Annotated in this window: 53 protein-coding genes and 7 pseudogenes (1 of these 60 cut by a window edge); 28 read left to right on the top strand and 32 right to left on the bottom strand. The window is 60.9% G+C overall.

Going from position 1 to position 54676, the window contains the following annotated elements; genetic code table 11:
- Positions 1-81 precede the first annotated feature (81 nt).
- From ACFQT0_RS03780 to ACFQT0_RS03750, 7 genes are all read left to right on the top strand, one after another.
- Positions 82-813, top strand: coding sequence for a pseudouridine synthase (locus ACFQT0_RS03780; protein WP_380200513.1), 732 nt, complete (start codon positions 82-84; stop codon positions 811-813).
- Between the two features lie 286 nt (positions 814-1099).
- Positions 1100-1696 (top strand): type III pantothenate kinase, encoded by a 597-nt coding sequence (locus ACFQT0_RS03775; protein ID WP_380200511.1) that lies wholly within the window; start codon positions 1100-1102, stop codon positions 1694-1696.
- Positions 1697-1713: 17 nt separating this feature from the next.
- Entirely contained in the window at positions 1714-3003 is a 1290-nt protein-coding gene (locus tag ACFQT0_RS03770; RefSeq protein WP_380200509.1) for an OmpP1/FadL family transporter, read from the top strand.
- 152 nt (positions 3004-3155) lie between these two features.
- Complete coding sequence (gene lptC / locus ACFQT0_RS03765; RefSeq protein ID WP_380200507.1) at positions 3156-3737, top strand: LPS export ABC transporter periplasmic protein LptC; 582 nt, start codon at positions 3156-3158, stop codon at positions 3735-3737.
- 62 nt (positions 3738-3799) lie between these two features.
- Positions 3800-4063 (top strand): hypothetical protein, encoded by a 264-nt coding sequence (locus tag ACFQT0_RS03760; protein ID WP_380200505.1) that lies wholly within the window; start codon positions 3800-3802, stop codon positions 4061-4063.
- A gap of 299 nt (positions 4064-4362) precedes the next feature.
- Positions 4363-4863 carry a SurA N-terminal domain-containing protein gene (locus ACFQT0_RS03755; RefSeq protein WP_380200503.1) on the top strand — a complete coding sequence of 167 codons (501 nt, stop codon included), beginning with the start codon at positions 4363-4365 and terminating at the stop codon, positions 4861-4863.
- Positions 4864-4871: 8 nt separating this feature from the next.
- Positions 4872-6437 carry a peptidylprolyl isomerase gene (locus ACFQT0_RS03750; protein WP_380200501.1) on the top strand — a complete coding sequence of 522 codons (1566 nt, stop codon included), beginning with the start codon at positions 4872-4874 and terminating at the stop codon, positions 6435-6437.
- A gap of 313 nt (positions 6438-6750) precedes the next feature.
- Here ACFQT0_RS03750 and ACFQT0_RS03745 read toward each other — a convergent pair whose 3' ends face one another.
- Positions 6751-7089 carry a hypothetical protein gene (locus ACFQT0_RS03745; RefSeq protein WP_380200499.1) on the bottom strand — a complete coding sequence of 113 codons (339 nt, stop codon included), beginning with the start codon at positions 7087-7089 and terminating at the stop codon, positions 6751-6753.
- A 125-nt stretch (positions 7090-7214) separates the two neighbouring features.
- Between ACFQT0_RS03745 and ACFQT0_RS03740 the strand changes: the two genes are divergently transcribed.
- The 5 genes from ACFQT0_RS03740 (at position 7215) to ACFQT0_RS03720 (ending at position 10553) form a co-directional block, all read left to right on the top strand.
- Positions 7215-7817 carry a tetratricopeptide repeat protein gene (locus ACFQT0_RS03740; protein ID WP_380200497.1) on the top strand — a complete coding sequence of 201 codons (603 nt, stop codon included), beginning with the start codon at positions 7215-7217 and terminating at the stop codon, positions 7815-7817.
- Positions 7818-8114: 297 nt separating this feature from the next.
- Positions 8115-8465, top strand: a complete 351-nt coding sequence (locus ACFQT0_RS03735; RefSeq protein ID WP_380200495.1) for a tetratricopeptide repeat protein — start codon at positions 8115-8117, stop codon at positions 8463-8465.
- A gap of 350 nt (positions 8466-8815) precedes the next feature.
- The gene (gene recJ / locus ACFQT0_RS03730) at positions 8816-10120 is read left to right on the top strand and encodes a single-stranded-DNA-specific exonuclease RecJ (protein ID WP_380200493.1); all 1305 of its coding nucleotides are present in this window, start codon (positions 8816-8818) and stop codon (positions 10118-10120) included.
- 11 nt (positions 10121-10131) lie between these two features.
- The gene (locus tag ACFQT0_RS03725; RefSeq protein ID WP_380200491.1) at positions 10132-10326 is read left to right on the top strand and encodes a hypothetical protein; all 195 of its coding nucleotides are present in this window, start codon (positions 10132-10134) and stop codon (positions 10324-10326) included.
- Between the two features lie 2 nt (positions 10327-10328).
- Complete coding sequence (locus ACFQT0_RS03720; RefSeq protein WP_380200489.1) at positions 10329-10553, top strand: hypothetical protein; 225 nt, start codon at positions 10329-10331, stop codon at positions 10551-10553.
- A gap of 46 nt (positions 10554-10599) precedes the next feature.
- On the opposite strand, the gene ACFQT0_RS03715 is transcribed toward ACFQT0_RS03720, so the two are convergent.
- Both ACFQT0_RS03715 and ACFQT0_RS03710 read right to left on the bottom strand, forming a co-directional pair.
- Entirely contained in the window at positions 10600-11223 is a 624-nt protein-coding gene (locus ACFQT0_RS03715) for a hypothetical protein (RefSeq protein WP_380200487.1), read from the bottom strand.
- Between the two features lie 45 nt (positions 11224-11268).
- Entirely contained in the window at positions 11269-11631 is a 363-nt protein-coding gene (locus tag ACFQT0_RS03710) for a DoxX family protein (protein ID WP_380200485.1), read from the bottom strand.
- A gap of 208 nt (positions 11632-11839) precedes the next feature.
- Between ACFQT0_RS03710 and ACFQT0_RS03705 the strand changes: the two are divergent.
- Positions 11840-13002, top strand: a pseudogene (locus tag ACFQT0_RS03705) (acyl-CoA dehydrogenase).
- Positions 13003-13161: 159 nt separating this feature from the next.
- Positions 13162-14088: a helix-turn-helix domain-containing protein gene (locus ACFQT0_RS03700; RefSeq protein WP_380200483.1), complete on the top strand. Its 927-nt coding sequence runs from the start codon at positions 13162-13164 to the stop codon at positions 14086-14088.
- Between the two features lie 161 nt (positions 14089-14249).
- On the opposite strand, the gene ACFQT0_RS03695 is transcribed toward ACFQT0_RS03700, so the two are convergent.
- Together ACFQT0_RS03695 and ACFQT0_RS03690 are read right to left on the bottom strand one after the other, a co-directional pair.
- Entirely contained in the window at positions 14250-15104 is an 855-nt protein-coding gene (locus ACFQT0_RS03695; RefSeq protein ID WP_380200481.1) for a hypothetical protein, read from the bottom strand.
- A 449-nt stretch (positions 15105-15553) separates the two neighbouring features.
- The gene (locus ACFQT0_RS03690) at positions 15554-15769 is read right to left on the bottom strand and encodes a hypothetical protein (RefSeq protein ID WP_380200479.1); all 216 of its coding nucleotides are present in this window, start codon (positions 15767-15769) and stop codon (positions 15554-15556) included.
- A gap of 476 nt (positions 15770-16245) precedes the next feature.
- Here ACFQT0_RS03690 and ACFQT0_RS03685 point away from each other — a divergent pair, with 476 nt between their 5' ends.
- Positions 16246-16944: a C40 family peptidase gene (locus tag ACFQT0_RS03685; RefSeq protein WP_380200477.1), complete on the top strand. Its 699-nt coding sequence runs from the start codon at positions 16246-16248 to the stop codon at positions 16942-16944.
- 260 nt (positions 16945-17204) lie between these two features.
- Here the strand turns inward: ACFQT0_RS03685 and ACFQT0_RS03680 are convergent, their stop codons facing one another.
- The 3 genes from ACFQT0_RS03680 to ACFQT0_RS03670 form a co-directional block, all read right to left on the bottom strand.
- A complete protein-coding gene (locus ACFQT0_RS03680) occupies positions 17205-19208 on the bottom strand; it encodes a penicillin acylase family protein (RefSeq protein ID WP_380200475.1) in 2004 nt (667 codons plus the stop codon).
- Between the two features lie 66 nt (positions 19209-19274).
- On the bottom strand, positions 19275-20051 hold the full coding sequence (locus ACFQT0_RS03675; protein WP_380200473.1) for a penicillin acylase family protein: 777 nt from the start codon (positions 20049-20051) through the stop codon (positions 19275-19277).
- A gap of 155 nt (positions 20052-20206) precedes the next feature.
- A complete protein-coding gene (locus ACFQT0_RS03670; RefSeq protein WP_380200471.1) occupies positions 20207-21028 on the bottom strand; it encodes a septal ring lytic transglycosylase RlpA family protein in 822 nt (273 codons plus the stop codon).
- A gap of 398 nt (positions 21029-21426) precedes the next feature.
- Here ACFQT0_RS03670 and ACFQT0_RS03665 point away from each other — a divergent pair, with 398 nt between their 5' ends.
- Positions 21427-22392 carry a DUF72 domain-containing protein gene (locus ACFQT0_RS03665; protein ID WP_380200469.1) on the top strand — a complete coding sequence of 322 codons (966 nt, stop codon included), beginning with the start codon at positions 21427-21429 and terminating at the stop codon, positions 22390-22392.
- On the opposite strand, the gene ACFQT0_RS03660 is transcribed toward ACFQT0_RS03665, so the two are convergent.
- The 4 genes from ACFQT0_RS03660 to ACFQT0_RS03645 all read right to left on the bottom strand — a co-directional run bounded on the left by ACFQT0_RS03660 (position 22305) and on the right by ACFQT0_RS03645 (position 24322).
- Entirely contained in the window at positions 22305-22913 is a 609-nt protein-coding gene (locus ACFQT0_RS03660; protein ID WP_380200468.1) for an arylesterase, read from the bottom strand. The two genes, ACFQT0_RS03665 and ACFQT0_RS03660, sit on opposite strands and share 88 nt — an antisense overlap.
- A gap of 61 nt (positions 22914-22974) precedes the next feature.
- Positions 22975-23277 (bottom strand): DUF4286 family protein, encoded by a 303-nt coding sequence (locus ACFQT0_RS03655; protein WP_380200467.1) that lies wholly within the window; start codon positions 23275-23277, stop codon positions 22975-22977.
- 96 nt (positions 23278-23373) lie between these two features.
- Positions 23374-23820 (bottom strand): DUF6526 family protein, encoded by a 447-nt coding sequence (locus ACFQT0_RS03650; protein ID WP_380200466.1) that lies wholly within the window; start codon positions 23818-23820, stop codon positions 23374-23376.
- Between the two features lie 208 nt (positions 23821-24028).
- Positions 24029-24322 (bottom strand): hypothetical protein, encoded by a 294-nt coding sequence (locus ACFQT0_RS03645; protein WP_380200464.1) that lies wholly within the window; start codon positions 24320-24322, stop codon positions 24029-24031.
- A gap of 188 nt (positions 24323-24510) precedes the next feature.
- Between ACFQT0_RS03645 and ACFQT0_RS03640 the strand changes: the two genes are divergently transcribed.
- On the top strand, positions 24511-24972 hold the full coding sequence (locus tag ACFQT0_RS03640; protein WP_380200462.1) for a GNAT family N-acetyltransferase: 462 nt from the start codon (positions 24511-24513) through the stop codon (positions 24970-24972).
- A 229-nt stretch (positions 24973-25201) separates the two neighbouring features.
- Here the strand turns inward: ACFQT0_RS03640 and ACFQT0_RS03635 are convergent, their stop codons facing one another.
- From ACFQT0_RS03635 to ACFQT0_RS03605, 7 genes and pseudogenes are all read right to left on the bottom strand, one after another.
- Positions 25202-26437, bottom strand: a complete 1236-nt coding sequence (locus tag ACFQT0_RS03635) for an MFS transporter (RefSeq protein WP_380200460.1) — start codon at positions 26435-26437, stop codon at positions 25202-25204.
- 46 nt (positions 26438-26483) lie between these two features.
- The gene (locus ACFQT0_RS03630) at positions 26484-27266 is read right to left on the bottom strand and encodes a cation diffusion facilitator family transporter (protein ID WP_380200458.1); all 783 of its coding nucleotides are present in this window, start codon (positions 27264-27266) and stop codon (positions 26484-26486) included.
- A 5-nt stretch (positions 27267-27271) separates the two neighbouring features.
- Complete coding sequence (locus ACFQT0_RS03625; protein ID WP_380200456.1) at positions 27272-27463, bottom strand: hypothetical protein; 192 nt, start codon at positions 27461-27463, stop codon at positions 27272-27274.
- An 81-nt stretch (positions 27464-27544) separates the two neighbouring features.
- Positions 27545-27748 (bottom strand): hypothetical protein, encoded by a 204-nt coding sequence (locus ACFQT0_RS03620; RefSeq protein WP_380200454.1) that lies wholly within the window; start codon positions 27746-27748, stop codon positions 27545-27547.
- A gap of 199 nt (positions 27749-27947) precedes the next feature.
- Positions 27948-28385: pseudogene (locus ACFQT0_RS03615) on the bottom strand (TonB-dependent receptor domain-containing protein); the annotation flags it as partial.
- Positions 28384-30036: pseudogene (locus ACFQT0_RS03610) on the bottom strand (TonB-dependent receptor); the annotation flags it as partial. The pseudogenes ACFQT0_RS03615 and ACFQT0_RS03610, both read right to left, overlap by 2 nt.
- A gap of 96 nt (positions 30037-30132) precedes the next feature.
- Positions 30133-30483, bottom strand: a complete 351-nt coding sequence (locus tag ACFQT0_RS03605) for a hypothetical protein (protein ID WP_380200452.1) — start codon at positions 30481-30483, stop codon at positions 30133-30135.
- Between the two features lie 139 nt (positions 30484-30622).
- Between ACFQT0_RS03605 and ACFQT0_RS03600 the strand changes: the two genes are divergently transcribed.
- The 4 genes from ACFQT0_RS03600 to ACFQT0_RS03585 all read left to right on the top strand — a co-directional run bounded on the left by ACFQT0_RS03600 (position 30623) and on the right by ACFQT0_RS03585 (position 33898).
- Positions 30623-31132 (top strand): hypothetical protein, encoded by a 510-nt coding sequence (locus ACFQT0_RS03600; RefSeq protein ID WP_380200450.1) that lies wholly within the window; start codon positions 30623-30625, stop codon positions 31130-31132.
- A 136-nt stretch (positions 31133-31268) separates the two neighbouring features.
- Positions 31269-33092 carry a molecular chaperone HtpG gene (htpG, locus tag ACFQT0_RS03595; RefSeq protein WP_380200448.1) on the top strand — a complete coding sequence of 608 codons (1824 nt, stop codon included), beginning with the start codon at positions 31269-31271 and terminating at the stop codon, positions 33090-33092.
- 231 nt (positions 33093-33323) lie between these two features.
- A complete protein-coding gene (locus tag ACFQT0_RS03590; protein WP_380200446.1) occupies positions 33324-33683 on the top strand; it encodes a dihydrofolate reductase family protein in 360 nt (119 codons plus the stop codon).
- The gene (locus tag ACFQT0_RS03585; protein WP_380205899.1) at positions 33572-33898 is read left to right on the top strand and encodes a dihydrofolate reductase family protein; all 327 of its coding nucleotides are present in this window, start codon (positions 33572-33574) and stop codon (positions 33896-33898) included. The genes ACFQT0_RS03590 and ACFQT0_RS03585 overlap by 112 nt, the downstream gene beginning before the upstream one ends.
- Positions 33899-33943: 45 nt before the next feature.
- Here the strand turns inward: ACFQT0_RS03585 and ACFQT0_RS03580 are convergent, their stop codons facing one another.
- Positions 33944-34858: a class I SAM-dependent methyltransferase gene (locus tag ACFQT0_RS03580; protein WP_380200444.1), complete on the bottom strand. Its 915-nt coding sequence runs from the start codon at positions 34856-34858 to the stop codon at positions 33944-33946.
- A 127-nt stretch (positions 34859-34985) separates the two neighbouring features.
- Here ACFQT0_RS03580 and ACFQT0_RS03575 point away from each other — a divergent pair, with 127 nt between their 5' ends.
- Positions 34986-36065 (top strand): YpdA family putative bacillithiol disulfide reductase, encoded by a 1080-nt coding sequence (locus ACFQT0_RS03575; RefSeq protein ID WP_380200442.1) that lies wholly within the window; start codon positions 34986-34988, stop codon positions 36063-36065.
- A gap of 55 nt (positions 36066-36120) precedes the next feature.
- Here ACFQT0_RS03575 and ACFQT0_RS03570 read toward each other — a convergent pair whose 3' ends face one another.
- A complete protein-coding gene (locus tag ACFQT0_RS03570) occupies positions 36121-37368 on the bottom strand; it encodes a hypothetical protein (protein WP_380200440.1) in 1248 nt (415 codons plus the stop codon).
- A gap of 157 nt (positions 37369-37525) precedes the next feature.
- Positions 37526-38794, bottom strand: a complete 1269-nt coding sequence (locus ACFQT0_RS03565) for an OmpP1/FadL family transporter (protein WP_380200438.1) — start codon at positions 38792-38794, stop codon at positions 37526-37528.
- Between the two features lie 148 nt (positions 38795-38942).
- Here ACFQT0_RS03565 and lptB point away from each other — a divergent pair, with 148 nt between their 5' ends.
- From lptB to ACFQT0_RS03545, 4 genes are all read left to right on the top strand, one after another.
- A complete protein-coding gene (lptB, locus tag ACFQT0_RS03560; RefSeq protein WP_380200436.1) occupies positions 38943-39674 on the top strand; it encodes an LPS export ABC transporter ATP-binding protein in 732 nt (243 codons plus the stop codon).
- A gap of 101 nt (positions 39675-39775) precedes the next feature.
- Complete coding sequence (locus ACFQT0_RS31515; protein WP_449272037.1) at positions 39776-40573, top strand: GH3 family domain-containing protein; 798 nt, start codon at positions 39776-39778, stop codon at positions 40571-40573.
- Between the two features lie 14 nt (positions 40574-40587).
- On the top strand, positions 40588-41412 hold the full coding sequence (locus tag ACFQT0_RS03550) for a hypothetical protein (RefSeq protein ID WP_449272087.1): 825 nt from the start codon (positions 40588-40590) through the stop codon (positions 41410-41412).
- 47 nt (positions 41413-41459) lie between these two features.
- A complete protein-coding gene (locus tag ACFQT0_RS03545) occupies positions 41460-41663 on the top strand; it encodes a hypothetical protein (protein WP_380200432.1) in 204 nt (67 codons plus the stop codon).
- Positions 41664-41702: 39 nt separating this feature from the next.
- On the opposite strand, the pseudogene ACFQT0_RS03540 reads toward ACFQT0_RS03545, so the two are convergent.
- Positions 41703-42484, bottom strand: a pseudogene (locus ACFQT0_RS03540) (TIGR00266 family protein).
- Positions 42485-42643: 159 nt separating this feature from the next.
- Here ACFQT0_RS03540 and ACFQT0_RS03535 point away from each other — a divergent pair.
- Positions 42644-43234, top strand: a complete 591-nt coding sequence (locus ACFQT0_RS03535; RefSeq protein WP_380200430.1) for a toxin-antitoxin system YwqK family antitoxin — start codon at positions 42644-42646, stop codon at positions 43232-43234.
- A gap of 24 nt (positions 43235-43258) precedes the next feature.
- On the opposite strand, the gene ACFQT0_RS03530 is transcribed toward ACFQT0_RS03535, so the two are convergent.
- The 6 genes and pseudogenes from ACFQT0_RS03530 to ACFQT0_RS03505 form a co-directional block, all read right to left on the bottom strand.
- Complete coding sequence (locus ACFQT0_RS03530; RefSeq protein WP_380200428.1) at positions 43259-43654, bottom strand: hypothetical protein; 396 nt, start codon at positions 43652-43654, stop codon at positions 43259-43261.
- 177 nt (positions 43655-43831) lie between these two features.
- Positions 43832-45496 carry a T9SS type A sorting domain-containing protein gene (locus tag ACFQT0_RS03525; protein ID WP_380200426.1) on the bottom strand — a complete coding sequence of 555 codons (1665 nt, stop codon included), beginning with the start codon at positions 45494-45496 and terminating at the stop codon, positions 43832-43834.
- 718 nt (positions 45497-46214) lie between these two features.
- Positions 46215-47754, bottom strand: a pseudogene (gene gltX / locus ACFQT0_RS03520) (glutamate--tRNA ligase).
- Between the two features lie 120 nt (positions 47755-47874).
- Complete coding sequence (locus tag ACFQT0_RS03515) at positions 47875-49170, bottom strand: erythromycin esterase family protein (protein ID WP_380200424.1); 1296 nt, start codon at positions 49168-49170, stop codon at positions 47875-47877.
- Between the two features lie 149 nt (positions 49171-49319).
- A complete protein-coding gene (locus tag ACFQT0_RS03510) occupies positions 49320-49511 on the bottom strand; it encodes a hypothetical protein (RefSeq protein ID WP_380200422.1) in 192 nt (63 codons plus the stop codon).
- Between the two features lie 55 nt (positions 49512-49566).
- Positions 49567-49950: a Rid family detoxifying hydrolase gene (locus ACFQT0_RS03505; RefSeq protein WP_380200420.1), complete on the bottom strand. Its 384-nt coding sequence runs from the start codon at positions 49948-49950 to the stop codon at positions 49567-49569.
- Between the two features lie 50 nt (positions 49951-50000).
- On the opposite strand from ACFQT0_RS03505, the gene ACFQT0_RS03500 reads away from it, so the two are divergent.
- On the top strand, positions 50001-50717 hold the full coding sequence (locus ACFQT0_RS03500) for a 3-hydroxyacyl-CoA dehydrogenase family protein (protein WP_380200418.1): 717 nt from the start codon (positions 50001-50003) through the stop codon (positions 50715-50717).
- Between the two features lie 65 nt (positions 50718-50782).
- Here ACFQT0_RS03500 and ACFQT0_RS03495 read toward each other — a convergent pair.
- The 3 genes and pseudogenes from ACFQT0_RS03495 to ACFQT0_RS03485 form a co-directional block, all read right to left on the bottom strand.
- Positions 50783-52081: pseudogene (locus ACFQT0_RS03495) on the bottom strand (DUF6056 family protein); the annotation flags it as partial.
- 246 nt (positions 52082-52327) lie between these two features.
- Positions 52328-54164: pseudogene (glmS, locus tag ACFQT0_RS03490) on the bottom strand (glutamine--fructose-6-phosphate transaminase (isomerizing)).
- An 83-nt stretch (positions 54165-54247) separates the two neighbouring features.
- A protein-coding gene (locus tag ACFQT0_RS03485; RefSeq protein WP_380200416.1) for a DUF4270 family protein crosses the window boundary here: on the bottom strand, positions 54248-54676 show its 3' portion. 744 nt of this gene lie beyond the right edge of the window; the window shows 429 of its 1173 coding nt (coding positions 745-1173); its start codon lies off the right edge, out of view — the gene reads right to left on this strand; it ends in the stop codon at positions 54248-54250.

Genomic DNA, 54676 nt, shown 5'->3' with positions numbered 1-54676 from the left:
AGCGGCCCGGCGAGGCGCCCGACTACAAGAACCTCAAGCACTACGAAAACGACAAAACCCGCGGCAACAAGCGCCGCCGGGATGAAGACGAAGACTTCGGCACCGACGAGCCTGCGCCTGAACCGCTACATCGCCAACGCCGGCATCTGCTCGCGCCGCGAGGCCGACGCGCTGATTGCCGCCGGCGAAATCAAGGTGAACGGCGAGGTGGTGACCGAGATGGGCTACAAAGTGCAGCCCACCGACACCGTGCAGTACGGCAAGACCAACCTCAACCGCGAGAAGTCGGTGTACGTGCTGCTCAACAAGCCCAAGGACTTCATCACGACCACGGAAGACCCCGAAGGCCGCCGCACGGTGATGGAACTAGTGGCCAGCGCTTCGAAAGAGCGGATTTTCCCAGTGGGCCGGCTCGACCGGAACACCACGGGCCTGCTGCTCTTCACCAACGACGGCGAAGTAGCCCAGAAACTGTCGCACCCCTCGCACAAAAACAAGAAAATCTACCAAGTTGAGTTGAGCCAGCCCCTGGCCGAAGAGGACCTGCGCAAGATTGCCGAAGGCGTGGAGCTGGAAGACGGCAAAGCCGTGGTGGATGACGTGGCCGTAGTAGCCGGCAACGCGCACTTTGTGGGCATCGAAATCCACATCGGCCGCAACCGCATTGTGCGCCGCATCTTCGAGCACCTCGGCTACGAAGTGGTGGCCCTGGACCGCGTGCAGTACGCCGGCCTCACCAAGAAGGACCTGCCCCGCGGCAAGTGGCGCTTCCTGAGCGAGCAGGAAGTAATTCGTCTGAAGTACTTCCTGTAATCAGCTCAACAGGAATTCTGAGTCCGATTAAGATTAGAACGTCATGCTGAGCTTGCCGAAGCATCTCTACCGGGGAAGTAATTATTTACTCTCGCGGTAGAGATGCTTCGGCAAGCTCAGCATGACGTTCTGTTTTCAAGAAGTTCTGTTTTGTAGTAGCTCAATTTATAAATGCACACTCTCGCGCTCGACATTGGTAATACCGCGGTGAAAGCTGGCTGCTTCGATGGCTCAACTTTGCGGGAAATGGCTATCGGGCTCACGGCCCCGGAAGTACGCGAGCCTGGTGCAGCGGTGGCAGCCGGAGCACGTTATCGTGGCCTCGGTGGCCGAGGATGCGGCTTTGCGGGCCGAGGATTTGCGGGAGCTGGTACCGGGCGAAATCCTGACATTCTCGCCGGCTACCACGGCTATTCCCTTGCGTAATGCTTATGCCACGCCCCATACGCTGGGCGCCGACCGGCTGGCGGCGGCAGTGGGGGCGGCCGTACTCCGGCCGGGGCAGAACACGCTCATCGTAGACGCGGGCACGGCCCTGAAGTGCGACCTGGTAACGGCCGATGGCACCTACCACGGCGGCAGCATCGGGCCGGGCCTGGGCATGCGGTTCCGGGCGCTGCACGCCTTCACGGGGCGGCTGCCGCTACTCGAGCCTGCCCGCGGCCGATGCAACGATTCCGCTCACCGGCGACTCTACTGCGGGAAGCCTGCTGAGCGGCGTGGTGAACGGCTCGGTGGCCGAAATCAACGGCTTCATTGCCCAGTATCAGGAGCGATACCCTGGCTTAGGTGTGCTGCTCACGGGGGCAATGCCGCTTTTCTGGCGGCCCGGCTCCCGGCTCGTATCTTTGTTGTGCCTGAGCCTGGTGCTGCTCGGCCTTAATCGGATTTTAGCTTATCATGTTGTCAAATAAAGAGATGGTGCGTTTGGGCTTGGTGCTGGCGGGCGTGGCGGCGGTAGGAGCGGGGAGCGCACAGGCGCAGGGCCTGGGCAACTCGCCGTACTCGCGCATTGGCTTGGGAGAATTCAACGCCAACACCGGCGGCGTACGCCAGATGGGCATGGGCGGCGTTGGACTGGCGGCGCCTAATGCCGTCAACGTGAACGAGATAAATCCGGCTTTGCTGTACTACACGGGCCGCACCACGTTTGAAGCCGGCTACAACGGGCAGTACAAAACCGTGAAAAATGCCAACTCTACCAGCCGCAGCGGCAGCGGCACCTTGGGCTACTTAGCCATGTCGGTGCCCCTGAGCAGCAAGTGGGGCGCGGCCGTGGGCCTTAAGCCGCTGAGCGCCGTGGACTACGAGTCCAACAGCATCCAGGAGGTGGCCGGCACGCCGGTCCTGACCCAGGTGCTGAAGCAGTACAAGGGCACGGGCGGCGTTTCGGAGGCTTATTTCGGCCAGGGTTTCCGCCTTACGAAAGCCTTCACGGTGGGCCTTACGGCTTCCTACCTGTTCGGGGTGATTGACGAGACCACCGGCACGGCCGTGCAGATTTCTACCAGCAGCGACCCGCTGGTGAAGTCGGTGGACCGCAAGCACACCCGCTACTCGGACTTTGCCTTCCGGGCCGGTGCCCACTATCGCCAGAAAGTAGGCAAGACGCTCAACATGAACCTGGCCGGTGTCTACAGCTTCGGCCACGACCTGAACGGCCAGCAGACCGTTACCAAAGAGCAGGAAGACGTGAACGGCTCCCTCGTGGGTGCGCCCACGTCCGTGAGCGATGGCCGGGGCAAGACCACCGTACCGGCTTTGGCGCAGGTCGGTATCAGCTTCGACAACGACAAGAACTGGAGCATCAACCTGGACGCCTCGCAGCAGCAGTGGTCGAAGTACAAAGGCTTTGGGGAAACCACTGGCTCGCTGAGCAATACGCTGCGCGTGGGCGTGGGCGGCGAGATTTCGCCCGACCCGGGTTCGGTAGACCATTACTTCAAGCGCGTGACCTACCGGGCCGGCCTGAACTTTGCGCAGATGCCCTACCAGCCCGGCGGCAAAACGCTGTACGACCGCGCCATCGCCTGGGGCTTTGCCTTTCCGCTGCCCACCGCCACGCCGCTGGAATCCACTACGTTCAGCCTGGGCTTTACCTACGGCGTGCGCGGCAACACCGACGTGCTGAACGCCACCACCGGCACCAGCAACGTGCAGGAAAGCTACATCCGCGGCCACTGGGCGTGACGCTCAACAACCGCTGGTTTATCAAGCGCCGTCTGCAATAAGCGGCTACTTGCGCGGAGCCGGCCGTTGGAATGCAGCTCAACTTGTGCTGACCGTCGCTGGCTCGCCTTACTCGCTACAACGGAATACCCCTCATCATTCAGCCCAACGACGTGTACGGATTCAGGCACCTAGCAGGAAGCGGGACCTTGTTGGTGCTGCTGGCTTTGGCGGGCTGCGATAAAAAAGCGGCCACCGGCCCGCGGCTGGTCTACGACGGCCCGCTGATGGAAACCACCAACGTGCGGACCCTAGTGAGCGACTCGGCCAAGCTCAAGTTTGAGTTGACGGCCCCGCTCGAGCAGCAGTTCGAAAACGGCGACATTCTCTACCCCAAGGGCATGACGGTCACGTTTTATTCGGCCGATGGCCTGAAAAAGGTGATGAACACGCTCACGGCCAGGTACGGCAAGGTAGACAAGGCCCAGAACCTCTACATCATGCGCGGCAAGGTGCAGGTCGTGAACGTGCCGCAGGAACAGCGCATGGACACCGAAGAGCTGTTTTTCAACAAAAACAAACAGCTGATTTACACCGATTCGGCCATGTTTGTGAAAGTCACCACGCCCACCGAATACCTGACGGGCTACGGGCTGACGGCCAACCAGAACTTCTCGCGGTACAGCATCATCCGGCCGGAGGGTGTTTTTGCGGCCCCTACCTCGGACCCCACTGCTCAAGTCCCCGCCAAGTAGGCTCGCTGCACCGGCACTTTCTGCGGGCCGGCCGGAGTTACTGCTACCAAACCATCATTCCCATGACTTTCGATAAATCCCTCCTGCGCACCGTCCTCTTCTCCGTGGGCGTGGTGTCGTTCGTAATCGGCGTGTACCAGACCATTCTGTTCAACGACCTGGCCGCGAACTACTGGATTTTCATGATTTCCATGGTCTGCTGGATGCCGCTGCTCTACTGGCGGCAGCAGGAGCGGCTGGCCGCGAAAGTAGCCGAGGAAGAAGCCCGGCAGGCCAAGCAGGCCCGGGCCAAAACCCCGGCCAAATCAACCAAAAGACGCCGTTAGGCCCAGTCCTTGGCTCCACCGGCCGCGGCTCCAGGGTTGAGCCTTCGCACCGCTGGTGGATTTAACCGGCGCCATGGGGGACTTTAAATCAGGTAAAACTTTGATTACCGGTCAAATTCTGGTTATTTTGCGCCTCTTTTGAGCATGCAAAGCAGTTGTTTGTTGCCGGTTACGGTTGTCAGGCGCTTCTGGCCTGCTGCTTCCGAAAATGACAACGGACCACTAAAAACGGACAACCAACACAGTAAATGGCTTTAATTAACACGATTCGAGAAAAATCAGGCGTCGCAGTAGGTCTGGTGGCGGTGGGCATGCTGCTCTTCATTGTGGGCGGCGACCTGGTGGGCGGCAACAACCGCCTCTTCAACCGCAACGACACGGTGGTAGGGGAGGTAGCCGGCGAGAAAGTTGAGCTGAACGACTACAACAACGCCCTCGAGCAAGCCAAGCAGGCCTTCGTGGCCCAGCAGCAGCGCCAGCCCGACGAGCAAGCCCTGGGCTTCCTGCGCGACCAGGCCTGGAACCAGACCATCTACCGCCTGGCGTTCAAGCCGGAGTGGGAGAAGTTGGGCCTGACCGTATCGGACGAAGAACTCGTGGACATGGTGCAGGGCGACAACATCAACCCCGGCATCAAGCAGGCCTTTACCGACCAGAAGACCGGCCAGTTCGACAAGGCGCGCCTGATTGACTACCTCAAGAACCTCGACAAGCTGCCCCCGAAAACCAGGCCGCCTGGTACAACTTCGAAGCCAACCTGCCCGCCGAGCGCCTCGCCAACAAGTACAACGCCCTGCTGAAAAACTCGGTGTACGTGACCACGGCCGAAGCCAAGCGCTACAACGCGCTCCAGAACACCAAGGCCACGGTAAAGTACCTGTTCGTGCCCTACGCCACCATCTCCGATTCGGCCGTGAAGGTGACCGATGCGCAGCTGCAGGCTTACCTCGACAAAAACAAGGGCAAGTACAAAGTGGAAGACACCCGCTCGGTGGAGTACATCACCGTACCGGTAGTGGCGTCGAAAGAAGACAGCGCCGCCGTGAAAGCCTCGATTGCGGACCTGGCCAAGCAGTTTGCCACGGCTCCGGTCGACTCGCTGTTTGTGATGGCGAACTCGGAGCAGCCTTACACCAAAGCTCTCCGCAGCCCCGCCGACCTGCCCGAGGAACTGCGCAAGCAGCTGCCCCTGGCTCAAGGCAAGATTTACGGCCCTTACGCCGAGAACGGCACTTATTCCCTGTATAAGGTGACGGGGGTGAGCACCGGCAAGCAGGCAGCCGCCCGCGCCAGCCACATCCTCATCAAGCCCGAAGGCACGACGCCCGAAGCCAAAGCCGCCGCAAAAGCCAAAGCCCAGGACATTCTCAACAAGATTAAAGCCGGGGCCGATTTCGCCGCGCTGGCTCGCCAGTTCGGTACCGACGGCACCAAGGACCAGGGCGGTGACCTGGGCTGGTTTGGCCAGGGCCGCATGGTGCCCGAGTTCGAGAAAGCCATTTTCGGCGCTACGGCGCCCGGCCTGCTGCCCAACGTGGTGGAAACTTCGTTCGGTTACCACGTGATTAAGGTAACGGCCGCTCCCACCAAGCAAACCTATCAGGTGGCCGAAGTGAAGAAGAGCATTACCCCCAGCGACGCCACCCGCGAAGCCGCTTACGCCAAGGCCCAGCAGCTGAAAGGCGAAGCCACCGACCTGGAAAGCTTCCGCAAGCTGGTGACCAAGGACAAGACCCTGGCCAAGCAGGAAGCCAAGAACCTGGACCGCAGCGCCCGCAGCGTCAACAACCTGCAGAACGCCCGGGAGCTGGTGCGTTGGGCCTTCGGCTTCAACCAGACCGGCGACGAAACCAAAGTAGGTGACATCTCGGAAGTGTACGAAATCGGCGACCAGTACGTAATTGCCGCCCTCACCGAGGAGCGCGCCAAAGGCACAGCCACCGTGGCCAACCTGAAGCCCGAGCTTTCGGCGCTGGTGCGCAACGAAGAGAAAGCCAAGCAAATCATGGCCAAGCTGCCCAAAGCCGGCACCCTGGAGGAAATGGCCGCCAAATTCGGCCCCACGGCCCAGGTTGGCACGGCTCCCGATGTTATCATGGGCCAGGGCAACTTCCCCAACGTGGGCTTCGAGCCCGTAGCAGTGGGCAAGGCCTTTGCCTTGAAGCCCGGTCAGAAGTCGGCTCCCATCCAGGGCGAACAAGGCGTGCTCATCGTTGAGCCCGTGAGCGTGGCCGCACCGCAGGAGTCGCCCGCTGCCCTGAACGCGGCCAAGCAGCAGCCGGCGCAGCAGCGTGCCCAGCAGCAGGACGGCAAGATTTACGAGGCCATCAAGGCCCACGCCAACGTGAAAGACAACCGCACGAAGTTTTTCTAGGACGTCAATCCGCAAGTTTGAAAAGGGCCGTACCTTCGGGAGCGGCCCTTTTTCGTTTTTAAGCGTCTTTGCCCGGGCGTGGGAAACAAGTGGGCCATCCTGCCGGGTTGTGGGGTGAACGAACGCCGCAAATTCCAGCGTTAAGCCAGGAAGCGGTGGGCGGCCGCTTTGCCATCTCCGCCTAAAACGACTCCTGAACTTATGCGTCCGCATTCCCTTGTAGTAGCTGCTGCGTTGCTGCTGGCCCTGCCGGCGCAGGCGCAGCAACCCCAAAACCGTGGGCTCCGGTGAGCGGGGCGGCCCTGGCAAACGACTACGCCCAGCGGGGCGAGCACGACAAGGTGGTCTTTCTGTTCGAAAAGCTTTCGCCGGCCGAGCAAACCAGCGCTTCGGTATTTCCGGTGTACCTGGCCTCGCTGCAGGCCTTGAAGCGCCACAAGGAAGCCGAGAAGCTGGCCAAGAAAGCCGTGAAGCTGCACCCCGAAGACGCCACCATGGGCGTGGCCCTGGGCGGCGTGTACAAGGCAGCCGGCGACGCGCCCGCCGCTGAAAAGCAATGGCAGAAATTGCTCAACCAGCTCACCCCGGCCCAGGTGGAGCCAGTAGCGGCCGAGTTCAGCCGCCGCGAGCTGCCCGAGTGGGCTGAGCGCACCTACCTACGCGGCCGCGCCCTGGCCAAGAATGACACCGAATACGCCCCGCAGCTCATCCAACTCTACACCCAGACGCAGAACCAGCCCAAGGTACTGGCCGAAACCCTGCGCCTGGTAGCCCAGAATGAAAAGCAGCCTGCCCTTTGTGCGCAACATGCTGCAAAACGCGCTGCGGGAAGAAAAAGACTTCGATGCGCTGGAGAAACTCCTGCTCACCGCCACCCAGGAGCACCCGGACCAGGGCGCGTACAGCGAGCTGCTGCTCTGGCTGCAGGTGCAGCGGCGCGACTTCACGGGGGCGCTGGTGCAGGCGCGGGCACTGGACCGGCGCGGCCGCACCGAAGGCGCCCGGGTAATGGAGCTGGCCGCCATCGCGCAGCAAAACAAGGATTACGAAAGCGCCATCGACGGCTATGCCTACGTGGCCAAAGAATACCGCGGCGGTGCCTACGGCAACGTGGCGCGCCAGCGGCTGCTGCAGGCCCGCGAGGCCCAGGTGCGCGAAACATACCCAGTAGACGAGGCCAAAGTGCGCGCCCTGGTCACCGATTACGAGCAGCCTGCTCACCGAGCCTGGGCCGCACGCCCGACACGGCGCCCGTGCTCCGCAACCTGGCCAACCTGTACGCTTTCCAGCTCAACGACCGGGCCAAGGCCATGCGCTTGCTGCAGGAAGTCATCGACATGCCCCGCGCCAGCAACGAAGTGGTGGACGAAGCCAAGGTGACGCTGGGCGACTTGTATTTGCTGAAAGGCGAACCCTGGGAAGCTACCCTGCTTTATTCGCAGGTAGAAAAGTCCCACAAGGATTCGCCGTTGGGCTACGAGGCCAAGCTGCGCAACGCCCGCTTGAGCTACTACGCCGGCGACTTTAAGCTCGCGCAAAGCCACCTGGACATCCTGAAAGAGGCCACTACCCGCGAAATCGCCAACGACGCCATGCAGCTCTCGCTGCTCATTCAGGACAACACCGTGGAGGATACGCTGGGCCTGGGGCTAAAGGCCTACGCCGCGGTGGAGCGTCGTGTTTCAGAACAAGCTGAAAGAGGCCATCGCCGGCCTGGATATGCTGCTGGAGAAATTCCCTGGCCACTCCCTCTCCGACGACACCTATTACCTCAAGGCCCAGCTGCAGCGGCGCACCGGCGACTTTCCCGGCGCCATTGCCACGCTGGAGCGCATCACCGGCAACCCCAAGTACGACGTGCTAAGCGACGACGCGCTATTTCTACTGGCCCGGATTCAGGAGGAAGATGTGAAGGACAAGGCGAAGGCCCAGGAACTCTACAACCAGGTAATCACCAAATACCCCGGAAGCATTTACGTGGCCGAAGCCCGCAAGCGGTTCCGCAAGCTGCGGGGCGACGGGGTGTAAGAGAGAAACAACTCTCCTGTCATCTTCATCTGTCATCCTGAGCGTAGCGAAGGACCTTATCACGCATAACGACTTGCCGTAATTCAGTCGGCGCAGGCGTGATAAGGTCCTTCGCAAGCTCAGGATGACAGAAAACGGGCTACCCGAAAAACACGAACATGAATGCCAGGGCTAGTATAAATACCGCGTACATCAGCCCATCGGAAAGGATGTACTGGCGGTATTTGCGGTAGAATTCTTGTAGCTTAAGCATTGGAGGGAACAGGAGGGAAGACCGTCCTCAAAGATAAGCCGGCCGGCGCGGGGAGGGGTTTGGTCGTACTTTTGAGACCATTTCTACTAAGTATCCAATGCCCGTATCCGCTAGTAAGCGCTGGAATTATATCCCTCAATCGGACCCTCGCCAGGCCCATAGCCTGACCGAGGCCCTCTTCATTGCCCCCGAAATTGCCGCCCTGCTGGCTCAACGCGGCATAGCTACGCCCGAAGCTGCTGCGGCCTTCTTTCATCCCGACCTGCGCCAGCTGCCCAACCCGCTGCTGATGCGCGACATGGACCGCGCGGTGGCCCGCCTCGCCCTCGCCCTCCACGAAGGCCAGAAGGTGCTGGTGCTGGGCGACTACGACGTGGATGGCATCACTTCGGTGGCCACAGTGATGAGCTACCTCATGCCTCTTTTCGGGGCCGAGCGGCTGCGCGACTACATCCCCGACCGCTACACCGAAGGCTACGGCATCTCCGAAAAAGCCATTGACTTTGCGGCGGCCAATGGCTTCGCCCTCATCGTGGCGCTCGACTGCGGCATCAAGGCCGTGGAGCAGGTGGCTTACGCCAAGCGCCAGGGCGTTGATTTCATCATCTGCGACCACCACCTGCCCGGCGACGAGCTGCCGGCGGCCGTAGCCGTACTCGACCCCAAGCGCGCCGACTGCGAATACCCCTACAAGGAGTTGTCGGGTTGCGGAGTGGGTTTTAAACTAATGCAGGCCTTGGGTGAACACCTAGGCTTGCCCAACGCGCCCCTGCACGACTTGCTGGATTTGGTAACGGTGAGCATCGCGGCCGACATCGTGCCCATCACCGGCGAAAACCGCATCTTGGCCGCCCACGGCCTGCGCCGTTTCAACGAAGACGCCCACTTGCTGCGCCCCGGCCTGGCGGCCCTGCGCGAGCTGGCCACACTGCGCGAAGGCCCGTTGGGCATCAGTAGCCTGATATTCGGGTTTGCGCCGCGCATCAACGCGGCCGGACGCATGGGCGATGCCCGCCGGGCCGTGGCCATGCTGCTCGCCCCCGACCAGCAGGAAGCCCGCTACACCGCCGAAGTGGTGGACCAAATGAACCAGGAGCGCCGCGGCTCCGACCAGCACACCACCCAGGAGGCGCTGGATATGATAGCCGGCAGCCCCACGCTGCAAAATGCCCGCGCCACCGTGCTCTACAAAGCTGACTGGCACCAGGGCGTGCTGGGCATTGTGGCCTCGCGCTGCCTCGACCAGTACTACCGCCCCACCGTCATCCTCACCCAGCGCGATGGCAAGGCCACGGGCTCGGCCCGCTCGGTGGCGGGGTTCGACGTGCACGAGGCCCTGGAGGCCTGCGCGCCGCTGCTCGACCAGTTCGGGGGCACCGCGCCGCCGCCGGCCTCACCCTGAAAGTAGAAAACGTGCCCGCCTTCCAGCGCCGCTTCGAGGAAGTAGTGGCCGGGACCCTGACTACTGAGCACCTCGTGCGGCCGGTGGAAGTAGCCGCCGTGCTGCCCCTGAGCCGCATCAACGAAGACTTTTTGCCGAGCCTGCGCCGCATGGAGCCCTTGGCCCCGGCAACCCCAACCCAGTCTTTGCCTCGCAGCGGCTGGTAGCCGTGCCGCACAGCGCCCGCGTGGTAGGCCAGGGCCACCTCAAGCTCCGCCTGGCATCGGCCGACGCCGTTGGGCCGGCCGTGGATGCCATCGGGTTTGGGTTGGCCGATTACCTCCCCGAAATTGAGCAGGGGAAGCCGTTCAGCGCCTGCTACACGGTGGAGCTAAACGAGTACCGCGGCCAGCGCAGCGTGCAGCTCCGGCTGCTGGACGTGCGCTGGGAATAGCAGACGTTGAGCCGCCGATTCAAAGGGCAAACCAAGGCCCGCACTTTCAGCCGTTGCGCTGGCGCCGCGGTGCCTTGGGGCTGAAAAAGTAGCTCAATTTCTTCGGGCTGGAGGGCATGGCTTGCGTCCAGTGCGTCAGGTAATCGCCGCGTATAAACACCCACTTGGCCACGGGAGCGTTCAGCAGCTCGGGGAATTCTTGCAGCTCCAGGCGGGTGAGCTCGCGGCCTTCGTACCGTTCAGTCAGCACCTTGCGGCCCTGGGCGTCGTAGTACACTACCTTTTCCAGCTCAACGCCGTAGCGGTGCTTCACTATTTGGTGTTTGACCAGCGTGCCACCGGTGGGGTAAGCGACCCCGGCCCAGTTGACGACCCGCCCCGAGGCCGAAGCGTAACTTTTCACTCGCCGATGCAAGCCGCCCAAAGTACCCTGCGAAGTCTTGAATAGCCCCAGGCGGGATTCAATCTCAGCCCGAACTTTGGCCGCTGCCAGCATCAGCGAATCGTGCGCCGTCTGGTAGCGGGCCTCTTGCGAAGCCAGCTCAAGTCGGGCGCCAACGGGTTCGGAAATGGTGGCCTGAGCCTGCAGCGGTGGGACTGATTGCGCCAGGGCTGGAGCGCCTAGCGCCAGCAGCCACAACACGCCAGCAAACAGGCGATTTGGGTTCATAGTAATAGTAAGTTGGTAGAAAAGTGGCCGCAAGATATAGCCGCTTTATCGTTGGCGACTAACCCGCCACACCCACCACATCAGGGGCAGTTGCACGGGCAGCCGGCCCCAGGCCACCCAGCCCGGAATGCCGAGCTTTTCGTGAATCAGAGCCATGTACAAATTAGCGGGAAACACGGCTACCAGCAGCACCAGCAAGCCCCAACCGGCCAGGCGCCGGGTAGGGCGTAGTAGCAGCCCCAGGCCGCCCAGGATTTCAAAAACGCCACTGATGTACACCAGGGCCAGCGGCTGCGGCAGCTGCGGCGGCATAATGGCCAGGTAGGTAGCGGGGTGAACAAAATGCCAGGTGCCGGCCAGCACAAAAAGCAGGGCCAGCGCGTAGCGGCTCAATAGGGGTAGCGTCATAAGCGGTAAAGGTCGGGCCCGGCGCGCTTTGGCTGGAGCCCAGCGGGTTGAGCCAGGGGCGCCGCTTACTATTCAGATTGGGCCCGTAGGGAAAAGAAAATTGTCCGGCAGATTGTTGTTCACCGTATGGGTGCCCGAATGGTGCACCTTGTTCGCCCCGCCGCAGGGGCGTACTTTTGTTCCATCATTCCATTTTCCCACCCTGTCCATGCAAACCGCCACTTCCACTAACATTTATCAGCTGACCGAAGAGCAGGCTGGCCGTGCGCGACGCCGCCCGCGATTTTGCCCAGAGCGAGCTGTGGGCCGGCGTCATCGAGCGCGACGAGCACCAGAAGTTTCCCGCCGAGCAAGTCAAGAAGATGGGCGAGCCTGGGCTTCATGGGCATGATGGTGAGCCCCGAGTACGGCGGCAGCGGCCTCGACACCGTGAGCTACGTGCTGGCCATGGAAGAAATCAGCAAGGTGGACGCCTCCTGCTCGGTTATCATGTCGGTGAACAACTCGCTGGTGTGCTGGGGCCTGGAAAAATACGGCACCGAAGAGCAGAAGCAGAAGTACCTGCCGCGCCTGTGCTCGGGCGAAATCATCGGCGCCTTCGCCCTGAGCGAGCCCGAAGCCGGCTCCGATGCCACCAGCCAGCGCACCACTGCCGAAGACAAAGGCGACCACTACCTGCTCAACGGCACCAAAAACTGGATTACCAACGGCACCACCGCTTCGGTGTACCTCGTGATAGCCCAAACCAACCCCGAGCTCAAGTCGCGCGGCATCAACGTGCTGATTGTCGACAAGGATATGCCCGGCTTCATTCAGGGCCCCAAGGAGAACAAGCTCGGCATCCGCGGCTCCGACACGTGCTCGCTGATGTTCACCGACGTGAAGGTGCCCAAGGAAAACCGCATCGGCGAAGACGGCTTCGGCTTCAAGTTCGCCATGCAGGTGCTGGCCGGCGGCCGCATCGGCATCGCCGCCCAGGCCCTGGGCATCGCCTCCGGCTCGCTCGAGCTCAGCCTGAAATACGCCAAGGAGCGCAAGGCATTTGGCGTTGAAATCGCCAAGCACCAGGCCATTCAGTTCAAGCTGGCCGACATGGCCACCAACACCGACGCTGCCCGCCTGCTGTGCCTGCAAGCCGCGGCCGACAAGGACAGTGGGGCCGATTACGCCAAATCGGGCGCCATGGCCAAGTTGTTTGCTTCCAAAGTCGCCATGGACTCGGCAGTAGAAGCCGTGCAGATACATGGTGGCTACGGCTTTGTGAAAGAATACCACGTGGAGCGCTTCATGCGCGACGCCAAAATCACCCAGATTTACGAGGGAACTTCCGAAATTCAGAAAATTGTGATTTCGCGGGAAATCCTCAAGTAGGGAGCGAATTGCCTAAAATTCAGATTCATTGCACAAAACCCAGCCACTATTTGGCTGGGTTTTTAGTTTTTGTGAATTTCAACGTGTTATATTGCACTGCGGTAGCCACCCAGTTACCTCTACCGCACCCTCCCACAGGCCGTTTCGGCAGCACGAATTATGGAAGATTACAATAAAGTTATTGAGTCGCTAGGCGTCCGCTACATCAAAGCGAAAAACCTGGTTTTGCACCAGCCCTTCACGGTAAAGAATTCCTACGACGTTGGCAACAACCTCATCCTGTTGCACAAGGGCCACATCACCTTTGGCGATGACGAGATGGTGGTGGAGGAAGGCGAAATGCTCTTCATTCCCGGTGGCCGGCCCACCCGCGTGAGCTACGGCGTCGACCAGAAGAATCGGGTTATCACCAACGACGACCTTATCACTAACAAGGATAAGTTCTTTCATTCCAACGACAACCTCGACCTCATCGGCGACGCCGACGAGAGCCACAGCTTCGTGAGCTTCGAAGCCAAGGTGTTCGACTCGGTGAACTTCTTCGCCTCGCTCGACGTGCCGGCCTTCCTCATCAGCGGGCAGCCCAAGCTCGCCAACCTGGTGATTAAGGTGGTGGAAGAAAGCATGCAGGACCTGCCCGGTCGCGAGCGCCTAATCAACATCTACACCGAGAACATCGTGGTGGAAGTGGTGCGCTACGTGTTGCGCAACAACATGTTTGTGGAGCAGCTGGCCACCAACAGCACCTACTTCAAAGACCCGCGCCTCATCGACCTGTTCAACTACATCAAGGAGAACCTGGGCGGCGACCTCAGCAACAAAGTGCTGAGCGGCGTGGCCAACGTGAGCGAAGACTACGTGGGCCAGTACTTCAAGATGCTGACCAACATCAACCCACAGGACTACATCGAATACCAGCGCATGGAGCGCGCCGTGTTCCTGCTGCGCACGACGAAGAAAAGCATCCGCGACATCGGCAAGGAAGTGGGCTACAAGGACACCGCCTATTTCTGCCGCCGCTTCAAGATGATGTTCGGCATTCCGGCCGGCAAGATGCGCCGCCGCGAGTCGGCCATGAACATCTAGTTTCTGGTTGCTGGTTTCTAGTTGCTGGTTGTTATTGCAAACTTGTCTGGCAACTAGAAACTAGCAACCAGAAACCAGCAACAAGAGACTAACCATCAAAAAAGCCCCGCTTCAGAACGAAGCGGGGCTTTTTGTATGCGGCTTGGAGCTAATCCCAAAGCTTATTCAACGCTGCGGAAATCATCGTTTTTGGAACGGTAGCTGCTTTCCGAGGTGCGGGAGCCAAAATCGCCACCCGACGAGGAAGAGCCGAAGCCCGACCCCGAGCTCTGGTTGCTGTCGCTAGAGCCTTTGCCGTAGCTGCTGCCGCTGCCGTAGCTGCCCGAGCCCGAGGTACCGTAATTGCCCGAACCGGAGGTGCCGTAGCTGCTGCCGCTGTTGCCATAAGCCGAGCCGCTGTCGGAGCGGCCGCTGCCTACGCTGGTGCGACGGCTGTTGGAAGCATCGGGAGCCTGGTAGCCGTAGTTTGACTTACGGCCGTAGCTGCCGCCGCTGCTCTGCCGGCCGTAGCGCGATTCCGAATCCGTTCTTTCGGACCGGCCTTTGCGCGTGGCCAGGTAGCCCAGGCCGACGGCCAACAAGGCGCCGCCGACAATCTTTTGGGTGGTGGTCAAATCGCCCACGCGCGAGGCGGCGCGGGAGCCCCAGTCTTTTACGCTTTGCGGGAGCTGGTTTACGCTGTTGAGCACGCCCGAATCTTCAATCCATTTTTTGCCGCTTTCTACGGCGGAATTCAGCATATCATTGCCGCCTTGCTGGCCTTCGCCGCCGGCGCGCTTTTGCTCGTTGCCCTGGCTGCCACTCTGTCCGCTGGCGCCACCCGAGGCAGCACCCTGAGCCGCCGCGCCGCGGGCCTGGCCACTGGCCGTACCCGTTTTGCGCGAACCGGCGCCGGAGCCGGCACCAGCATTATCAGCACTAGTAAACCCGGGGCTGCCCGTCGAGTTACCGGCATTATTCGTGCGAACGTCGTCACCAGGCATGGGGCTGCCCGATTGATTTTGTTGGTTGTCCATAGTGAAAAGGAAGGAGATAATGGTGGAAAGGAAACGAAAAACAGGTCTGCAGCTGGAAGCTGCTGAAACTTTTATTCGTAAGTCATCCAACATAAGTTGCAGTAAGCCTCAATAATTTAAACCTTAACCACAATCTTGTAGGTTGTGGCGCGGCCAGAAAAACCGGGGCTTCCCGCTCTCACAATCTCCTCGTTTTATACCCAAAGCTCCTCTTCAAACGGCCAAGCGAAAGCGGCCGGCCTCTGCCCAAAGTTGAGCTGCGCATGAGCTGCCGGCGCACTCTTCTGCAGCGGGAGGAAAGAAACTTGAGCTCTAAAACAGCGCTAACTGCCGGGGTGTATTGGCGCCCTTACGCATGCCGCTAGCCCAGGCGCGACGGGTAGGGGCTCTGCTCGTGCAAGGCTGAGGCTGCCCAACTGATTACCTGCTTAGAGTATTAAGCTGAATGCTCAGGCTTGGTTCCGGGGCTGCGCGTGCTTGGGCAGCGGGCGTAGCACGTGGTTTGGGTTGGCCAGCACCACGCGGCGGGCTTCTTCCCGCGCTTCCACCTCGTACTTATTGTGGTAGTAACCCACGCGCACCGACTCCACCAGGTACTTCCACAAGAACGGGACAAGGCCATGCTCCTTGAACTGGCGCACGTGCACCACTCGTGGGCCACCCATTCGGCGTCGGCCAGAAACTGCTCGCGTGTGGCGCCGCTCAGGTGCACCGTTTGGCCGATAACCATGGCCACCCGCCGGCTGCCGAGCACCAGGCAGGCAATGCGGGCCAAGGGGGAGCGGGTCCAGGTTCGGAGGTTTTGCATAGCAGGAAGGTATAGAAATATTTGGGGGCAAGCTACTACGGCCGAGTATAGAGTACGGTTGCAAGCTTATAAATGATTTAAAGATGATGAATTTATACTTTGTAAAGAATTATTGACTTTTTCCTGGCATAAATGCTGAGGTTATCAAAAGTTCGGGCTAGCTTTACCTGAGCTCGAATTCATGAAGAATATGAATTAAGAGTTACAGCATCTTTTTATCACCTCTTCTCTCGGCTGCTTTTAGCCTTGCCTATCGCCTAAGAAACCAACTTGCCCGGCTCTTCCTACCGCTGTCAGGAATCCGGATTTGTGCTCCAACCCCTACGACGGACAATGAAACATAGCATTCTGTATTGCCTCGCCGCCGGCTCGCTGGCTCTCTCCTTCTTCTTCGAACGCTCCCCCGATGCTTCGCTTACGTCCCGTGCCGCTGTGGCGCCCGTCGTAGCCGAAGCATCGCTGCTTCCAGCCCTGACGATGACCGAGCCTGCCGCCGAGCTTCCCGCCCGCGCCGCCAATACGCCCGCTAACGGCCCCAAGGCCGGGGCTCCCACCGCCGAAGAGCTGGCCGCTTCCCGCGACTCGCTGGCCTACCACTACTATGCCCAGACCCTCGGCCTGCGCCTGGCCTTCGATGAGAACAAGGACCTGCTGCGTACCGTGACCGACTGGATTGGGACGCCCTACCGCTACGGCAACAACTCGCGCCGCGGCACCGATTGTTCCGGCTTCGTGACCCGGGTATTTCGCGAAGTGTACGGCATCACGCTGCAGCGCTCGTCGCGCTCCATGTTCACCACCACCAAGCATATTGCCAAAAGCGAAATGAAGACCGGCGACCTGGTGTTCTTCCGCCGCGGCAAAGGCCCGATTTACCACGTGGGCATCTACCTGAAAAACGGCAAGTTTGCCCACTCCGCCACCAACGGCGGCGTGATGGTCAGCTCCCTGAGCCAGCCTTATTACCAGCGCAATTTCTACGCCGCCGGCCGCGTGCGGGCCGCCGCCGAAGCCGACGCTACCGACAACTAACCGTTGCCATTACCTGACCTCGGCACTGCGCCCGGCCCCTTCGGCCGGGCGCTTTTTTGTTGGGCGTATTGTTGAATACGAGTGAGTTGTATTCGGGTAAAGCCGACATTAGCCATGGCTCCAGCATCCAGTTTGGCCGCCGGCATTGGTGGTTATTTCGCGTTAAAGTCAGGAAAAAGGTAGCCCGGCCACAAAGTTTTGCGTACAGCCTTTTTCGAGGCCCCGCCTTGTCTCCTTTCACCTCTTCCTTTCTAAAATCTTTATGGAATCCCAAATCGAACAGCAGGCTCGAAAAAATCATGCCCGAGGACCTCGCGCGTACTTTCGAAAGCGCTTACTACGTACTCATCCAGGGCCAGCACGAGCACATGGACGACCTGCTGAAGCACGGCGGCACCCTGCTGCGCAAAGCGGCTCAGAAGTTTACCCCCACCCAGATGGTGTTGGGCGTTGCTGCTCTGGCCACGGTGGCTATTGTTATCATCAGCCGCAACATGAACGAGGAGCACGAAGGCGAAGCTCACGACGTAAGCCACAAGGCCGAAAAGCGGCAGCTGGCCGGCGCCAAAAACGCTGGTCAGGACAAAGACAACAAATAGTCTTTGCCTTTCCCGCACAAAAAAGCCGCTTCCTTCGGGAGCGGCTTTTTTGCATTTGGGCCGGTTTACTTGCCCTGCAGCGTCCAGGCGGTGGGCACACGAGAGTGCTGCTCTTTGGCCGAGCGCAGAAACACTAGCTCGTCGAGCCTGGCCCACGCGCCAGGTCTCCAGCAGGTTATTGTAGTAGGGCGAGCCGGGGTTGCCGCTCTGGCCGCCGGGATACACGCCGTAGGCCTGCACCTGGGGCCCCAAGGCCACCACCATGCGCCAGGAGGGGCCGTTGCGCTCGGAGGTGGCGTTCACGATGCCCGCGCCGCCGCCACAGTCCACGTCCATCTGCCCGAAGCCCGGGAGCTGCAGCAGGTGCAGGATGTCGGTGCTTTTCTGATTGGCCCACCGCCATTTGGGGCCAAGGGGGCCAAACTTGCGGGTAAGTGAATCGGTAGCGAAGCGCAGGCTTTGCAGGGCCAGTTGGGGCAGCGTTTCCTTGGCCGGGGTGCGGCGGTCGTCAATCCACGGCGAGTTGGGCTGGTTTAGAATCAGATTGTTGGTGCGGTCGCGGTCCGGGAAGCGCATTTCCATCTTCGTGACTTTGGAGCCGAAGTCGTCTTCCCACAGGCGCTTTACAAGATTATTATACCAGAGGTTGAACACGCTTGGGCCAATGGCATCGGCGGCGTACTGATAGGGCCAGCGGCGCAGCTCGGCCAGCACCTTGGCCTCCGGTGTATCGGCGGCGGCTGCTTGGGCTACCAGAGCCAGCATCTTGGGCAGCATGAGCTGGGCATTGAGGTCCAGTACGTCATTTTGCAGCTGGCGCAGGCTGTCCGGCGTTACCTGCCGCATCGCCGCGAGGCGCTGGTTGATGCGGTGGCCCCGCTCGTAAGGGGCGAAGGTCCAGTTGAGGTAATAGGGGTAGTCGGGCCCGGCCGAGAACTGATTGGCCGAGCTCACGAAGCCCCGCGCCGGGTTCTTTACGTGCGGGTTCTGGGCCTGCGGAATCCAGCCCTGCCAGTCGTACGCCGGGTTGGTACCGTCGAGGATGAACTTACCCTGGTCGCGCCACTTCAGCGGAAAGCGGCCGTTGGGCCAGATGGCGATGTCTTTCTCGTTGTCGGCAAAAATGAAGTTCTGGGCCGGAGAGGCCCAGGAGGCCAGGGCGGCTGTGTAGTCGGCGTAGCTGCGGGCGCGGTTGAGCCGGTACAAGGTCATTATCTCGTCGGCGCCGTCGTGGGCGGTCCAGCGCATGGCGTGGGCAGTGGGCGTCTGGGGCAGAAAGGGTTTTTCCGGCTTGTCGTACACCACGGGGCCGTGGTGGGTGTAGAGCACGGTATCGAGCCGGTCGGGCCGGCCGCGCACCTTGATGCGCTCCACCACCCGGCGCACGGGCTTCCAGCTGCCATCGTGCCAGTACTCGCGGCGGGTGCGGTCCTTGAACTTGAGCTGGTAAAAATCGAGCACGTCGGCGGCTACGTTGGTCACGCCCCAAGCCGCGTTCTCGTTGAAGCCGATGATGACCGTGGGTGCCCCGGGAATGGTGACGCCGTACACGTTCACACCCGGCGCGTTGAGCTGAATCTGGTACCAGATGCTGGGCAGGTTGAGCTGCAGGTGCGGGTCATTGGCCAGCAGCGGGTAGCCCGAGGCCGACTTAGCGCCGCTCACCGCGAAGTTGTTGGAGCCCGCTCAGCATCGGGCTCCGAATGCAGTTGGTTGGCCGCGTATGCCGCCTCAAATGAGCGGGGTACGGGTGGGGCGGCCAGAGGCTTGAAATCCAGCGGCGTACCCACCGGCACGATGGGGTCTTCGCGCGTGGGGTAGTCCGGAAACAGGTCTTTGGTGACGGCCGGGCCGTACTTGCGCAGGATGTTGCTCATGCGAAGGTCGTCGGTGCGGCCGCTCAGGTCCCAAGCCATATACTTGAGCAGCAGCGCGCACTTCAGTGGCTGCCAGGCTCGGGCCGGTAGTCGAGCAGCTTGTACTCGAAGGGCAGCGTGGCGGGTGTGCCTGGTTGATGTAGGCATTCACCCCCGCTGAGTACGACTCGAGCACGGTGCGCGTGGTGGGGTTGGCCATCATCACCTTCAGGGAGTTGGCGGCGCCAAAGGGCAAGCCCATGCGCCGGAAAAACCGGTCAGTTTCGAGCCGGGCCGGGCCTACTATCTCGGCGAGGCGGCCGGCGGCCACGTGGGTCTGAAACTCCATCTGCCAGAGCCGGTCGCGGGCCGTGAGGTAGCCTTGGGCAAAGTACAGGTCCTGGTCGTTTTGGGCAAAGACGTGCGGCACGCGGTGGTCGTCGTAGCGTACCGTTACGGGCTGGCGCAGGCCGGCCAGGCCCAGCGTTTGCTCGGCGGGGAAGTCGCCCTGGGCCTCGCCGTTTTGCCAGAAGCCGCGGTAGGGGCTCAGCAGTTTGCCAAAGGGCGGGACGTCGCCTTGCTTGGTATTCAGCGTCCAAACCAGGGTGAGGCCGACGGCGAGCGCCAGCAGGGCTTTAATCCAGGAAACCATACGAATAGGAGTGGGTCACAACGGCCCCAAGGCCTAAATGTATAGCGCCGCCGGGTGTTTCACAGCTGGGCGTGCATAGAACCGCCCCACCAAGCAGGGCTCGATGAGGCAAGTTGAGAAAGGCTACCTATATAATAGAGTGCGCGGATGCGTGGTCACCGTAGGGCCACCTCGCGCACGAGCCCGCCAATGCCCCACACCATAAGCTGCTGGCGCACGGCCTCGGCCTCGGGGCGCTCGCCGAAATTGCCCACGAGCACGCGGCTGCGCTGGCGCCCGTCGAGCAGGTATTGGGATACTTGCACTTTCACGTCTGGCAGCAGCGACTGGATGCGGGCCTGCACCGTGCGGGCATTGGCTGCGTCGGTGAAGGAGCCGGCCTGGATGAGGAACCCCGCGGGGCAGTCCACCGATTCGGTGGCGGTTATTACTTCGGTTTTGGTGACAGTGGAGGCGGCAATCAGAGCCGGCTTCTCGGTGGGTTCGGCCGCATCGGCATCGGCCCGGACGGAGTAGGTGGTGAAGGCGGCTTCGGGGTTGGGGTCGGCGGCGAAAAGGGCGGCCAGGTTGTCGGGGGTAGAGGCGGGGCCCAGGGGAGTGGCGGCGGCGACAACTTCGGCTACTACCGTGGCGGCGCCGCATTCGGTGATGCCCAGGGGCTTGGCGGCAATTTCAGAAAGGTCCAGAATGCGCTGGTGGCGGAACGGGCCGCGGTCGGTGACGCGCACCACCACCGATTTGCCATTCTTCACGTTCGTTACCCGCAGGCGGGTGCCGAAGGGCAGGGTTTTGTGGGCGCAGGTGTACTGGAACCGGTTGTAGCGCTCGCCGCTGGTGGTTCGTTTGCCTTGAAAGTAGCTGCCGTACCAGGACGCCCGGCCCCGCAGCACCGTAGTGGCGGAAGTGGTCGGGGTAGAAACTGACTTGCTGGTGCCAGGGGTGGTGGCCTGCGCCGGAGCGCTCAGCAACGTCAGCATCACAAAAAGAAAGCTGGAGAGGACGGTTACTTTAAAGGGACGAAATAAAATCATGCGTTTTGCAGATGGTGAACGGAACAAACATAGGCTTACCCCGTTGGGCATTGCTAAAATTTAGTTCCCACCTACTAACGCTTTTAGGTATATAATTGACCTTTTCTTATAAAACTTGCATTTAATTTATTTGCTTACTAATCGAAAAAGTAGCCGTGAGGCGCCGTGAAAGTATATTTTGCGTAAGCAGCCCCAAGTCATTGCATAGGTTCAAAAATTAGATTATATGGCAGGTATAAAATTTGGGCATTGGTCTGCCGGCTCCCTTTGGAAGCCGGTTGCAAAAGTCCCCGATTTTTCGTAAGAGCAGTAGGGCGCCGCGGGGGCGGGGCTACCTTTGCGGTATGGATTTTGGCCGCCTGCCCGACCTGCGCTACGTGGATTTTCGGTTGCCGCCCGACCACCCCGAAACGGCCCGCGTGCTGGCCCGGGCCCGCCCCACCCAGCCCGCGCCGGCCCGCCTGCACGTGGGCTGCCCCATCTGGACCAACAAGGAATGGCTGGGCACCTACTTCCCTGCCGGCATCAAGGAGCCCGATTACCTGCACTACTACGCGCAGCAGTTCAACAGCATTGAGCTGAATACCACGCACTACCGCATTCCCGACGCGGCCACGGTGCGGCGCTGGCGCGAGGCCGTCGGGCCGGGCTTCAAATTCTGCCCCAAGCTGCCGCGCAGCATCAGCCACGAGCGGGAGCTGTTTCAGGCCGACGATTTGGTGGTGCCCATGGCGCGGGCCTTCGAAAGCCTGGGCGACAACCTGGGCTGGGCCTTTCTGCAACTGCCGCCGCATTTCGGGCCCGAGCACCTGCCGCGGCTCGAGCGCTTCCTGCTCGACTTTCCGGAGGCGGTGCCGCTGGCCGTGGAGCTGCGCCATCCCCGCTGGTTTGCCGACCGAGGCCTCGCCGATGCCGTGTTTGCCACCTTCGAAGCCCTCAACAAAACGCTGGTGATAACCGACGTGGCCGGCCGGCGCGACGTGCTGCCCATGCGCCTGACCACGCCGGTGGCCTTCGTGCGCTTCAATGGCCACGGCCTGCACAGCACCGACTACCAGCGCGCCGACGCCTGGGCCGAGCGCCTGGCCGCCTGGGTGGCCCAGGGCGTGCACGACATCTACTTTTATCCACCAGAAAGACGTGCGCCACGCCCCGGTGCTTGCCCAGTACTTTCTGGAAAAGATGCGCGCCCTCACGGGCATTGCCGTGCCGCCGCCGTTCGTTATTCCGCAGCCGGTACAGGGGAATCTGTTCGGCTGAGTAGCAGCGGGCCCAGAATCTGCCACACGTTTTCGGCCAGGATGCGCTGACCCGCCGCGTTGGGGTGCACGCCGTCGGCCAGGTTCAGGTCGTGGCGGCCCAGCACGCCCTGCAGCAGGAAGGGCACAAAGGGCAGGCTGTTTTTCTCGGCCAGCGTCCGAAACAGGGCCTTGAACTCGGTGGCGTAGTGGGCCAGGCGGTGGCCGCCCAGCGGGCCCAGGTCGAACGGGAACTCCAGCCCGGCCAGCACCGCCTGCGCCCTGGGGTGCTGCCGCTTCACGGCGTCGATGATGAACTGCAGGTTGTGGGTGGTTTCGCGCACCGGAATGCCGCGGATGCCGTCGTTGGCCCCGAGGGCCAGTACAAATGCATCGACGGCATGCCGGGCCAGCACCGAGGCCAAGCGCTGGCGCCCGCCGGCGCTGGTTTCGCCGCTTACGCCGTAATTGTAGGCTTTATAAGGAAGCTGCTGCTCGTCGAGCCGCCGCTGAATAAGGGAAGGAAAGCTGGCGGCGGCGGGCAGGCCGTGGCCCGCGGTAAGGCTGTCGCCGAAGAAGAGAAGGTTTTTCATAGAGTGCTTTTCAACAGCTCCACGGCTGTTTTGGTGCCCAACTGTAGGGCTCGGGGCACAGCTATTCGACTACTTCGAGCACGGTGCGAAACGACACGTACTGGCCCGCAAAATGGGCTTCCATGTCGGCGCGCAGGGCCGGGGCGCACACGCGCTGGTATTCCTCCGCCTGCTCCACGCTCAGGCAATAATATTGAGCCGCGTAGGTAATGCCGTCGTCTTCTTCGTTGAGCAGGCGGCAGAGCTGGCTTTTGAGAAAGAAGCCCGTTTCCATTACCTCAGGCATGTGGGTGGTGCGCATGTATTCCAGCCATTCCTCGGCCACGGTGGGCTCGATGCTGCTGGTCACGTTGTATAGAATCATGGGAAGGAAAGATTAGGGGCGCGTGGGCAGTTGGAAACCAGTGGCTCTCAGGCAGCGGGCCACATCAGCCCTGCCATCTGCTAACCACGAACGGTATCAAACGCGCAAAGTATCGAACTGGAAATCGGTAATACGGGCCTGAATGTCTTTGGGCGAAAGGTTGGCAGCCGCCGCGGCCTGGGCCAGCGCGGGCAGCTCGGCGTCGCCAGCCAGGCGCAGACTCAGAATCTGGCTCAGGTTGAGCTGTTCTTCGAGTGGGGCAAACCGCTGGCCGCTTACTTCAAAGTACCGCTGCCGCACTTCGAGCCGGCACATCCGGTCCTGCAGCTGCAGCGCATAGTGCTGGCGCAGCATGATGACCACCCCCAGGCCGATAATGGCCAGCGCCGCCACGCTGAACCAGAGCCGGGCAATCTGGTCGTCATCGCCCGCCACTTTGGTGTAGCGCAGGATGGTATAGCCCGCCATGAGCAGGGCCAGGGGCGCCAGCACAAAGTGGTGCCACGGGTAGTACATGGGGGTGTTTTTGGTGGGAGCGGCCATGGAAGGATGAAAGCGGCGAAGAGGCGAAAGGTAGAAAAATAGTGGGGGAGGCGGACAATAAAAAACCCCGACCGAAGCCGGAGTTTTTTACTTCAAAAGGCAAATGAGGCCTATTTCATGGCCTTCATGCGCTTTTTCTCTTCCTTCATCTGGGTGCGGGCCAGCTTCTCGCGGGCCTGGTTTTCCTTCTCGGCCTTGCGCTGGGCTTTCAGCTGTTCGTTTTGCGCGCGCAGCTGTTTTTCTGCTCGCGCATTTGCTGCTTGCTCTCGTTCATGGCGCTGCGCGTGTCGCGGGCCGACTGCGCCGAGGCGTTGGTTTGCTGCTTCTGCGCTTCGTAGGCGGCCTTGGTTTCGTCGGCGCGCTGCTTCTGCTGCTCGGGCGTCAGGGGCACGGCCGTGGGGTCGGTGGCCGGAGTTGGGGTGGTCGGGGTGGTTTGAGCCGAGGCAACGGAAGTGACCAGCAGGGCACCAAACAAAGCGGCAATAAAGAAAGGGTTTTTCATTTCGATGGGTTGAAAAAATAAGCGGGTAAGTATCGGGGAGCTAAACGCAACTGCCGGGCGGAAGTTGGCCGGTGCGGAGCTAGCTTGCCTGGTACCGTCGGCGCTGGCCGGCAATCTTGCGGCTGAAGCTCCGCCCAGGTGCCGGGCCGGCCGCAACATTCTCTACATATTACCCAACAACCCGCTGTATGGCAGAGGTTCGCATCCGGCCGGCAACGCCGAACGATTTGGAAACGCTGCTGCGATTCGAGCAGGGCGTCATTGCCGCCGAGCGGCCGTTTGACCCCACCCTGCGAAGCGAGGGCATCACTTACTACGACCTGCAGGAGCTGATTACCAGCTCTCAGGCACTAATAATAGTCGCCGAAGACCAGCAGCAAATCGTGGGGTCGGGGTACGCCCGCATCGAGCCGGCCCAGCCCTACCTCAGGCACGAGCAGTACGCCTACCTGGGCTTCATGTACGTGGAGCCGGCTTACCGGGGGCGGGGCGTAAATGCCCTCATCATGGAGTCGCTCAAGCAATGGGCAATGGCACAGGGCCTCAAGGAGCTGCGCCTGGAGGTGTATGCCCAAAATGCGCCGGCCATCCGGGCGTATGAAAAAGCCGGGTTTGCGGCCCACATGCTGGAAATGCGAATGGCCATTTGAGGGCGGGCTTCATGGGCCAAGTTCGCACAGTCCGGCCATCAAAGAACAGCCTTTGTACTTGGTTAGAGCAGTTTTGGAGTCAGTGCATCGTATGAACCATGTAGGGGCGGGGCTGGTCCCCGCCCCGGTGTTCGCACCGGCTCAACGATTCCGTTCCACGACGGGCGGGGGCGAGCCCGCCCCTGCATCCAGTGACTCTGAAACCGCTCTAGTAGAAAATTGAGCTGATTTATTCCACGTAGTCGAGGTCCTTGCCGTAGCTCTCGGGCAGCGTGCTCACGGCCCAGAACGCTACCAGCAGCGTCGCGCCGCCCAGTACCGCCGCCCCGGGCAGGAAGCCCAGCGCGCCGCTCAGGTACTTAAAGGCCGGCACTAGCAGCACCACCGAGCCGCGGGCAAAGTTGGGCGCCGTGGTGGCCACCGTGGCCCGCAGGTTGGTGCCGAACTGCTCGGCCGCTACCGTCACAAACAACGCCCAGAAGCCTACCGACAACCCCAGCACAAAGCATACCGCATAAAATACCGTGGGCGTAGCGCCCTTGATGCCAAAGAGGTACACGGCCACCAGCGCCGCGCAAAATGCCAGAAACACTTTCAGCGCCTTGTTGCGGCTGTGCCACACTTGGCTGACGGCCCCGCTGATGAAGTCGCCAAACACCAGCCCGAAGTAGCACCAAAACACCGCCAGCCCGGCCGTGACCTCGCCCGTGAGGCCCAGCACCCGCCCAAACTCCGGCGCCAGCGTGATGAGAATTCCGATAACAAACCACAGCGGCACCCCAATCAGCAGAATGCGCAGGTACTTGCCCAGGCGCACCGGGTTGGTGAACAAGCCCAGGAAGTTGCCGCGCACCACCTCGGTCTGGGCCTGCACCTGCTGGAACATGCCCGACTCGAACACGCTCACGCGCAGCAGCAGCAGCGCCAGGCCCAGCCCGCCGCCCACGAAGTAGGCGTTGCGCCAGCCCAGTTTTTCGCCCACCCAGTAGGCCAGCATGGCGCCGCTCACGCCCACGGTGGCCACCACCATGGTGCCGTAGCCGCGCTTTTCCTTGGGCAGGCTCTCGCTCACCAGCGTAATGCCCGCGCCCAGCTCGCCGGCCAGTCCCACGCCGGCAATCAGCCGCAGCCAGGCGTACTGGTCGATGGTCGTGACGAAGCCGTTGGCCAGGTTGGCCAGCGAATAAAGCAGGATGGAGCCAAACAGCACCGACAGCCGCCCGCGCTTGTCGCCGAGAATGCCCCACAGGATGCCGCCGAGCAGCATGCCGCCCATCTGCATATTAATAAGGAACAAGCCCTGGTTGGTGACCTCGGCTTGGGCTGTGATGCCCAGATCTTTGAGGCTTTGCACCCGCACGATGCTGAACAGAATCAGGTCGTAGATATCAACGAAATAGCCCAACGCCGCCACAATGACGGCAGCGGTGAGCACAGTGAATTTGGTGGACTGAGTGGCTTGCATGGCGAAATGTAGCACCAACTTTAGCCTCAACCGTCTTTTACTACCCTTAATGGCTGGCCGAGGTGGCGTGGGCTACCGGGTGGCCGGCATCGGAGCAGCCGCTGGCGCAGCCACCGGGCGTGGGGCCGTCTTCTACCTGCACGGTGCTGTGGTGGATGTGGAATTCGGTTTCCAGGCCTTTGGCTAGTTGAGCCAGCCAGGCGGCATCGGCCCCGCCCGGGCGCACGAGGTGGGCGGTGAGAGCCGTGTCATGGTCGCCGCTGCTCAGGCTCCAGACGTGCAGGTCGTGCACGCTTACCACATCGGGCTGCCGCAGCAAAAACGCCTGCACCGCCGCCAGGTCGATGCCGTTGGGCACGGCTTGCAGGCCCAGGCGCAGGGTGTCGCGCAGCAGGCCCCAGGAGCTAATTGCAATCATGGCCAGAATGCCCAGGCTGAGGACGGGGTCCAGCCAGGTCCAGCCGGTCCACATCACCAGGGCGCCGCCCAGCACCACGCCCGCGCTCACCAGGGCGTCGGTGAGCATGTGCAGGTAGGCGCCGCGCACGTTCACGTCGCTCTTCTGTCCGTGGCGAAACAGCCAGGCCGTGAAGCCGTTGATGACAATGCCCAGCCCCGCCAGCAGCATCACGGTGCGGCCGTTCACGGGCGCGGGGTGGCGAAAGTGGTCCACGGTTTCCCAGAGAATAAAGCCCAGCGCGGCGTAGAGCAAGGCCGCGTTGAGCAGCGCTGCCTGTATGGTCGCGCCCTTGTAGCCGTAGGTGTAGCGGGTGGATGAGCGCCGGCCCGCCAGCCACGCCGCGCCCCAGGCCAGGGCCAGGCTCAGCACGTCGCTCAGGTTGTGGCCGGCATCGGCGAGCAGGGCCGCCGAGTTGGCCGCCAGCCCCCGATGGTTTCGGCAACGACAAAAGCCAGGTTGAGGCCAATGCCCGTGGCAAAGGCCGCGCTGAAGGCGCCGCCGGGCGGGGGCGCCGCGTGCGCGTGGCCGGCGTGGCTGTGCGAAGAAGAGGCGTGGTCGTGAGGCATAAACACAAAGAAAGGCACCCGGCTGAACACAAATTGTCCACGCCGGGTGCCTTCCCTAGCTCAACTGTTGAAAAACCGGTTTTACTTAAACGCCAGCGGGACCACCAGCCGCACGCTCACGTTGCGGCCCTGGTTGAACACCCCGCGCCGGCCGTTGGCCGCATTGTAGTCGGCGTACTTCAGGCGGCTCAGGTGGCTTTGGTAGCCCACGTCGAACAGATTGTTGGCCGTGATGAACAGGGATGCCAGGGTTTTGCCCCGGGCATTGGCTAAGTCCGTGCCCACGCCGGCGTTGATGAGCGTGTAAGCAGGCGTGGCCGTTTCGGTGTCGAAGGCCGAGTAGAAGCGGTTTTGGGCAAAGTTGTGCTCGAGCCTGCACCCGCACGTAGGGGTTGGTGATGCGCTTGCCCTGGCGGCGGAAGTTGCCCCGCAGCTCCGACTGCAGCCGGTCGGCCGGGATAAACGGCAGGTACTTCTCGGCTTCGGGGCGGTTGAGCTGTTCGGCCCGCACCATCGAGAACGAATTTTCGAAGTGCAGCCAGTCGAGCGGGTGGGGGTGAAAGTCGAGGCTGACTTCGCCGCCCACCAGGCGGGCCCGGCCCTGCTGGTAGCGGAACACGCCGTTGCCGTCGGGGCTCAGCGAGTCGGCGCCGCTGGCCGTGAGCAGGCGGCGCGTGAAAATGTAGTTGTCGATGCTGTTGGCGAAGGCATCGACGCTGAAGCGCACGTGGTCGGTCACATAGCTCACGCCGGCATCGGCCTGCAGGCTGGTTTCGGCCTGCAGGTTTTCGTTGCCGATTTCGTAGCGAATGGTGCCTTCGTGCTGGCCGTTGGAGCCCAGGCTCGGCAATGTTGGGGGCGCGGAAGCCGCGCGAAAGGTTGCCCTTGAGCGTGAGCCGCTCGTTGACGCTATAGGCCGCACCCAGGCTGCCGCTGTAGTTGCGAAACGTGCTCCGGAAGCCGGGAAACTTGGTTTCGGCGTCGGGGTCGGTGGCGGCGGTGGGCCGCTCGTCGGCGCCGAGGTACAGCGCCTCGGCCGTGATGCGCCGCAGGTCGTAGCGCAGGCCCCCGCTGAGGTCGAGCGACCCAATGGTTTTCTTGCCCACGGCAAACACGCCGCCTTCGTTCGTGCGGTAGGCCGGAATCAGAAATTCCACGCCCAGGTTGCGGTTTTGCTGGTGCAGGCCGCTGGTGCCCAGCGTCAGGTGCCAGCCGTTCTTTTCCGGCAGAAAGTAGCGCAGCGCGTAGTCGACGGTGCGCAGCTGGAAGTAGAGTGAGTTTTCGGCGGGGTCGAGCACGTTGCCGAACTCGCGCCGCAGATTCTGCTGGTAGCTGCCTTGCAGTGTGAGACGCGCGCCGTTCTCTCCCAAAATGAAGTTGTTGTCAGTGCCCAGGCGCAGGTGGTTGATTTGCTGCTGGGGCACGGCCAGGTCGTAGCCGCGCAGGTCGGCGTCGGTCACTGGCTGAATTTCAACCCGGTCAACGCCACTTTGATTGCGGGCAATGAGTACTTCCTTGGTGAACCGGCCGGTGACCTCGTCGCGGGCGCCTTCGGTCAGCCCCACGCGCTGGTTGAACGTGCTGAACGTGAGGTGCGAGTAGCCCCAGCCCTTGTTCAGGCCCACGTAGCCATCGGCGTCCCACTCGTTGAAGCCGGAGTTGTACACCCGCCCATCGTAGCGGTTTTGGTAGCTGCCGGCCAGTTTGCGCGTGCCACGGGCCAGCCAGTTCAGGCCGTGGAGGTTGCCGGCGTTCTGCAAGGAGTAGCCCTGCTGGTGGTTATTGGTTTGGTAGCCGGCCGTGGCCACGCCCGTGATGCGGCCTTCTTCCACGGGGTCGGCCGCCACAAAATTGATAACGCCGGCCATGGCATCGGAGCCGTAGAGCAGCGAGCCCGGGCCCTTGATAATCTCGGCCCGGTCGATGCTGAACTCGTCAATCTCAATGCCGTGCTCGTCGCCCCACTGCTGGCCTTCCTGCCGGGCGCCGTTGTTGAGGGTGATGACGCGGTTGTAGCCCAACCCGCGCACTACCGGCTTGCTGATGGCCGCCCCGGTGGTAATCTGGCTCACGCCCGGCGTGTGGGCAATGGCGTCGACCAGGTTGGAGCCCGCCGTTTGGTTGAGCCGCGTGTGGTCGACTATAGAAGTCGGGATGGGCGAGCGCCGCAGCTCCGTGGCCTGCGACACGCCCGTGACCACGACCTGCCCGATTTCGGTGGCCGCCACGGCCAGCTTGGCTTCCAGGGGCTGGCCGGTGCCGGTGTCCACGGTTTGCGTCACGGTGTTGTAGCCCAGGGAGCGAATCTGAACGGTGAAGCGGCCCCGGGGCAGGTTGGCGAAGCTAAAGCTGCCGTCGGGCCCGGTGGCGGTGCCGCGCTTCAGGTCCACAAAAACGACGTTGGCCCCGGGCAGGCCCTCGCCGGTGGCCGCGTCCAGCACGCGGCCCGTAAAGGGCGGGGCCGCTGTCCGCACGCGCGGCGCGGCCGGCGGAGCGTCCTGCGCCGCCACGAGCAGCGGCGACGCCGTGAATATCAGCAGGAAAGGAAAGCGGTAAAGAAAACCAGTGTGCATATAAAAAAGCCAGAACAGCCCAGGCCGCGGGCCCGTGCAAAAACACGGCCGCAGTCAGGGCCTGGTTGAAATCAGTAGAAAAGAAAAAGGCCGGCGTTAGGCGCGGCGGGGCGGGCCGCGCAGGTCCGGGGCCCAGGTGGGCAGCCCAACGGCGGCCCGCGCCGCCAGCGGAGCGGCCGGGGCGGCATAGCGCGGCGCTACCCGCGGGCCGGGCACCGGCACGGGCAGTGCGGGCTGGAACGCCACGTTGTAGAAGTGCTCTACATCGCAGTGCTGGTGCTGGGGGCCCACCAGGGCCTTGCCTTTTTGCACAAAAGCCGGGGCCTGCGCCGGCTCCGCGGTGGTGTGGGCGTGGGAGTGCAGCGTCAGAATTACCGACTCGGGCAGCAGCGTCCGCACCAGGCAGAGCAGCAGCAGCAGGGCAATATGGGAGCGCAGGGCGGGCACGGAGCAAATATCGGCGGAAACAGATAAAGGCCTGCCGGAGATATTTTTTAAACTTTTCTCATTTACCGCAATCCAAGGCCGCGTTGTTTATCGTATCCCTTCCGTACCTTCGCGGAAGCGGTGCAGTCCGCGCTTTTTTGTGATAATTACCACCATCGCCGACCTTTCTTTGCAGCACGACGCCGCCCTGGGCTTGCTGCGCGTGGAATGGGCTTCGGGGCAGGACATGCGCACGTTTCGGGCCAGTGCCGGGCATCTGCTGCAACTCGTTGAGGAGCTGGGTGTTCGGCAGATGCTAATGGACATCAATTCCTTTCCGGATATCTCGGTGTACGACCAGGTCTGGCTGGGTACCAACTGGATGCCTGGGCTGGTGCAGCTGCCGCTCGAACGACTGGTACTGGCCATCAACCGCCGCCGCGTGCACAACCAGGCTGGCCATCGATTCGCTGATTACCATTTTTCGGCCGTTCATCAAGTTCGATATCCAGTTTTTTTGACGGCTGTGCCCGGCCTGCACTGGCTCAGTGACTTTTCTGACCGGATGCCCGCACTCCTGGCCGAGTGGCACAACGTGCACGGCTCCGGCCCTTTCCCCGGTCCTCTGGACGTGGCCGAGCCGCGGCCGCTGTACCGCGCCGGCCGCTAGCGCACCGGCCCCGTCCGCTGTCAATCTGACAGCACTCCCACCGTTGGAACGCCCTTTGAAAGCCGCACGGACTGCGGCCCGCGGCCTTGTGCCCGGCCATTCCGTCTGCAATCAACCGTTTCCCTATTCCATTACCATGCAAGAAACCGGCTCCATCTCCATCCACACCGAGAACATCTTCCCCATCATTAAGAAGTTCTTGTATTCTGACCACGAGATTTTCCTGCGGGAACTGGTCTCGAACGCCGTCGATGCTACCCAAAAGCTGAAGAGCCTGGCTCAACTCGGCGAGTTTAAGGGTGAGCTGGGCGAGCTGAAAGTGCGCGTGACCCTGGACAAAGAGGCCCGCAAAATCACGATTTCGGACCACGGCCTGGGCATGACGGCCGAGGAAATCAAGAAGTACATCAACCAGATTGCCTTCTCCGGCGCCACCGAGTTTGTGGAGAAGTACAAAGACAAGGACGCCGCCACCAAAGACCAGATTATCGGTCAGTTCGGTCTGGGGTTCTACTCGGCCTTCATGGTGGCCGACAACGTGGAGATTTTCTCGAAGAGCCATCAGGAGGGCACCGAAGCCGCCCACTGGATTTGTGACGGCAGCACGTCGTTCACGCTCGAAACCACCGACAAAGCCGAGCGCGGCACCGACGTGGTACTGCACGTAGCTGCCGATTCCGACGAGTTTCTGGAGGAAGCCCGCCTACGCACCATCCTCACCAAGTACTGCAAGTTCCTGCCCATTCCGATTGAGTTCGAGGGCGAGGTCATCAACCAGACCACACCCATCTGGACCAAGCAGCCCGCCGAGCTCACCGACGAGGACTACAAGAAATTCTACCAGGAGCTCTACCCCATGAGCATGGACGAGCCCCTGTTCTGGATTCACCTGAACGTGGACTATCCGTTCAATCTCACTGGCATTCTGTACTTCCCCAAGGTGAAGGACGAGCTGCAGTTCCAGCGCAACAAGATTCAGCTGTACTCGCGCCAGGTGTTTATTACTGATGAGGTAAAAGACGTCGTGCCCGAGTTCCTGATGCTGCTGCACGGCGTGATTGACTCGCCCGATATTCCGCTCAACGTGTCGCGCAGCTTCCTGCAGGCCGATGCCGCGGTGCGCAAAATCAACACCTACATCACCAAGAAAGTAGCCGACAAGCTCAGCGGCCTCTTCAAGCAGGACCGGCCCGGCTACGAGGAGAAATGGTCGGACATCGGCATGTTTGTGAAATACGGCATGCTCTCGGATGAGAAGTTCTACGAGAAGGCCAAGGACTTCGTGCTGCTCAAGAACGTCGACAACAAGCTGTTTACCATCACGGAGTACACCGAGCACATCCAGGCCAACCAGCAGGACAAGGACGGCAACACCGTGGTGCTCTACACCAACGACGCCGAACACCAGCATAGCTTTGTGGCAGCCGCTCAGGAGCGTGGCTACGACGTGCTCAACTTCGACCAGGTGCTCGACCCGCACTTTGTGGGCCAGCTCGAGCAGAAACTGGAGAAAACCAGCTTCAAGCGCGTCGACGCCGACACGGTGAGCAAGCTCATCGAGAAGGACCACACCACCGAAAGCGTGCTGAGCGAAGACGAGCAAACCAAGCTCACCGACCTCTTCAAGACGGCCATCGCCAACGACACCATGCACGTGAAAGTAGCGGCCCTCTCACCGCAGGACGCCCCGGTGGTCATCACCCAAAACGAATTCATGCGCCGCATGAAGGACATGCAGCGCACCGGCGGCGGAGGCGGCATGCAGATGTTCGGCGCTTTCCCCGAGTCGTACGACGTAACGGTGAATGCCAACCATCCCCTCGCCCAGAAAGTGCTGGCCACCGACGGCAACGGCGAGAAGCTCGCCAAGCAAGCCTTCGACCTCGCGCTGCTGGCCCAGGGCATGCTGAAAGGTGAGGCACTGACGGCGTTTGTGAAGCGCAGCACGGAGCTGCTGTAGCGTAGCCCGGGCTTTTAGCCCGCGGCACAACAAACTAAAAAAGGCCTGGGACTCGTGTTTCAGGCCTTTTTTTATGGGCAGCTCTTGGGGCCCGTGTAGAAAGGGCGATGCATCACCTAAAAACAAATGCAAGTGGCCGCAAACGGCCTGCTTAATTTATTACCAGCGCCCGGCATCAATCCGGGGCATTGGTTTTAACCTTGTGCCAGCATTAAACGCACAGCAAACAGCATGAGGAAGATTAGAATCATGGAGCACATCTCCCTTGATGGCGTGATGCAGCACGACAACGACGGGGGCTTCGCGCATGGAAATTGGACGGTACCTTATCGAACGCCGGCGGGGTTAGCCGCCGTGGTCGAGGCCTATGGCAGCCGCTTCGATTTGCTGCTGGGGCGCCGCACCTACGACGCCTGGGCGGACTTCTGGCCGAACGCCGGGGATAATCCGATGGCCAATGGGCTCAACGCGGCCACGAAATACGTGGCAACCCACCGGCCGGGCAGCCTCCCTGGGGCCCGGCCCAGGACCTGGGCGCCGACATCCTGGCGGGCATTCGCCACGTCAAAGCAACAGACGGCCCCGACCTGATTGTCTGCGGCAGTTCAATGCTGACGTCCTTGCTGCTTGACCGGGGATTGGTCGACGAGGTAGTGCTAATGGTGTACCCCGTCTTGCTGGGCCGGGGCAAACGCTTTTTCTCGGATGCTGCCGACCCGCGCGAACTCGCGTTCGTGAGCTCGCAGGCAACGCCCACGGGCGTGCTCATCAATACTTACCGGCACGTGGGCGCGCTGCGCACCTGAGGCGGGCAGCGTAAAGCGAAATGCCCGACGGAAGGAAAACCCGGGCTACTTTACGTTCCGGGCCACCACGAACATGCGGTCCCCAAACCTTCCCGTCAGCTTGTTTAGGTAGTAGGTTGGGTACTGGCCGGCCAGCTTGCTCACTTTCTCTACCACGCTGCCTCCCAGGCGGATATTCTTCGGCGGCTTCACTGGGTTCAGCAGCTCCACCACTTCAAAGCCCTGCTTTTTCAGCATTTTGGTGATGGTTGCCGGCGTGAACTCGAAGAGGTGATAGGGCGGAATGTCCATCTTGCGCTCTTTGCCCAGCACGCCATAGGCGGCGAAGCCCAGGCGCACGGTGGGCAGGTTGAGCGTGGCCGGCAGGGCCAGCACCAGCAGGCCGCCCGGCTCCAGAATGCGGTGGAATTTGGCCAGCGTGGCAGCCGGGGAGAGCAGGTGCTCGAGAACGTCGCCCATGTAGGCGAGGTCGAACTGGTTTTCGTGGAAGTCCTCGGTGGTTTCGATGTTGCCGGTTACCACGGGCAGGTCGAGTTCGCGACGGGCGAAGTCGGCGGCGTGCTCGGAGATTTCCAGGCCGTGGGCTTCCCAGCCCAGGTTTTCCAGGCTTTTGAGGGTGTAGCCGGGCCCGCAGCCCACGTCGAGGTAGCGGAACTTGCGGCCGGGGTACTTGGCCAGGATGTAATTGGTGAACTTGTCGGGCCGAGCCTGGTTTAGAGCGTCCTGCTTCTGGCCTTCTTCAATGAAAACCGTGTCCTGCTGGGTGCGGTCGTAGTTGGGCCGCTCCGTGAAGTAGTCCTTGCCGTAGAGCCGCTCCAGCTGCGCGGGCGTGGGCTGCGGGGCCAGAAACATCAGGTCGCAGCTTCGGCACTGGGTGCCTTGCAGCTTTTGGCCTTCAAATTCGTAGTAAAAGGGCAGCTTCTTAAAATCGGTGCCGCCGCACAAGTCACAGGTACGCATGCCACAAAGGTAGGGGCGCGCCATGGCGCGTTCGACGCCCGCACCGTATTGCCGTTCGACGCCTGTGGATGCGAGTACCGTATCAACGATTGAACGCGCCAAGGCGCGTTCCTATCCCATTCAAATTATGCTCGACGTTCTCATCATTGGCGCTGGCCCCGTGGGCCTAGCCTGCGCCCTCGAAACCCAGCGCCGCGGCCTGCGCACGGCCATCGTGGAAAAAGGGGCCCTGGTCAATTCCATTATCGGCTACCCGACCAACATGGAGTTTTTCTCCACGCCCGAGCTGCTGGAAATCGGCGGCTATCCCTTCCCGACCAGCCAGTACAAGCCCCTGCGCGAAGACGCCCTCGACTACTACCACCGCGTAGCCGCTGCCGAGAAGCTGGAGCTGCGCCTGCACGAGAAAGTGCTGGCCCTGAAAGGCGAGCAGGGCGACTTCACGGTGACCACCGACAAAGGCGAAATCAGCACCCGCAACGTGGTGGTGGCCACCGGCTTCTACGACGTGCCCAACCTGCTCCACGTGCCCGGCGAAGACCTGCCCCACGTGAGCCACTACTACAAGGAGCCCTACCAGCACGTCACGCAAAACGTGGTGGTGGTCGGGGCCAAGAACTCCTCGGCCAAAGCGGCGCTGCAGCTCACCCGGGCCGGCGCCAAGGTCACGCTCATCGTGCGCGGCCCGGAAGTCAGCAATTCGGTCAAATACTGGATTCGCCCCGACCTCGTCAACCGCATTGCCGAAGGCCGCATCACGGCGCACTTCAACACTACCATCACGGCCATCCGGCCCGAGGCGGTGGAGGTGCTCACGCCCGAGGGTCCGCTCACCATTGCCACCGATTTCGTGTACGCCCTCACCGGCTACCTGCCCGACGAGGCCCTGCTCGGCCGCCTGGGCGTGGAGCCCGACCCTGCCGACGAGGCCCGCGCCCCGCTCTTTGACCCCGCCACCCACGAAACCACGCGCCCCGGGCTCTTTGTGGCCGGCACCGTGTGCGGGGCCGGGCCACCAGCCGCTGGTTTATCGAAAACGGACGCCACCACGCGCAGCTCATTGCCCAGCACATCGCCGCGGGCCAGGCCATTAGCGCCTCCTAGCGGACTGTTATTGCCTAAAAAGAAGCGCCATCCCCAACGGGGATGGCGCTTCTTTTTAGGCAATCGGGATGTTTACTGGGGAGGGAACATCACGCCGCGGTAGCGGGTAGCATCCACGCCCGGGATGGCAGAGCCGTACTTGGCGTTGATGGTTTTAATCATCTCATTCGCCAAAGCTGCGTAGCCGCGGGGGTGGGGTGCACCCCGTCGAGGCTGAACAAGTTGCCGGAAATGTAGGCCGCCGAGTTGGGCACCGTATTCGTGATGATGCCATTGCCGGCCACCGAGCGGAAAAAGGCGTTTGCATCAAACAAGGCCAGGTTACGGGCGTTCGCCTCAGCGGCGAGGGTCGTATTGAACCCGTTGGTGGCATTGGTAACCGCCGTTTGCTCCGTGCCGTCCAGCAACAGGGTGCTGGGGAAGGGGTTTGCTATGTCTTGCCCAAAGTTCTTGGTGGTATCAATAGCTAAACCGCCCAACAAGGCTGGGCCCAGGAACTGGGTCAGGGTATAAGTAGCCGGCAGCGAGGGCTTCACCTGCTGGTAAAAGTCGCGCCAGTACTTGCCGCCGGGCCGTCCGTAGAGCGACACGTAAGGCGAGGCCGTGAGGGTGAGCAGCAGGTTGCCGGCACCGGCAGCGTCGCGGATATCCGACACTTTAGCAGTGGTCACGCGGGTGTTGGGCTGGCCCGGAGCCAGGACGCCCGTCGTGTAAATGAAGGGCGCTGCGCTGGGAACAGCAGCGGCTGCCAGACTAGCCCGAAAGCTCGGGCCCACGGTGTTAAAGAACGGAATGCCGGCAACGTCGGGAATGTTTGACACCAGGCCCTTTGCGCCATCTTTTACCAAAGCGTCCAGGATGAGCTTGGTATTGGCCGTGAACGTGGCCGCGGGAGTTATCGTCCGGGACGCTACGGCGCCACCGGAAGTGGCATAGCCCAACACGTCGTTGTTGCCCAGCCACTCGGTGAAGAAGGTCGGCTTGATGTCCGCCACCGTGGCCTGCACGCGCTGCAGGTAGGTTTGCTGCAGGTTAGCGTCGGGGGTAATGCGTTCGAAATGGGCATTGGTGCTGGTGTAGCCAGCGGTTTGAATGTCCGACATCCGGATGCCGTCAACGCCCAGGTTGTTTATCCGGTCGGTGAATTTCGTGTAGAGTATCTGCGGGCTAACGGCCCGCACACCCAGATTGGCGGTCACGGGAGCCGTGATGGGCAGGCCCGCGGCCGTAAATCCGGTGAGGCGCAGGTAGCCCGAGCCATTGCTTTGGGCCTCGGTGAAGAGGGGCTGCGTGAAGTCGGTGCCGCCCACCAGCTTGAACTGGCCCGCCAGAATGTTGGGATACGAGTTGGTGGCCTTCCCGGTACACTCCGCCGTCGCTGGTGCCGGCGGTGAGCGAGTTACCAATAGAGATATAGCGGGTAAAATCGGCCTGGCCGGCGCTGGGCTTGGGGTTGTCCAACTCGGGCTGGCAACCGCCAAGCACGAGGCCCAGGACCGCCAGAAATGGCGCGGAACGTTTGAAAAGTAGGTTCATACAAACGAAGTACTAGGGGAGTGAGGCTTAGAAGTTGTAGCGCAGCCCGATGCCGGGGATGCTGATGTTGGTGCGGTAGGTGCCGGCCGGGCGGTCGGTGGTGCCGTTGTTGAGCAGGTCGCTTTCGGTTTGCGTCCGCTTCTGGATGGCCTGGAACATAAAGGAAGCGTCCACGCCCAGGCGCTCGGTGACGTTGTAGCCCACCCCGGCCGTGGCGATAACGCGGTTGTTGTCCGGCGTTTCGGGGGTCATGTAGCCGTCGCGCACCGGCGACATGTCGTAGCCCGTGCCCAGGCGTACGGCCAGCTTGTCGTTCACCATGTACTGGCCGCCGAGGCGGAAGGTCAGCGCGTCCTCGTAGGAGCGTTTCGACTCCGAGAAGGTGCCGGTGCCCACCTGAGCCGGCTGGCCGTCTTTGGTGAAGTCGAAGCGCAGGGCGCGGTACTCGCTCCACTGCGTGAAGTTCACGTCGAAGCCCACGGTGAGCTTCTCGGTGGGCGTGATGCCGATGCCCACGTTCACGGTAGCGGGCAGGGGCAGGGTGGCATCGAACTTGTTGCCGACGAAGCGCGACTGCAGCGCGGGCGTGATGCCCGAAACGGTCACGTCGCCGCCTTCTACTTTGGCGTCAATCTTGGAGCGGTAGCTGATGCCCAGGCTGAGCTTGTCGGAGGGCTTGAAGAAAATGCCGGCGTTGACGCCGAAAGCAGTTTTGGTTTTGCCGTCCAGCTCAATCTGGCCTTCGGCCGAGGGCAGCGGCACGGTGCGCTGCAGGTTTACCGAGCCCGACGACAGTATCATCAGGCCGGCGCCCACGCTCAGCTGGTCGGTGAGGGCGTAGCTCACCGTGGGCTGAATGTACACGGCGCGCAAGGTGATTTCGTTGAGGGCAAAGCGGCCTTCCCAGCCCTTCTCGTACTTCAGCGAGGAGCCATAAGGCGTGTATACGGAGATGCCGGCGCGGAACTTGCCCTCTTTGGGGCCAAAGCTGGCGTACACGTTAAACGGGGTTACGGTCGAATTTTCCAGCTGGCGCTGCTCGCCGCCCGAAGCCGGCCGAAACGCCACCCGGGCAAACGTAAAGCTCATGCCCACCTGCACGCCATTCTGGCGGAGCATGGCCATGGCCCCGGGGTTCATAAACTGCGCAGCTTGCTCCATGGAGAGGCCCACGCCTACTCCGCCCATGCCGATGCTCTGCTGGCTGGGCAGGTAAACCTGAAAGCCACCTGCGTTGGCGCTCGATGCGCCCACCAGGACTGCTCCGCCCGCAAGGAGTAGTGTTTTTAATTTCATATAAAGAAAAAAATTAGGTGGTTAGTTGTCGGGTTAAAAGTAATGGAAAATTTCAAGTCAATTGTTAGGCAAGCCGAATAACATATCCATTTACAATCGTTTGTTGGCGTATCTGCCTTCCGTATCCTAAGCCCGTACCTTTGTGCCCATGATTCTTCGCGCCGACCACCTCGTCAAAAAATACAAAGCCCGCACCGTCGTCAACGACATGTCGGTCACCGTAGAGCAAGGCGAAATCGTGGGGCTGCTCGGGCCCAACGGCGCCGGCAAAACCACCTGCTTCTACATGATGGTGGGCATGGTGAAGCCCAACGCGGGTCGTATCTTTTTGGATAACACCGAAATAACCACGATGCCCATCTATCAGCGGGCGCGGCTAGGCGTGGGCTACCTGGCCCAGGAAGCCAGCGTGTTTCGCGACCTGAGCGTGGAGGAAAACATCATGGCCGTGCTCGAAATGACCAGCATGCCCAAGCAAGCCCGCCGCGACAAGGTGGAGGAGCTGCTCGAAGAATTCAGCCTCACCCACGTGCGCAAAAACCTGGGCAAGGTGCTGAGCGGGGGCGAGCGCCGCCGTACCGAAATTGCCCGCGCCCTGGCCGTCGACCCCAAGTTTGTGCTGCTCGACGAGCCCTTTGCCGGCGTCGACCCCATCGCAACCGAAGAAATCCAGGGCATTGTCTCCAAGCTCAAGCACCGCAACATCGGCGTACTCATCACCGACCACGACGTCAACGCCACCCTCAACATCGTGGACCGCGCCTACCTGCTCTTCGAAGGCAAGCTGCTGAAGGCCGGCACGGCCGAAGAGCTGGCCGGCGACGAAACCGTGCGCCGCGTATACTTGGGCAAGAATTTCGAATTGAAGCGGACCATTTAACCCAATGAGGAATGAAGAGTGAAGAATGAAGAATTGTCGGTTCGTCAGCACCAATCCAGCCCAATTCTTCATTCTTCATTCCCCATTCTTCATTTCACTCTATGCTCGACCAGCTACTTGCCACCGCCGTTCAATGGGGCAGCATGCCGCGGCTGGCCCGCATTCGTCGGCAGCCGCATGAAGTGCAGGCCGAGCTGCTGCGCCAGCTGCTGCAGCGCGCCCAGGCCACCGAGTGGGGCCAGCGCTACGGGTTCCGGGAACGGCTGAACGCCAGCGAGTTTTCCCGGCGCGTGCCCGTGGGTACCTACGAGCAGCTGTACCCCGAAATAGAGAAAGTGCTGCGCGGCCAGCCCAACGTCTTGTGGCCCGGCCGGCCCCGCTGGTTTGCCAAGTCGAGCGGCACCACCAACGCCCGCAGCAAGTACATCCCCGTCACGGCCGAGGCGCTGCAGGATTGCCACTACCGCGCCGGGCGCGACATGCTGGCCCTGGCCACCCACTTCTACCCGCAGGAGCGCCTGCTGGCGGGCAAAACCTTGTCGTTGGGCGGCACGCACACCGCCAATCCGTTTCGACCGCAGGACGCCGCGTCCCGGGCCGGCGACGTGTCGGCCGTCATCATGCAGCAGCTGCCGGGGTGGGCCGAGCAGATGCGCACGCCCCCGCTCAAGCTGGCGCTGCTCGACGAGTGGGAAGAAAAATTGAGCGCATCGCCGCCCACGTCCTCACGCAGGACGTGCGCACCCTGGCCGGCGTGCCCACCTGGATGGTGGTGCTGCTGCGCCGCGTGGTGGAGCTGGCCGGCGTGCCCGACATCACCCACGTGTGGCCGCGCCTGCGGCTGTTTCTGCACGGCGCTGTGGCCTTCGGGCCCTACCGCGAGCTGTTTCGGCAGCTGATACCGGATGCGCGCATGCGCTACCTGGAAATCTACAGCGCCTCGGAAGGGTACTTTGCCCTGCAGGACCAGCCCAATAGCGAAGACCTGCTGCTGCTGCTCGACCACGGCATCTACTACGAATTCCTGCCCGCCGACCAGTGGGCCAGCCCCGACCCGCGCCCCGTGCCGCTGGCCGAAGTGGAGCTGCACCGGCCCTACGCCCTCATCATCAGCACCAATGCCGGGCTGTGGCGCTACGTAGTGGGCGACACCGTGCGCTTTACCTCGCTCGCGCCGTACCGGGTGCGCATCACGGGCCGTACCAAGCACTTCCTCAATGCGTTCGGCGAAGAGGTGGTCATCGAAAACGCCGAAGCGGCAGTTGTTGCCGCCAGCCGGGCTACCGGCGTCGCCGTGCGCGACTTTACCGCCGCGCCCATCTGGTTTGCGGTAGACAACGCGTCCTCGCGCGGGGGCCACGAGTGGGTGGTCGAGTTCGCTACAGATGCCGCCCGGCCCAATCTTGAGCAGTTCGGGGCAGTGCTCGACGCCACGCTGTGCGAAGTCAATTCCGACTACGCGGCCAAGCGCCACCGCGGTCTGGCCCTGGCGCCGCCGCGCCTGCGGGTGGTGCCGGCCGGCACATTCGAGGCCTGGCTGGCCAGCCAGGGCAAACTGGGGGCAGCACAAGGTGCCCCGCCTGCTCAACTCCCGCGAGGTGCTGGAAGCCGTGCTGCGCACAGCCGCCAGCGCCCGCAAACACGCGAGCTAACGTGCACTTGGCAAGGCATTATCATCCGCCCAAGCAGAGAAAACAGCCTTTCATTGATGACCACCGAATTTATGACAACGGCTTAGGCTTTATTTCAGGAATATCTAGTAATATTACTTTATAATTCCCGCCTATGTCCTCGACTACTTTTACTCCTTCGGCTCAGAAATCAGCCTATCAGCGTCCGTACAAGTCCCGAAGCCAGCGCCGCCATATCGACCGGCGCAAACACGACGAAGCCAACGACTACAAGTTCCTGATACGCGTGGCCATCGCCATCGGCCTCGTGGCCGTAGTAGCCATTGGGTTCGCGATTAAGGGCATGACTGCGGGCTAAGGTCCCGACGGCTGGGTTGCTGCGGGCCTCTGGGTGAAGCTACTCGTCCAGGACGCCGCCGAGCAGGCCGCCGAGTACGCCGCCGCTTTCCTTCTGGGCGTTGCCGCCACCCGGCGCCAGGGCGCGGATGAGCTTTTTAACCGGCATGGACTGCATCCACACGCGGCCGGTGCCGCGCAGGGTGGCCAGCAGCAGCCCCTCCCCGCCAAAAATCATCGATTTCAGGCCGCCGGCCCGCGCCACGCTAAAGTCGATGCTGGGCTCGAAGGCCACCACGCAGCCGGTATCGACGCGCAGGAGCCCGTTGTTGAGCCGTTTCTCGATGATGGTGCCGCCGGCGTGCACAAAGGCCTTGCCATCGCCGGTGAGCTTTTGCAGAATGAAGCCCTCGCCGCCGAAGAGGCCTGCCCCAAATTTCTGGTTGAAGTGCAGGCTGATTTTGGTGCCCGTGCGGCGGCCAAAAAGCCGTCCTTCTGGACAATAAGCCCAGCGGGCATCTCGCTTAAATCGATGGGAATGATGGTGCCGGGGTAGGGGGCCGAGAATGCCACGCGGCTTTTGCCGTAGCCGCCACGGTGGGTGAAGTGCGTGAGAAACAGCGACTCGCCCGTAATCAGCCGCGTGCCGGCCGAGAACAGCTTGCCCATCAGGCCCTGGTCGGGCTCGGAGCCGTCGCCCATTTTGGTCTCAAACGCAATGCCTTCTTCCATGTACACCATGGCGCCGGCCTCGGCAATCACGGTTTCGTTGGGGTCCAGCTCAATTTCAAGTACTTGAATGTCGGAGCCGAGGATGCGGAAGTCAACGTCGTGCGAGAGCATAGGCAGCAGAAAAGAGGGTTGGTTGAGCCAAAGGTAAAAGCGCGAGAGTATTTATGGTACTTCTGCTATTTATCCGCCAAAGGCCACAATAATTTGGTGGAGCAACGTTGGGTAATTATCTTAAACTAAATTCATAGTTAATCCTAACGCCCTCTGTCCATGCGTTTTAAAGTGTTTGTATTGTTGCTTTGCTCGGCGCTGCTGAACGCCTGTGTCGCCAACAACGGGCCACGCGGCTTTTGGAAGCCGAACCGGTACGACCGCAACAGCCTGGCGAAAGGGCGCTGGCGCACTTACTATGATAATGACAGCAAGCAGCCCTTCACCACGGGTAAGTACCGGCACGGCCGGCCGGTGGGCACGTTCCGCTACTTCGCGCCCACCGGCAGCCTCGACCATTCCGAGCGCTACGGCCGAGATGGGCTGTGCGAAGTAACGTACTGGCATCCCAGCGGCAAGGTCGCGCGCCGGGGCAGCGCGCAGTGGGTCACCGGAAAAAGGGAGCCCGCTTCTATTGGTACGGGCCCTGGACGAGCTACGACGAGAGCGGCCAAATCACGTCCGTCCAAACCTATACCAACGGCACCATCAGCCGCACCGAAACCTACGAGCCTGGGCAAGCTCACGCAGGTGGAAACGCACGACAAAGACGGCAGGGTTACCCGAGCCGAAACCTATAAGGATGGTAATTTATTGAAAGTGGAAACCTTCGAAAACGGCCGCCGCACCGGCTCCTCGCTCACGCTGTAGCCAGCCGTTGAGCTGAAAATTGAGCTATTCGTCGGCTGGTAGGTCGGCGCGGGTTTCGGCCGCGGCGGCGTCGGGGTCGAGGGCGGCTTTCTTGCGCTTGGCCTCGCGGCTGGTGCGCTTCATGAAGTCCTCCTCGGTTTCTTCGGGCTCGGGCGAGTGTTCGGCGTCGGCAATGGGGAAGGCTTCGTCCTCGGTTTCGCCGGGCTCGGGCTTTTCACCGAACTGACCAGCGCGGTCCACCAGCTTTTTGTCGCGCACGTGGCGCCCCAAAAACTTGTTGATTTCTTCGATGCTGTAGTTGGAAGTGATTTCGCCCAGCGGATTCACCCCAATCTCAAAGCCTTCCAGCTCTTTGTGGACGCGGGCTTTTTTGTCGGGGTCTTGGGCTTTGGACTTGGGCTTGACGGGTTTCTTGGCCATGATGAGGTAGGTTTGGTGCGGTGCCTAACGCAGCATTTACGCGAATAAGCGCCGACGGGTGGTGTGCGTTGGAGCTTTGGCACAAAAAAGAGGCTAGCCCTCGGGCCAGCCTCTTTTTGCATGATTTACCGCCCACGTCTCAACTGCTAGGAAAAGCACGTAAGCTTGCGGAGGTGCTTAATTTGTTCCAGTAACGAATTGCCGGACCGTAAACCGGCCTTGCTCGGTTGTCAGGCTGAAAACATACACGCCCGTGGGCAAGCTTGGCAGTGTCACGGCCGCGTGCTCCGGGGTCAGGGCTTGCGTATATACAGGCCGGCCCAGCACGTCCAGCACCGCGAAACGGCTATTGGCGTCTAGCGTGCCCTGCACGGTGAACTGGCGGGGCGAAGCCGTGGGCACCAGCCAGTTGCCCGCCGCCCGCTCCGCCGCCAGAGCCACTACCGGGGAGTAGGCCGCCTGCCCATTATGGTCTACCTGCTGGAGGCGGTAGTAGGTAATTGCCGCCTGCGGGCGCTGGTCAGTGAATGTATAAGCCCGGGGCGTGGACGACTCGCCTGCGCCTGTCACGTTCGCCAACTTCGCGAAGGAGTTGCCGTCAGCAGAGCGCTCCACAGCAAAGTACGCGTTGTTGTGCTCGCTGGCCGTGTTCCAGCTCAGCAATGCCACGCTGCCCTGGCGACGGGCCGAAAAAGCCGCCAGCTGCACGGGTAGAGGGTTGGAGAGGGTAACCAAAACGCTCTTGGAGGTTGAGCACGCACCGGCAGTGGCTGTTACGGTGAAATTGTAGGACGATTGGGGGCCGGGTACCGAAGTCGTGACGGTTGCTCCTGAGGGGTAGGCATTGCCTCCCGGGCCGTTGCTCGTCCACTGAAATGTAGCGTCCGGGTAATTAGACGTAGCGGTGAGCGTGAATGGCGTGTTGCGCGTGGTATTAAGCGAGGTTGGGCTAACCGTGACAACCTGGGGCGTTATTGTTACCGGAATATTTGCCGAACCAGTGTTGGAGCAGTTAGAAGGGTTATTAGTCGTAACTGTGTAGGTCGTGCTACTACCAGGCGTAACTATGGCCGTAGTGGGAGAGCTATTGTTAAGAATATTGCCATCAGCATCTTTAAAAGTGAAGATAGTCCCGGCAATATTGCTGGCTGCGGAAAGTGTGATTGGCGTGCCAGGGCAAATTAACCCTATAGGGCTGCTGGAAGTCGTCAACGAAGGTGTAAACACCTCGATTTGCTGCTGCGTGTTGGGCCCACGGCTCGTTGGTACCGATACTGTGTATGTGGTTGTAGCGGTAGGAAATACAGTTATCGAACCAGTCGTGCTAGTTTCAGAGAAGCCAGGAGCCGTAAATGTGTAAATGGAGCCGGGAGTAGCACCGGTGGCTGTCAATAATACGCCGTCGCCCGAACACACAGATGCAGCAGCAGCTTCCAGCGTCAGGGTTGGCGCCAGCGTCAGGGTGAAAATCTCCGGTTTGTTATTCGGGCAGTTGATAAAACTGCTTAAAGTGTACGTAATCGGGGTATCAGAAGCAGCAACAGCGAACGTGACAGTGCCTCCTGCAGAGATTGGTTTTGTAACAGCGGCGCTGCCGACATTATCCGTCAGGGTTACGTTGCTGTTACTCTGCGAATAGACTGTGATTTCCTCCACGACAGAGGAGCCGAGGGCAGGCGGGCAATAGGTGCCCGTTGCACTGCCGGAACCATTGTTAGTACCAGTAGTAGTGGTGCTGCTGCCCGATGGGTAGGTAAATTCGTAGCGTCCAGAGCATTGGCTGTATCCGGTAAACGGCAAGCTGATGAAGAGGGCGAAAAAGCAGGTAAGGAGTTTGTTCATGGAGTCGGAAGGGTAAAGCGAGAAAAAATATAATTATTCGGTTTTGATTCGGTATTATTATCCGAGCGCTACCCATTTGAAGAAGAGAAGAACAACGGACTAAAGGTGAAGCCCAATTCTATGATTGAATAATCATAAACCTTAACCTTATTAAGTTTCAGTCGATGAATACCTTAACGCCTAAGACATATTCTGGCAGGTGTCCGATGTGCACAGATGATTAGTCAAGAGAGTGAAAAAGCGCTAAAAAGGAAGGGACGCCCGGATCAATATGACTTTGTTGTGAATATGAATAATGAAATCTTGCGCGTTGATAATGTAAATATATGTACGGTGCAGATAAAATTTGCATAAAAGAACATTGAATTGAATTTTAATAAAAAATAAGCTATACAGTAGTTGAAAAAATGATGTTAAAACACGCCTCTTCATCCGTGCACTGCTATCCCTGGCTCCCCATACTTTTCACTTCGTTTCGCCTGTAAATGGTGGCATGCCCTATAACTTAGCTTGGCTCCGCAGCAGCTATATCCCCGGTAGTAGTCCGGCTCCGTTAGCAGTGGCCCGTGCGGAATAATTGCCAAGGATAGCCTCTTGCCACATACAGAAGCGCTGCCTTTAAGCATCCAAGGTCTTGGCTGACAAAGCGTCGTGGCTGTAAAACACAAAAAATCCCTGGCTGTAGGGCCAGGGATTTTCTTTATGGTCGAACTGCCGGCTACCCCAAAGCAGCCACCGCCGTACGCAGGCGCGTAGCCACTTCGGCTTTGCCCAATATTGCCAGAGTCTCAAACAAATCGGGGCCGGCTCCGGCGCCGGTCACGGCCACGCGCAGGGCCTGCAGCACCTGACCGGGCTTCAGGCCCTGGCTTTCCACGGTCTGGCTGAACAGGGCTTTGAGGCCTTCGGCGGCGGTTTCAGGTGTGCCGGGCAGCGCCACGGCGTAGGCTGCTAGGGCATTGGCTACCTGTGGGTTCCACTTCTTGCTCACCACTTGCTCATCGTAGCTGTCGGGCGCTTGAAAGAAGTACTTGGCTTCCTGCCAGAAATCCTTGGGGAAGCTCACCCGCTCCTTCATCACGCTCACGATTTGCTCGGCCTTGGCTTGGTCGCAGGCAATGCCGTGCTCGGCCAGCGCGTTGAGCAGGTAGGGCGCGAGCTCGGCGTCGGATTTGGCGCGGAGGTAATGCTCGTTGTACCACTTCACCTTGTTCTGGTCGAAGCGGGCCGGCGACTTGCTCACCCGCTCGATGCTGAAGGCGGCAATCAGCTCGTCCATGGAGAAAATCTCCTGCTGCGAGCCGGGGTTCCAGCCCAGGAAAGCCAGGAAATTGATGAAGGCTTCGGGCAGGTAGCCGTCTTCGCGGTAGCCGCGGCTCACGGTGGGCTCGCCGGTTTCGCCGTCGAGGCCGTGCCATTCCAGGGGAAACACCGGGAAGCCGAGCTTGTCGCCGTCGCGCTTGCTGAGCTTGCCCGTGCCGTCGGGCTTGAGCAGCAGGGGCAAGTGGGCAAACTGCGGCATGGTGCTTTCCCAGCCCAGGTAGCGGTAGAGCAGCACGTGCAGCGGCGCCGAGGGCAGCCATTCCTCCCCGGATAACGTGCGAGATTTCCATCAAATGGTCGTCGACGATGTTGGCCAAGTGGTACGTGGGCATGCCGTCCGATTTCATCAACACCTTGTCGTCGATGGCGGAGGAGTGTACCACCACCCAGCCCCGAATCAGGTCCTGGAAGCGGACTTCCTCCTTGCGGGGCACCTTCAGGCGAATCACGTACTGCGCGCCGCTGTCGAGCAGCTGCTTCACCTCATCCTCGGGCAGGGTGAGGGAGTTGCGCATCTGGGCGCGCGTGATGCTGTTGTACTGCGGGTTGGGCACCTTGGCGGCCTGCAGGCGGGCGCGCATGGCGTCGAGCTCCTCGGGCGTATCGAAGGCGTAGTAGGCGTGGCCGCTGGCAATGAGCTGGTCGGCGTACTGCTTGTACATGGGCTTGCGCTCGCTCTGGCGGTAGGGCGCGTGCGGGCCGCCGGGACCCACGCCTTCGTCAATCACGATGCCGCACCAGGCCAGGGCTTCCAAAATGTAGTTTTCGGCGCCGGGCACGAAGCGGTTTTGGTCGGTATCCTCGATGCGAAGCAGCATCTTGCCGCCCAGCTTGCGGGCCAGCAGGTAGTTGTAAAGGGCCGTGCGGACGCCGCCAATGTGCAGGGGCCCGGTGGGCGACGGTGCAAAACGCACCCGAACTTCTCTCTCAGTCATAGGGCAAAAAAGCGCGCTCCGTAGGCCGAAGCGCGCCGCAAAGGTAAGGCCCGTAAGTAGTCGCGCGAAGTGGTGCCGCACCCAACTACTTAGACCATCTGTTTACTTCGCCTTTTTGCCTTATTCGCCCCAGGGGTAGAGGTCGGGCGGGCCTTTCTGAGCCGGATGAATATCGAGCGGATGCAGCGCGCGGGTGCGGTCCAGAAACAGAAACGCATCGTAGCGCTCGGGGATGACGGAAGGCACGTAGTTGCCGAACTGCTCGAACTGCGACCGGTACACCACCCCAATGGCGCGGTGGCCCTGCGACTGCCGCAAGTGGGCATGGTCCTTCAACTCCGACGAGAGCAGCAGGGCGTTAGCGCCGTCTAACTGGCTATGGAGCTGGCCTTCCCAGGAGTTGCGGGTGGCCGCGGGTACCTCCATCTTCTCCAGCTTTGCGCCCCAGGCCTTGCCGGCCACAACACTGCCCTGGTAAGACCCGAAGCCGATGCTGAACACCTGCTCGCGGCCCGCCTGCTCCCGGGCCAACTGGCCCAGGTTGACCATTTCTTCGCGGCGCATGTCGGTGTAGCGGGCATCGCCGATGTGCGTGTTGTGGGCCCAGATGATGGCCTTGCTGCCCGGGCCGTGCAGGTTGAGCAGGCGGGTGAGGGTTTCCATCATGTGATGGTCGCGCACATTCCACGAGGCCCCGCCGCCGCGCAACATGGCCTTGTAGTAGCGTTCGGCGTTCACGGCCACCAGGGCGTTTTGCTCGGCGCCAAAGGCCTGTTCGCGCTCGGGTAGATTGGCGTATTGCCGCTCGTGGGCCTGGTGGCGCAGGGCCCGCAGCACCTCGATGACTTCGGCCTGGCAATCTTCCGACACGAACGCCACGGCCCGGGCGTATTCCTGCGGGTCGGTGCTGTAGGGCTCGAAGCAACGGAACGCCTGGCGCGCCGCCGTTACGGCGCCGTCGCCCTGTTTTTCCACGTACCGCAGCACCTGCTGCAACGAATCCCACAGGCTGTACACGTCCAGGCCGTAGAAGCCCACCCGCGCCTCGGCCTGCAGGGGTTTGTTGTGGCGGTGCAGCCACTCCACCAGGGCCGCGATTTCCCAGTTGCCCCACATCCAGGTGGGCCAGCGGTTGAAGGTTTGCAGCAGCTGCGCGGCCGAGCCGTAGGCCACGTCGTCCTGCTTAATGGCCGCGTTCACTTCGAAGCAGTCCGGCCAATCGCCCTCCACGGCAATGAACTGAAAGCCTTTTTCGCGTATCAGCCGCTGACTAAGGGCGGTGCGCCACGTGTAGTATTCGTGGGTACCGTGCGAGGCCTCGCCCAGCAGCACCACGCGGGTGTCGCCTATGGCATCCAGCACCAGGTCCAGGTCTTCCGCCGTGCGGAAGGGGTGAGTGGGAAGGGAAGCAGGCATGGGAGGGCCCTCCGGGTAATGAACGGGGCTCTTACCCGCCCAGGAGGCGATGGAAGTACGCCCTTGGCCCCCAATTAGTTAATGCCGAGCTTGGCAAACAGCTCAACGCTATTGGCAGCGGCCGCCCCGCGCTGACAACGGGCAACTCCTCAATCCCGGTTTCGGAATCCCAGCCAGAGCACCAGCCCCAACAACGTGACTCCACCCCGGATGGCCCAGGCTACTGTTGGGCCCCACTGGTCAATCCACGTGAGAAATGCATAGTGGATATTGGGGTTGATGAGCGGCAGCACCAACGAAATGAGCCCAATGATGAGCAAGCCAAGTCCAAGTTCTTTCATACCCCGGGATAAAAGGAAAAGCGGACTTAAGCAGCATGCTCAGCCCAACGGGAATCTACGCTCCGACGGCTATGCAGGAAATCTCAACTTCCACGTCCCGGGGCAGGCGGCTCACTTCCACGGTTTCGCGCGCCGGTGCCGTGGCGTCGTCGAAGTACGAGCCGTACACTTGGTTGATGGTGGCGAAGTTGCCGAGGTCTTTGACGAAGATGCTGCACTTCACCACGTCGGTCAACGCCAGGCCCGCTGCGGCCAGTACCGCCGTCAGGTTCTTGAGCACTTGGTGGGTTTGGGCGGTTACATCGCCGGTTACGAGCTGTCCGCCGGCGTCGAGCGGAATCTGGCCCGATACGTACACGGTATTGCCCGCGCGCACGGCTTGTGAGTAGGGGCCAATGGGGGCAGGGGCCTGGTCGGTAAGGATAATCTGATGGGGCATGAACGGGAGAAGCTTAGGGTATCTTTGAAGCCAAAGTAACAACTGAAACCATGCACATCCTGGTCCTCGATGGCAACCACGTAGAAACTGAGTTCCGTGAGAAGTTCGGCTCCGCCCACGAATACACGTTTCTCCACACCGCGCACGGCCCCGAACGCGACGAGGATGCCGTTCAGCAGGTTATTGATGTAGCGGCTGCTACGGCCGCGGTAGCGTTCTTCTTTCCGGCTCAATTTGCCGCTGATGCCCCTTACCGGCTCCTGGCGGCCGCCACCTTCCCGGTCTTTGTCGAGACTACCTGCCACTCCCTGGCCGACAGCTTATCGGACCCTAAAAATGGGCCTACAACCGGCCTCTTCTTTGGGTTCTGCGGCCTACCCACCTTGCTCAACCGCCAGTTGCTCGAAGTCAGCGTCTTCCACGAAGCCGACCATGAGCAGCTTGCTGCCACCTGTGCCACCCTGGGCACCGACTTCCGCGTGGTCGCCGACCGGGTTGGGCTGGTTACACCCCGCGTTATTTGCCAGATTATCAACGAAGCCTGCTTTACCGTGCAGGAAGGCACCGCCACCATGCAGGACGTGGACCTTGGCATGAAGCTGGGCACCAATTACCCCCACGGCCCCTTTGCCTGGGCCAATGCCATCGGCGTGCCGCGGGTGTACCGCGTGCTCGAATCCCTGTGGAATGATACCCACGACGAGCGTTACAAAATCTGCCCACTGCTGAAGCGGCAGGCGCAGCGAGGGGAGCCGTTTGCGGTTTAGAATAGTTGGGAAAGCTCTGTTCTAAGCTTTAAAGTGCAAACTGCGTCTCAGGAACTTAGTCTGCCTCAACGCGCCGCTACTCCGGATATCACCCGCTTTGTGCCGAAATATCGGGCATAACCTTCTAAGAATTCCGGGTTGTTTGTTCCAACTATATCAAAGCTGTAGAGCAAATCAGGTCGGTTTCGTAGGGGCCGAATGGTTACTACAGGGGCCCCGCTATGCAGCGTTTGGTACCGCGCTCGAAGCTCGGCGTCATAGCCGGCGGCTTCGCCGTTCAGCCATTGGCGATAGGCGCGTATCACGTTGTTGCTGCCCTGGCCCAACATCGTCGCGCGGGTTTGCACGTTATAGTCGGCGAAAAAGAAAAGTACAAGCATCGCGGTCCACAGCGGGGCAAGCCGTCCCGTTGCCAGAGCATTGACCATAGGCGAGTATTGACTTGAGCGCGCCTGTCTGCAGCACCAGGTCAGTAACACCGCAAACCAACCGAGCAGGAACAGAAGATACAGCGTTGTGCGGGCTCTCAGGGGTAGCCCGGTGCCGCTTGCATAATAAGCCGGGCAGCTCGCCAACGTCATTAACCCAGCCAGCCCTATAGCCAGCAGCCCCGCCGGAAGCTGAGATAAGAACTGCACAATCAATTGGTCCCGCTGTTGCGCTATTCGGTTCATCGCAGGAAACACCAGCGCGGATAGTGCCAGTAGCACGGGGTTGCCGACCCACGTGAGCAGCAGGTATCCCGTAGTAGCAGTCGAGTAGCACAGCGTTTTAAGGACGCCGAACTGGCCTCCCATGCTCGCAATGCGCACAAAATTACCGGGCGCCACGAATGAAACCAAGCACCCCACTACCGCCAGCCCCGCCAGCAGCCACACTATCCGCCCTTCTTTCTGGCGCCAACTGATAAAGGCTCCTGCTGCCAGGGACATTAGAAAAGGCAGTGCAACAGGTTCCACGGTTCCTGCCACGGCGAGGGTTAACATGGCCAATGCCAGTAGCCAGCGACGGGCGCCACTCTTGGCCAGGCGCGCCATCGCATAGCGATTCAGCGCCACCAGCCAGACGAGCAAGAGCCATACCGCCATTATGTAAGTGTAGGCCCCCGTAAACCAGTACAAGCCTTCGGCCTGTCCGGGTGCATACGCCAGCCACAAGCCCAGGAGAAGTCCTGCTGCTAACCAACCCGCTTTGCCCGATAATACTAGTAATTCGCTAAGGCTAAAGCGCAATATCAGGAGCGTTCCAAAGATAAAAATCAAGGCGACCCACCAGTGGCCTTCCAGCCGGATATACAGCAACGGATTAACCAATGCCAACAACACCGTAGTTGTGTAGCGGCCTGTAAGAGTGAGGTAAAAGTGCTTTTGGGCTCTCCAAAAGCCTAACTCTTTACCGTGACCGCATCCAGATAATCATCAAGGGAGGGGTGATTATAAAAGGACAGACCCACAAACGGCAATACCACTAATACCAGCGCAATTGTAATCAGTAGGGTATGATGACGTCGTAGTGCGTGCATAACTTGGCCCATGATATTAATCATTAGAAATGCTATTTATGCAACTAATGATTAATATCATGGGCCAAGCCGCTTAACAAACAAATACCTATTCCACCGTCACCGATTTAGCCAGGTTGCGGGGCTGGTCCACGTTGCAGCCGCGTAACACGGCAATGTGGTAGCTCAACAATTGCAAGGGAACCACCGACACCAGCGGCATCAGCACTTCACTGGTGTGAGGCACTTCAATCACGAACTCGGCCATGGCCGGGATTACGGTGTCGCCTTCGCTAACCACCGCGATGATGCGCCCTTTGCGGGCCTTCACTTCCTGGATGTTGCTCACCACCTTCTCGTACGAGCTGTCGCGGGTGGCAATAACCACGACCGGCATGTTCTCGTCAATCAGCGCGATGGGGCCGTGCTTCATTTCCGCGGCGGGATAACCTTCGGCGTGGATGTAGCTGATTTCCTTAAGTTTCAAAGCGCCTTCCAGGGCTACGGGGAAATTGTAGCCCCGGCCCAGGTACAGGAAATTGGTCGCGTCTTTGAAGATTTCGGCAATGGCCTGAATCTCCGTGTCGAGCTCCAACGCCTTTTCTACCTTGGCCGGAATGGTGTCCAGCTCAACCATCAGGCTCGCGCAGCTTGGTGTCGGTAATGGTACCGCGCTTCTGGCCCATAATCATGGCCAGCAGCGTGAGCACAGTTACCTGAGCGGTAAAAGCCTTTGTGGAGGCCACACCGATTTCCGGACCGGCGTGGGTATAAGCACCGGCGTCGGTAGCACGCGCAATGCTGCTGCCCACCACGTTGCATACTCCGAAAATGGTGGCGCCTTTGCTCTTGGCCAGCTCAATGGCCGCCAGCGTATCGGCGGTTTCGCCGCTTTGCGAAATCGCAATTACGATGTCGCGCTCCGTGATAACGGGGTTGCGGTAACGGAATTCCGACGCGTATTCCACTTCTACCGGGATGCGCGCCAGGTCCTCAATCAGGTACTCAGCAACCAAACCCGCGTGCCACGAGGTACCGCAAGCCACGATGATGATGCGCTGAGCGTTTACAAACTTCTGCTCGTAAGCCCGGATGCCGCCCATGTTCAGGTGGCCGGCTTCCAGCTCCAGGCGTCCGCGCATCGAGTCGAGAATCGAGCGGGGCTGCTCAAAAATCTCCTTTAACATGAAGTGCTCGTAGCCGCCTTTCTCGATGCTGTCAAGCTCCATTTCCAGCTTCTGGATGTAGGGCGTCTGGCTTACATCTTCTTTGCTGCGAATCTCCAGCTGCCCGTCGCGGATGACAACGATTTCGTAGTCATTGACATAGACTACTTCGTTGGTGTACTCAATGATGGGCGTGGCATCAGAGGCAATAAAGAACTCGCCTTCGCCAATGCCAATGACCATTGGAGAGCCTTTGCGGGCCGCAATGAGCTGATTGGGAGCATCTTTGCTCATTACCACAATTGCGTAGGCACCTACTACTTCGTGCAGCGCGAGGCGCACGGCTTCTTCCAGCGAGCACTCGTTCTGCTTCTGGATTTCCTCAATCAGATTGACGAAAACCTCGGTGTCGGTGTCGGAATGAAAGGTGTGCCCTTGCTTCAGCAAGTGCGTTTTCAGCGCGGCGTAGTTCTCGATAATGCCGTTGTGAATGATGGCAATGCGCTGCGAAGTCGAGTAGTGCGGGTGGGCATTCTCGTCGTTGGGTTCGCCGTGCGTGGCCCAGCGGGTATGGCCCATGCCCACGTGGGAGTGGGTGTCTTTGGTAGAAATAAAGGCTTCTAATTCGCTAACCTTGCCCTTCTTTTTATAAACGTTTAGCTCACCGTTGAGCAGTGCTACGCCGGCGGAGTCATAGCCGCGGTATTCGAGCCGATGCAAGCCTTTGAGAATGATGGGGCAGGCCTCGCGATGGCCCAGATAAGCAACAATGCCGCACATGGCAGGATGGGTTAAATAGTTGGAAGAATGAAGAATAATAGCCAGCTCGCTGGCCCGGAGAAAACTCCGCTCTATGCTACTTGTTAGCGCTTGGAATAATATACCCGCAAACTAATGTTGGCGGCGTCAAGGGCTGCTCGGTTGAGCGATAATACATTAGGAGCATCGAGGATTGGATTGCGGTCCGGCGAAGAAGTCAAGACTGAGGTAGGTACCAGCACTAATGCGGCCGGGTTACCATCAATCTTGCCCGTAAGGTAAGCCTGCAAATAGCTGGTAATGGGCAGACTGTAGTAGGACTGACTGGTCGAGGCATCCGTCAATGATGTAAAAGCAGGATTGCCCACCCCAAGTTGGTTCGAGCCGTCGGCCTGCACTATACGATTGGTGGGAATAAAATTCGCCGTGCGTTGCAGCACCTCGTTGTTAGTACCCACTTCCACGGCGTAGAGCTGGCTGGGGTTGGGAAACAACGCGTTGGAAAACGGTTTAACGGGCACTCGCAATTCGGC

It is taken from the genome of Hymenobacter humi (genome assembly GCF_042665855.1).
GTDB lineage: Bacteria > Bacteroidota > Bacteroidia > Cytophagales > Hymenobacteraceae > Hymenobacter > Hymenobacter humi.
This window is presented reverse-complemented; position numbering and strand designations above follow the sequence as displayed.

What these genes read in the sequence shown, in the direction of transcription:
- ACFQT0_RS03665 (WP_380200469.1), top strand. Translation starts at nt 21,427, where the DNA reads ATGGATTTTGGCCGCCTGCCCGACCTGCGCTACGTGGATTTTCGGTTG.
- ACFQT0_RS03580 (WP_380200444.1), bottom strand. Translation starts at nt 34,858, where the DNA reads ATGCGTACCTGTGACTTGTGCGGCGGCACCGATTTTAAGAAGCTGCCC.
- ACFQT0_RS03760 (WP_380200505.1), top strand. Translation starts at nt 3,800, where the DNA reads ATGACTTTCGATAAATCCCTCCTGCGCACCGTCCTCTTCTCCGTGGGC.
- ACFQT0_RS03590 (WP_380200446.1), top strand. Translation starts at nt 33,324, where the DNA reads ATGAGGAAGATTAGAATCATGGAGCACATCTCCCTTGATGGCGTGATG.
- ACFQT0_RS03685 (WP_380200477.1), top strand. Translation starts at nt 16,246, where the DNA reads ATGAAACATAGCATTCTGTATTGCCTCGCCGCCGGCTCGCTGGCTCTC.
- ACFQT0_RS03740 (WP_380200497.1), top strand. Translation starts at nt 7,215, where the DNA reads ATGAAAAGCAGCCTGCCCTTTGTGCGCAACATGCTGCAAAACGCGCTG.
- ACFQT0_RS03535 (WP_380200430.1), top strand. Translation starts at nt 42,644, where the DNA reads ATGCGTTTTAAAGTGTTTGTATTGTTGCTTTGCTCGGCGCTGCTGAAC.
- ACFQT0_RS03700 (WP_380200483.1), top strand. Translation starts at nt 13,162, where the DNA reads ATGGAAGATTACAATAAAGTTATTGAGTCGCTAGGCGTCCGCTACATC.
- ACFQT0_RS03670 (WP_380200471.1), bottom strand. Translation starts at nt 21,028, where the DNA reads ATGCTGACGTTGCTGAGCGCTCCGGCGCAGGCCACCACCCCTGGCACC.
- ACFQT0_RS03710 (WP_380200485.1), bottom strand. Translation starts at nt 11,631, where the DNA reads ATGACGCTACCCCTATTGAGCCGCTACGCGCTGGCCCTGCTTTTTGTG.
- ACFQT0_RS03660 (WP_380200468.1), bottom strand. Translation starts at nt 22,913, where the DNA reads ATGAAAAACCTTCTCTTCTTCGGCGACAGCCTTACCGCGGGCCACGGC.
- ACFQT0_RS03545 (WP_380200432.1), top strand. Translation starts at nt 41,460, where the DNA reads ATGTCCTCGACTACTTTTACTCCTTCGGCTCAGAAATCAGCCTATCAG.
- ACFQT0_RS03650 (WP_380200466.1), bottom strand. Translation starts at nt 23,820, where the DNA reads ATGGCCGCTCCCACCAAAAACACCCCCATGTACTACCCGTGGCACCAC.
- ACFQT0_RS03770 (WP_380200509.1), top strand. Translation starts at nt 1,714, where the DNA reads ATGTTGTCAAATAAAGAGATGGTGCGTTTGGGCTTGGTGCTGGCGGGC.
- ACFQT0_RS03635 (WP_380200460.1), bottom strand. Translation starts at nt 26,437, where the DNA reads ATGCAAGCCACTCAGTCCACCAAATTCACTGTGCTCACCGCTGCCGTC.
- ACFQT0_RS03500 (WP_380200418.1), top strand. Translation starts at nt 50,001, where the DNA reads ATGCACATCCTGGTCCTCGATGGCAACCACGTAGAAACTGAGTTCCGT.
- ACFQT0_RS03530 (WP_380200428.1), bottom strand. Translation starts at nt 43,654, where the DNA reads ATGGCCAAGAAACCCGTCAAGCCCAAGTCCAAAGCCCAAGACCCCGAC.
- ACFQT0_RS03695 (WP_380200481.1), bottom strand. Translation starts at nt 15,104, where the DNA reads ATGGACAACCAACAAAATCAATCGGGCAGCCCCATGCCTGGTGACGAC.
- ACFQT0_RS03645 (WP_380200464.1), bottom strand. Translation starts at nt 24,322, where the DNA reads ATGAAAAACCCTTTCTTTATTGCCGCTTTGTTTGGTGCCCTGCTGGTC.
- ACFQT0_RS31515 (WP_449272037.1), top strand. Translation starts at nt 39,776, where the DNA reads ATGCTCGACCAGCTACTTGCCACCGCCGTTCAATGGGGCAGCATGCCG.
- ACFQT0_RS03525 (WP_380200426.1), bottom strand. Translation starts at nt 45,496, where the DNA reads ATGAACAAACTCCTTACCTGCTTTTTCGCCCTCTTCATCAGCTTGCCG.
- htpG (WP_380200448.1), top strand. Translation starts at nt 31,269, where the DNA reads ATGCAAGAAACCGGCTCCATCTCCATCCACACCGAGAACATCTTCCCC.
- ACFQT0_RS03550 (WP_449272087.1), top strand. Translation starts at nt 40,588, where the DNA reads ATGCGCTACCTGGAAATCTACAGCGCCTCGGAAGGGTACTTTGCCCTG.
- ACFQT0_RS03640 (WP_380200462.1), top strand. Translation starts at nt 24,511, where the DNA reads ATGGCAGAGGTTCGCATCCGGCCGGCAACGCCGAACGATTTGGAAACG.
- ACFQT0_RS03715 (WP_380200487.1), bottom strand. Translation starts at nt 11,223, where the DNA reads ATGAACCCAAATCGCCTGTTTGCTGGCGTGTTGTGGCTGCTGGCGCTA.
- ACFQT0_RS03575 (WP_380200442.1), top strand. Translation starts at nt 34,986, where the DNA reads ATGCTCGACGTTCTCATCATTGGCGCTGGCCCCGTGGGCCTAGCCTGC.
- ACFQT0_RS03505 (WP_380200420.1), bottom strand. Translation starts at nt 49,950, where the DNA reads ATGCCCCATCAGATTATCCTTACCGACCAGGCCCCTGCCCCCATTGGC.
- lptB (WP_380200436.1), top strand. Translation starts at nt 38,943, where the DNA reads ATGATTCTTCGCGCCGACCACCTCGTCAAAAAATACAAAGCCCGCACC.
- ACFQT0_RS03675 (WP_380200473.1), bottom strand. Translation starts at nt 20,051, where the DNA reads ATGGTTTCCTGGATTAAAGCCCTGCTGGCGCTCGCCGTCGGCCTCACC.
- ACFQT0_RS03515 (WP_380200424.1), bottom strand. Translation starts at nt 49,170, where the DNA reads ATGCCTGCTTCCCTTCCCACTCACCCCTTCCGCACGGCGGAAGACCTG.
- ACFQT0_RS03690 (WP_380200479.1), bottom strand. Translation starts at nt 15,769, where the DNA reads ATGGGTGGCCCACGAGTGGTGCACGTGCGCCAGTTCAAGGAGCATGGC.
- ACFQT0_RS03510 (WP_380200422.1), bottom strand. Translation starts at nt 49,511, where the DNA reads ATGAAAGAACTTGGACTTGGCTTGCTCATCATTGGGCTCATTTCGTTG.
- recJ (WP_380200493.1), top strand. Translation starts at nt 8,816, where the DNA reads ATGCCCGTATCCGCTAGTAAGCGCTGGAATTATATCCCTCAATCGGAC.
- ACFQT0_RS03625 (WP_380200456.1), bottom strand. Translation starts at nt 27,463, where the DNA reads ATGCCTCACGACCACGCCTCTTCTTCGCACAGCCACGCCGGCCACGCG.
- ACFQT0_RS03655 (WP_380200467.1), bottom strand. Translation starts at nt 23,277, where the DNA reads ATGATTCTATACAACGTGACCAGCAGCATCGAGCCCACCGTGGCCGAG.
- ACFQT0_RS03780 (WP_380200513.1), top strand. Translation starts at nt 82, where the DNA reads ATGAAGACGAAGACTTCGGCACCGACGAGCCTGCGCCTGAACCGCTAC.
- ACFQT0_RS03565 (WP_380200438.1), bottom strand. Translation starts at nt 38,794, where the DNA reads ATGAAATTAAAAACACTACTCCTTGCGGGCGGAGCAGTCCTGGTGGGC.